Source organism: Streptomyces sp. NPDC058751 (genome assembly GCF_042746485.1).
Taxonomy (GTDB): domain Bacteria; phylum Actinomycetota; class Actinomycetes; order Streptomycetales; family Streptomycetaceae; genus Streptomyces.
This window is the reverse complement of record NZ_JBHYPZ010000035.1, coordinates 1-57,105: the sequence shown is the minus strand read 5'-3', so window position 1 is coordinate 57,105 and position 57,105 is coordinate 1. Positions and strand designations below refer to the sequence as shown.

48 protein-coding genes and 1 pseudogene (1 of these 49 only partly in view) are annotated in these 57,105 nt (G+C 71.8%); 23 read left to right on the top strand and 26 right to left on the bottom strand.

Features of this window, described 5'->3' with window-relative positions; all coding sequences use genetic code 11:
• Positions 1-109 carry the start of a Gfo/Idh/MocA family protein gene (locus tag ACFW6B_RS28690; protein ID WP_386600324.1) on the bottom strand. The gene continues 896 nt to the left of window position 1, outside the view, so only the first 109 of its 1,005 coding nucleotides appear in the window; it begins with the start codon at positions 107-109; its stop codon lies beyond the left edge, outside the window.
• A gap of 79 nt (positions 110-188) precedes the next feature.
• Between ACFW6B_RS28690 and ACFW6B_RS28685 the strand changes: the two genes are divergently transcribed.
• From ACFW6B_RS28685 to ACFW6B_RS28665, 5 genes are all read left to right on the top strand, one after another.
• Complete coding sequence (locus ACFW6B_RS28685) at positions 189-1,595, top strand: multidrug effflux MFS transporter (protein WP_386600322.1); 1,407 nt, start codon at positions 189-191, stop codon at positions 1,593-1,595.
• Positions 1,541-2,722 carry a serine hydrolase domain-containing protein gene (locus ACFW6B_RS28680; RefSeq protein ID WP_386600320.1) on the top strand — a complete coding sequence of 394 codons (1,182 nt, stop codon included), beginning with the start codon at positions 1,541-1,543 and terminating at the stop codon, positions 2,720-2,722. Before ACFW6B_RS28685 ends, ACFW6B_RS28680 begins: the two co-directional genes overlap by 55 nt.
• Positions 2,723-2,734: 12 nt before the next feature.
• Positions 2,735-3,730 (top strand): small ribosomal subunit Rsm22 family protein, encoded by a 996-nt coding sequence (locus ACFW6B_RS28675; protein ID WP_386600319.1) that lies wholly within the window; start codon positions 2,735-2,737, stop codon positions 3,728-3,730.
• 208 nt (positions 3,731-3,938) lie between these two features.
• The gene (locus tag ACFW6B_RS28670; protein ID WP_386600317.1) at positions 3,939-5,030 is read left to right on the top strand and encodes an IS630 family transposase; all 1,092 of its coding nucleotides are present in this window, start codon (positions 3,939-3,941) and stop codon (positions 5,028-5,030) included.
• Positions 5,031-5,332: 302 nt separating this feature from the next.
• Positions 5,333-6,067: a bifunctional DNA primase/polymerase gene (locus ACFW6B_RS28665; RefSeq protein ID WP_386600315.1), complete on the top strand. Its 735-nt coding sequence runs from the start codon at positions 5,333-5,335 to the stop codon at positions 6,065-6,067.
• A 49-nt stretch (positions 6,068-6,116) separates the two neighbouring features.
• On the opposite strand, the gene ACFW6B_RS28660 is transcribed toward ACFW6B_RS28665, so the two are convergent.
• From ACFW6B_RS28660 to ACFW6B_RS28635, 6 genes are all read right to left on the bottom strand, one after another.
• Positions 6,117-7,139 (bottom strand): hypothetical protein, encoded by a 1,023-nt coding sequence (locus tag ACFW6B_RS28660; protein ID WP_386600313.1) that lies wholly within the window; start codon positions 7,137-7,139, stop codon positions 6,117-6,119.
• The gene (gene efeU / locus ACFW6B_RS28655; RefSeq protein WP_386600311.1) at positions 7,096-7,971 is read right to left on the bottom strand and encodes an iron uptake transporter permease EfeU; all 876 of its coding nucleotides are present in this window, start codon (positions 7,969-7,971) and stop codon (positions 7,096-7,098) included. Before efeU ends, ACFW6B_RS28660 begins: the two co-directional genes overlap by 44 nt.
• A gap of 2 nt (positions 7,972-7,973) precedes the next feature.
• Positions 7,974-9,284: an iron uptake transporter deferrochelatase/peroxidase subunit gene (efeB, locus tag ACFW6B_RS28650; RefSeq protein ID WP_386600309.1), complete on the bottom strand. Its 1,311-nt coding sequence runs from the start codon at positions 9,282-9,284 to the stop codon at positions 7,974-7,976.
• Between the two features lie 11 nt (positions 9,285-9,295).
• Positions 9,296-10,444 (bottom strand): iron uptake system protein EfeO, encoded by a 1,149-nt coding sequence (gene efeO / locus ACFW6B_RS28645; protein WP_386600307.1) that lies wholly within the window; start codon positions 10,442-10,444, stop codon positions 9,296-9,298.
• A 178-nt stretch (positions 10,445-10,622) separates the two neighbouring features.
• Complete coding sequence (locus ACFW6B_RS28640) at positions 10,623-11,465, bottom strand: heme ABC transporter ATP-binding protein (protein ID WP_386600411.1); 843 nt, start codon at positions 11,463-11,465, stop codon at positions 10,623-10,625.
• Between the two features lie 89 nt (positions 11,466-11,554).
• The gene (locus tag ACFW6B_RS28635; RefSeq protein WP_386600306.1) at positions 11,555-12,667 is read right to left on the bottom strand and encodes a FecCD family ABC transporter permease; all 1,113 of its coding nucleotides are present in this window, start codon (positions 12,665-12,667) and stop codon (positions 11,555-11,557) included.
• Positions 12,668-13,223: 556 nt separating this feature from the next.
• Between ACFW6B_RS28635 and ACFW6B_RS28630 the strand changes: the two genes are divergently transcribed.
• On the top strand, positions 13,224-13,868 hold the full coding sequence (locus tag ACFW6B_RS28630) for a PhzF family phenazine biosynthesis protein (protein WP_386600304.1): 645 nt from the start codon (positions 13,224-13,226) through the stop codon (positions 13,866-13,868).
• Between the two features lie 180 nt (positions 13,869-14,048).
• Here the strand turns inward: ACFW6B_RS28630 and ACFW6B_RS28625 are convergent, their stop codons facing one another.
• Positions 14,049-14,726 carry a heme oxygenase (biliverdin-producing) gene (locus ACFW6B_RS28625; RefSeq protein WP_386600409.1) on the bottom strand — a complete coding sequence of 226 codons (678 nt, stop codon included), beginning with the start codon at positions 14,724-14,726 and terminating at the stop codon, positions 14,049-14,051.
• 221 nt (positions 14,727-14,947) lie between these two features.
• Entirely contained in the window at positions 14,948-15,805 is an 858-nt protein-coding gene (gene map, locus ACFW6B_RS28620) for a type I methionyl aminopeptidase (protein ID WP_386600303.1), read from the bottom strand.
• A gap of 58 nt (positions 15,806-15,863) precedes the next feature.
• Between map and ACFW6B_RS28615 the strand changes: the two genes are divergently transcribed.
• Positions 15,864-16,097, top strand: a complete 234-nt coding sequence (locus ACFW6B_RS28615; protein ID WP_386600301.1) for a hypothetical protein — start codon at positions 15,864-15,866, stop codon at positions 16,095-16,097.
• A gap of 133 nt (positions 16,098-16,230) precedes the next feature.
• Here the strand turns inward: ACFW6B_RS28615 and ACFW6B_RS28610 are convergent, their stop codons facing one another.
• The gene (locus tag ACFW6B_RS28610) at positions 16,231-17,547 is read right to left on the bottom strand and encodes an MFS transporter (protein WP_386600298.1); all 1,317 of its coding nucleotides are present in this window, start codon (positions 17,545-17,547) and stop codon (positions 16,231-16,233) included.
• Between the two features lie 95 nt (positions 17,548-17,642).
• Positions 17,643-18,245 (bottom strand): hypothetical protein, encoded by a 603-nt coding sequence (locus ACFW6B_RS28605; protein ID WP_386600296.1) that lies wholly within the window; start codon positions 18,243-18,245, stop codon positions 17,643-17,645.
• Positions 18,246-18,359: 114 nt separating this feature from the next.
• On the opposite strand from ACFW6B_RS28605, the gene ACFW6B_RS28600 reads away from it, so the two are divergent.
• The 3 genes from ACFW6B_RS28600 to ACFW6B_RS28590 all read left to right on the top strand — a co-directional run bounded on the left by ACFW6B_RS28600 (position 18,360) and on the right by ACFW6B_RS28590 (position 20,584).
• Positions 18,360-19,535 carry an exo-alpha-sialidase gene (locus ACFW6B_RS28600; protein WP_386600294.1) on the top strand — a complete coding sequence of 392 codons (1,176 nt, stop codon included), beginning with the start codon at positions 18,360-18,362 and terminating at the stop codon, positions 19,533-19,535.
• Between the two features lie 68 nt (positions 19,536-19,603).
• Positions 19,604-20,308 (top strand): NADPH-dependent F420 reductase, encoded by a 705-nt coding sequence (npdG, locus tag ACFW6B_RS28595; protein ID WP_386600291.1) that lies wholly within the window; start codon positions 19,604-19,606, stop codon positions 20,306-20,308.
• Positions 20,309-20,422: 114 nt separating this feature from the next.
• Positions 20,423-20,584 carry a hypothetical protein gene (locus ACFW6B_RS28590; protein ID WP_386600289.1) on the top strand — a complete coding sequence of 54 codons (162 nt, stop codon included), beginning with the start codon at positions 20,423-20,425 and terminating at the stop codon, positions 20,582-20,584.
• A gap of 37 nt (positions 20,585-20,621) precedes the next feature.
• Here the strand turns inward: ACFW6B_RS28590 and ACFW6B_RS28585 are convergent, their stop codons facing one another.
• Positions 20,622-21,419, bottom strand: coding sequence for a site-2 protease family protein (locus ACFW6B_RS28585; protein WP_386600287.1), 798 nt, complete (start codon positions 21,417-21,419; stop codon positions 20,622-20,624).
• 301 nt (positions 21,420-21,720) lie between these two features.
• Between ACFW6B_RS28585 and ACFW6B_RS28580 the strand changes: the two genes are divergently transcribed.
• A complete protein-coding gene (locus ACFW6B_RS28580) occupies positions 21,721-25,074 on the top strand; it encodes a BTAD domain-containing putative transcriptional regulator (RefSeq protein WP_386600285.1) in 3,354 nt (1,117 codons plus the stop codon).
• A gap of 61 nt (positions 25,075-25,135) precedes the next feature.
• Here ACFW6B_RS28580 and ACFW6B_RS28575 read toward each other — a convergent pair whose 3' ends face one another.
• The 3 genes from ACFW6B_RS28575 to panB form a co-directional block, all read right to left on the bottom strand.
• The gene (locus ACFW6B_RS28575; protein WP_386600283.1) at positions 25,136-26,014 is read right to left on the bottom strand and encodes an ABC transporter permease; all 879 of its coding nucleotides are present in this window, start codon (positions 26,012-26,014) and stop codon (positions 25,136-25,138) included.
• A complete protein-coding gene (locus ACFW6B_RS28570; protein ID WP_386600280.1) occupies positions 26,011-27,045 on the bottom strand; it encodes an ATP-binding cassette domain-containing protein in 1,035 nt (344 codons plus the stop codon). Before ACFW6B_RS28570 ends, ACFW6B_RS28575 begins: the two co-directional genes overlap by 4 nt.
• 255 nt (positions 27,046-27,300) lie before the next feature.
• Positions 27,301-28,185 carry a 3-methyl-2-oxobutanoate hydroxymethyltransferase gene (panB, locus tag ACFW6B_RS28565; RefSeq protein ID WP_386600278.1) on the bottom strand — a complete coding sequence of 295 codons (885 nt, stop codon included), beginning with the start codon at positions 28,183-28,185 and terminating at the stop codon, positions 27,301-27,303.
• Positions 28,186-28,423: 238 nt separating this feature from the next.
• Between panB and ACFW6B_RS28560 the strand changes: the two genes are divergently transcribed.
• The 3 genes from ACFW6B_RS28560 to ACFW6B_RS28550 all read left to right on the top strand — a co-directional run bounded on the left by ACFW6B_RS28560 (position 28,424) and on the right by ACFW6B_RS28550 (position 32,054).
• Positions 28,424-30,025 (top strand): MFS transporter, encoded by a 1,602-nt coding sequence (locus ACFW6B_RS28560; RefSeq protein WP_386600276.1) that lies wholly within the window; start codon positions 28,424-28,426, stop codon positions 30,023-30,025.
• Positions 30,026-30,158: 133 nt separating this feature from the next.
• On the top strand, positions 30,159-30,788 hold the full coding sequence (locus tag ACFW6B_RS28555; protein ID WP_386600274.1) for a TetR/AcrR family transcriptional regulator: 630 nt from the start codon (positions 30,159-30,161) through the stop codon (positions 30,786-30,788).
• A gap of 228 nt (positions 30,789-31,016) precedes the next feature.
• Positions 31,017-32,054: an endonuclease/exonuclease/phosphatase family protein gene (locus ACFW6B_RS28550; RefSeq protein WP_386600271.1), complete on the top strand. Its 1,038-nt coding sequence runs from the start codon at positions 31,017-31,019 to the stop codon at positions 32,052-32,054.
• Between the two features lie 25 nt (positions 32,055-32,079).
• Here ACFW6B_RS28550 and ACFW6B_RS28545 read toward each other — a convergent pair whose 3' ends face one another.
• The 4 genes from ACFW6B_RS28545 to ACFW6B_RS28530 all read right to left on the bottom strand — a co-directional run bounded on the left by ACFW6B_RS28545 (position 32,080) and on the right by ACFW6B_RS28530 (position 37,849).
• The gene (locus ACFW6B_RS28545) at positions 32,080-34,158 is read right to left on the bottom strand and encodes an NAD(+) synthase (RefSeq protein ID WP_386600269.1); all 2,079 of its coding nucleotides are present in this window, start codon (positions 34,156-34,158) and stop codon (positions 32,080-32,082) included.
• A gap of 169 nt (positions 34,159-34,327) precedes the next feature.
• On the bottom strand, positions 34,328-36,280 hold the full coding sequence (locus tag ACFW6B_RS28540; RefSeq protein WP_386600267.1) for a protease pro-enzyme activation domain-containing protein: 1,953 nt from the start codon (positions 36,278-36,280) through the stop codon (positions 34,328-34,330).
• A gap of 265 nt (positions 36,281-36,545) precedes the next feature.
• Positions 36,546-37,181: a DUF305 domain-containing protein gene (locus ACFW6B_RS28535; protein WP_386600264.1), complete on the bottom strand. Its 636-nt coding sequence runs from the start codon at positions 37,179-37,181 to the stop codon at positions 36,546-36,548.
• Entirely contained in the window at positions 37,178-37,849 is a 672-nt protein-coding gene (locus tag ACFW6B_RS28530; RefSeq protein WP_386600262.1) for a DUF3105 domain-containing protein, read from the bottom strand. Before ACFW6B_RS28530 ends, ACFW6B_RS28535 begins: the two co-directional genes overlap by 4 nt.
• Before the next feature lie 205 nt (positions 37,850-38,054).
• Between ACFW6B_RS28530 and ACFW6B_RS28525 the strand changes: the two genes are divergently transcribed.
• Entirely contained in the window at positions 38,055-38,498 is a 444-nt protein-coding gene (locus ACFW6B_RS28525; protein WP_386600261.1) for an RrF2 family transcriptional regulator, read from the top strand.
• 171 nt (positions 38,499-38,669) lie between these two features.
• Here ACFW6B_RS28525 and ACFW6B_RS28520 read toward each other — a convergent pair whose 3' ends face one another.
• Entirely contained in the window at positions 38,670-39,869 is a 1,200-nt protein-coding gene (locus tag ACFW6B_RS28520) for a globin domain-containing protein (RefSeq protein ID WP_386600259.1), read from the bottom strand.
• A 330-nt stretch (positions 39,870-40,199) separates the two neighbouring features.
• On the opposite strand from ACFW6B_RS28520, the gene glnA reads away from it, so the two are divergent.
• Complete coding sequence (gene glnA / locus ACFW6B_RS28515) at positions 40,200-41,561, top strand: type I glutamate--ammonia ligase (protein WP_386600257.1); 1,362 nt, start codon at positions 40,200-40,202, stop codon at positions 41,559-41,561.
• 75 nt (positions 41,562-41,636) lie between these two features.
• On the opposite strand, the gene ACFW6B_RS28510 is transcribed toward glnA, so the two are convergent.
• Complete coding sequence (locus ACFW6B_RS28510; RefSeq protein WP_386600255.1) at positions 41,637-41,828, bottom strand: hypothetical protein; 192 nt, start codon at positions 41,826-41,828, stop codon at positions 41,637-41,639.
• Positions 41,829-42,210: 382 nt separating this feature from the next.
• On the opposite strand from ACFW6B_RS28510, the gene ACFW6B_RS28505 reads away from it, so the two are divergent.
• Positions 42,211-42,720, top strand: coding sequence for a hypothetical protein (locus tag ACFW6B_RS28505; protein WP_386600252.1), 510 nt, complete (start codon positions 42,211-42,213; stop codon positions 42,718-42,720).
• A 162-nt stretch (positions 42,721-42,882) separates the two neighbouring features.
• A complete protein-coding gene (locus tag ACFW6B_RS28500) occupies positions 42,883-44,121 on the top strand; it encodes an LPXTG cell wall anchor domain-containing protein (RefSeq protein WP_386600250.1) in 1,239 nt (412 codons plus the stop codon).
• A 230-nt stretch (positions 44,122-44,351) separates the two neighbouring features.
• On the opposite strand, the gene ACFW6B_RS28495 is transcribed toward ACFW6B_RS28500, so the two are convergent.
• Entirely contained in the window at positions 44,352-44,789 is a 438-nt protein-coding gene (locus tag ACFW6B_RS28495) for a VOC family protein (RefSeq protein ID WP_386600248.1), read from the bottom strand.
• A 148-nt stretch (positions 44,790-44,937) separates the two neighbouring features.
• On the opposite strand from ACFW6B_RS28495, the gene ACFW6B_RS28490 reads away from it, so the two are divergent.
• On the top strand, positions 44,938-47,946 hold the full coding sequence (locus ACFW6B_RS28490) for a bifunctional [glutamine synthetase] adenylyltransferase/[glutamine synthetase]-adenylyl-L-tyrosine phosphorylase (protein ID WP_386600245.1): 3,009 nt from the start codon (positions 44,938-44,940) through the stop codon (positions 47,944-47,946).
• A 37-nt stretch (positions 47,947-47,983) separates the two neighbouring features.
• On the opposite strand, the gene ACFW6B_RS28485 is transcribed toward ACFW6B_RS28490, so the two are convergent.
• Both ACFW6B_RS28485 and ACFW6B_RS28480 read right to left on the bottom strand, forming a co-directional pair.
• The gene (locus ACFW6B_RS28485) at positions 47,984-48,841 is read right to left on the bottom strand and encodes a phosphatase PAP2 family protein (protein WP_386600243.1); all 858 of its coding nucleotides are present in this window, start codon (positions 48,839-48,841) and stop codon (positions 47,984-47,986) included.
• 142 nt (positions 48,842-48,983) lie between these two features.
• On the bottom strand, positions 48,984-50,018 hold the full coding sequence (locus ACFW6B_RS28480) for a LacI family DNA-binding transcriptional regulator (RefSeq protein ID WP_386600240.1): 1,035 nt from the start codon (positions 50,016-50,018) through the stop codon (positions 48,984-48,986).
• 468 nt (positions 50,019-50,486) lie between these two features.
• On the opposite strand from ACFW6B_RS28480, the gene ACFW6B_RS28475 reads away from it, so the two are divergent.
• The 4 genes from ACFW6B_RS28475 (at position 50,487) to ACFW6B_RS28460 (ending at position 55,736) form a co-directional block, all read left to right on the top strand.
• On the top strand, positions 50,487-51,764 hold the full coding sequence (locus ACFW6B_RS28475; protein ID WP_386600238.1) for an extracellular solute-binding protein: 1,278 nt from the start codon (positions 50,487-50,489) through the stop codon (positions 51,762-51,764).
• A 135-nt stretch (positions 51,765-51,899) separates the two neighbouring features.
• Positions 51,900-52,904 carry a carbohydrate ABC transporter permease gene (locus ACFW6B_RS28470; RefSeq protein ID WP_386600236.1) on the top strand — a complete coding sequence of 335 codons (1,005 nt, stop codon included), beginning with the start codon at positions 51,900-51,902 and terminating at the stop codon, positions 52,902-52,904.
• A gap of 13 nt (positions 52,905-52,917) precedes the next feature.
• A complete protein-coding gene (locus ACFW6B_RS28465) occupies positions 52,918-53,826 on the top strand; it encodes a sugar ABC transporter permease (protein ID WP_386600234.1) in 909 nt (302 codons plus the stop codon).
• Between the two features lie 230 nt (positions 53,827-54,056).
• Entirely contained in the window at positions 54,057-55,736 is a 1,680-nt protein-coding gene (locus ACFW6B_RS28460) for a glycoside hydrolase family 13 protein (protein ID WP_386600231.1), read from the top strand.
• Between the two features lie 107 nt (positions 55,737-55,843).
• Here the strand turns inward: ACFW6B_RS28460 and ACFW6B_RS28455 are convergent, their stop codons facing one another.
• Together ACFW6B_RS28455 and ACFW6B_RS28450 are read right to left on the bottom strand one after the other, a co-directional pair.
• A complete protein-coding gene (locus tag ACFW6B_RS28455) occupies positions 55,844-56,116 on the bottom strand; it encodes a carbohydrate-binding module family 20 domain-containing protein (RefSeq protein ID WP_386600228.1) in 273 nt (90 codons plus the stop codon).
• A 97-nt stretch (positions 56,117-56,213) separates the two neighbouring features.
• Positions 56,214-57,010 (bottom strand): annotated as a pseudogene (locus ACFW6B_RS28450) (RNA-guided endonuclease InsQ/TnpB family protein).
• Between the last annotated feature and the right edge of the window lie 95 nt (positions 57,011-57,105).

The window sequence follows — 57,105 nt, the reverse complement described above, 5'->3', positions numbered from 1 at the left end:
CGGCCACCACCTCGGCGTCCGGCATGTCCACCAGATCCGCCGTGAACGCCGCGGCGATCCCGCCGGTCGCCAGAATCCCCCACCGCACGCGTCCACGCCCGTCCGTCATGCCCGCCCCTTGATCGTGACCCCGAACCCGCTGTTCGAACTGAGAGCATAGGGGCCGCATCTTTCGGAGAGGGGGGCACATGCCCGAGCGTGGCCGCACCGCGCGGGACCAGGAGGACCCGCGGGGGCGCATACCGGAGACGGGGACCCCGGGCACCGCGCCGACGGCCGCCCGGACGCCGACGGGCGACGAGGCGCTGGCCCCGGCGGCCGACGCGGCACCCGGTGCCGTACCGCGGCCGCGCACCGGAACCGGCGGCCCGCGCCGCACCGGACTCCTCGTCACCCTCGTCCTCGGCGGCCTCACCGCCACACCGCCGCTCGCGATGGACATGTACCTGCCCTCGCTGCCGGAGGTCACCGGCTCCCTGCACGCCCCGGCCGCCACCGTGCAGCTCACGCTCACCGCCTGCCTCGCGGGCATGGCGCTCGGCCAGCTCGTCGTCGGGCCCATGAGCGACAGATGGGGACGCCGGCGCCCGCTGCTCGCCGGCCTCGCCGTCTACGTCCTCGCCACCGCCCTGTGCGCCCTCGCGCCCGGCATCGGCCTCCTCGTCGCCTTCCGCCTCGTCCAGGGACTCGCGGGCGCGGCCGGGATCGTGATCGCCCGCGCGGTCGTCCGCGACCTGTACGACGGCGTGGCGATGGCCCGCTTCTTCTCCACCCTCATGCTGGTCTCCGGCGTCGCCCCGGTCGTCGCTCCGCTCATCGGCGGACAGATCCTGCGCTTCACCGACTGGCGGGGCGTGTTCGTGGTCCTCACCGCCGTCGGCATCGCGCTGTCGGCCCTCGTCTGGGCGAAACTGCCCGAGACCCTCGAACCCGCCGACCGGCACGGCGGCGGCGTCGGCGAGGCCCTGCGCGCCATGCGGCACCTGCTCGCCGACCGCGTCTTCACCGGGTACACGCTCACGGGCGGCTTCACCTTCGCGGCCCTCTTCGCCTACATCTCCGCCTCACCGTTCGTGATCCAGGACCTGTACGGCGCCTCCCCGCAGACCTTCGGCCTGCTCTTCGGCGTGAACTCCGTCGGCCTCGTGATCGCCGGGCAGATCAACGGGAAACTGCTGGTCGGCCGGGTCGCCCTCGAAAAGGTCCTCGCCACCGGGCTCGCCCTCGTCGTCCTCGCCGCGACCGCGCTGCTGATCATGTCCACCGGCGTCCTCGGCCGGGCCGGGCTCGCCCCGGTCGCCGCCGCGCTGTTCGTGCTGATGTCCGCCATGGGCCTCGCGATGCCGAACACGCAGGCCCTCGCCCTCATGCGGGTACGGCACGCGGCCGGTTCCGCCTCCGCGCTGCTCGGCACCTCCTCCTTCCTCATCGGCGCGGTCGCCTCACCGCTCGTCGGCATCGCCGGAGAGGACACCGCCGTCCCGATGGCCGTCGTCCAGCTCGCGGCCGCGCTGGTGGCCGTCGGCTGCTTCGCGGGACTGTGCCGTCCCTGGCGGACGGGACGCACTTCGAACGGAAAAGGGGCGGGGAACTGAGCGCGCCAAGACTGCGGAACGGCACGCCGGAACGCGCCGGACTCGACGCCGGTGAACTGCGCGGGCTCGTCGAGGAGGTCCGTGCCCTGACCCAGGGGCCCGACCCGTGGGCGGCGGGCGTCGTGGTGGTCGCGGGCCGGGGCCCGGTCGTCGCCGTCGAGGAGGCGGCGGGCTGGGCGGTCCGCTACGCGTCCCACGACGAGGAGAAGGACACCGGCGTCGAGCTGCCGCCGCACGCGCGCGTGCCCATGAGCGTGCACACGCCCTTCGACCTGGCCTCCCTCACCAAGCTGTTCACGGCGGTCGCCGCGGTGCAGCAGCTGGAGCGCGGCACGCTGGGCATAGATGCGCGCGTCGGCGCGTACCTGCCGGAGTTCCGCGCGGCCCGCGAACACGGCGTCACCGTACGGCAGCTCCTCACCCACACCTCCGGGCTGCGCCCCGAACTCCCGCTGTACGCATGCCGGGACGACGCGGCCCGGCTGGCGATGCTGCGGGCCGAGGCCCCCTCGTCGCGGCCGGGCGAGTACCGGTACTCCGACGTCAACATGCTCCTCCTGCAGTACGTGCTGGAACGCGTCACCGGCCGGGGGCTCGACGTCCTCGTCCGGGACGGCATCACCCGCCCGCTCGGGATGAACGCCACCGCCTTCGGACCCTGCCCCGGCGCGGCGGCGACGGAGGACCAGCGGCGCCCGTGGGCCAAGGCGGACCGGGGGATGCTGCGGGGCGTGGTGCACGACGAGAACGCCTGGGCGCTCGGCGGGGTGGCCGGGCACGCCGGGCTGTTCTCCACCGCGCGCGATCTGGCCGTGTTCTGCCGCACCCTGCTCGCGGGCGGTTCGTACGGCCCCGCCCGCATCCTCGGCCCCGACTTCGTCGAACTCCTCCTCACCCCGCCCGGCCTCGGGTTCGCCCTCGACCAGCCCTGGTTCATGGGCGCCCTCGCGGGCCGCGGCGCGGCCGGACACACCGGGTTCACCGGCACCTCCCTGGTCCTGGACCCGGAGACGGACACGTTCCTCGTCCTGCTCGCCAACACGGTCCACCCCCGGCGGCGCCCGCCGGACAACGCGCCCCGGGCGGCGGCGGCCACCCGGCTGCGGCGGGCGGTGCGCGGCACCTGAGAGAATCGGGCCGTGAACGCCCCCGTACCTCCCGCCGACATCCTGCGCAGCGCCCTCGCCGGACTCCTCGACGGTCTGCCGCCGAAGGCCGCCGCGCAGGCGGTCGACCGGCTGATCGCGAACTACCGGGGGACCACCCCGACCCACACCCCGGTCCTGCGGGACCGCTCGGACGTGGCCGCGTACGCCGCGTACCGGATGCCCGCGACCTTCGAGGCGGTGCGCGCGGCGCTGGAGGAGTTCGCGGACGCGGTGCCCGGCTGGACGCCGGGGAGCCATGTCGACGTCGGCGGCGGCACCGGCGCGGCCACCTGGGCGGTGAACGCGACCTGGGAGGGCACCCGTCCGGTGACCGTGCTCGACTGGGCCGAGCCGGCCCTCGCGCTCGGCCGGGAGATCGCCGCCGCCAACCCGGAACTGGCGGGCGCCGCGTGGCAGCGCTCTCGCATCGGAGCAGCGCTCACCATCGAGAGCACTGATCTCGTCACCGTTTCGTACGTCCTCGGCGAGCTCACCGAGGACGACCGCGCCTCGGTCGTGGACGCCGCCGCGAGCGCCGCGCGGGCCGTCGTGGTCATCGAGCCCGGCACCCCCGACGGCTACGCCCGGGTCCTCGCCGCCCGCGAGCGCCTGACCGGCGCCGGCTTCCACGTCGCCGCGCCCTGCCCGCACAGCGCGGCCTGCCCCATCGTCCCCGGCCGGGACTGGTGCCACTTCTCCGCGCGGGTCGCCCGCTCCTCCCTGCACCGCCAGGTCAAGGGCGGCTCCCTGCCGTACGAGGACGAGAAGTTCAGCTACGTCGCCGCGACCCGCTTCGAGCCCGTCCCGGCGCCCTCGCGCGTCGTGCGCAAGCCGCAGATCCGCAAGGGGCAGGTCCTGCTCGACCTGTGCGAGCCGGACGAGACGCTGCGCCGGGAGACGGTGACCAAGCGCCACGGACCGCTGTACAAGGCGGCCCGCGACGCCGAATGGGGCGACGCCTGGCCCCCGCCCGAGGACGCCTCCTAGGGCCTGTCTGACAATTCGCGTCTGCCCGGCGACGCCATGCACGCACTCTCGCCGCACCGGCCCCAGACCCGAGTACATCCAGTACGCAGGCCTGGGGCCGGCACACCGAGAGCACGCACCTGACGCCGCCGGGCCGCCCTCCGGGCGGCGACGCGAATTGTCAGACAGGCCCTAGTGACCTGAGTCAGAGATTCGTCGTTAGTCGGGCATGAGTCGTCCGGGTCCGAGGATTCCGCCGTTGTCGGTCACTGATGCCCAGCGGGCGGTGCTGGAGGGCTGGTTGCGTCGCCGAACGACGGCCCAGGCCTTGGCTCAGCGGTCGCGGATCGTGCTGGAGTGCGCCGAGGGCCACTCGATCATGGAAGTGTCGCGCCGGCTGCGGATCGCTCCGGACACGGTCCGCACCTGGCGGCGGCGCTTCATCGAGCGGGGCCTGGACGGCCTGTGCGACGATCCGCGGCCCGGCGTCCCCCGGAAGATCACCGATGCCGACGTCGAGCGGGTCATCGTCAAGACGCTCGAGGAGACACCGAAGAACGCGACCCACTGGTCGACGAGGTCGATGGCCGCGGCCACGGGGATGTCGCAGTCGACCATCTCGCGGATCTGGCGGGCGTTCGCCCTGGCCCCGCACCGCTCACAGACCTTCAAGCTGTCCACCGACCCGTTGTTCATCGACAAGGTCCGCGATGTCGTCGGCCTCTACCTGGACCCGCCGGAGAAGGCCCTGGTGTTGTGTGTGGACGAGAAGTCGCAGATCCAGGCCCTGGACCGGTCCCAGCCCGTCCTGCCGATGATGCCCGGCGTTCCCGAACGCCGCAGCCACGACTACGTCCGCGCCGGCACCACGACCCTCTTCGCCGCCCTGGAAGTCGCCACCGGCAAGGTGATCGGCTCGATCCACCGCCGCCACCGGGCCGTGGAGTTCAAGAAGTTCCTGGCCAAGCTCGACAAGGAGGTGCCGGCTGGGCTCGATGTCCACCTCATCCTGGACAACTACGTCACTCACAAGACACCCGCCATCAAGAAGTGGCTGCTGGCACACCCACGGTTCCACCTGCACTTCACGCCGACCAGTGCGTCCTGGCTGAACCTGGTCGAGCGGTGGTTCGCCGAGCTGACCCAGAAGAAGCTCAAGCGCGGCGTCCACCGCTCCGTCCAAGCCCTCGAACGCGACATCCGGGCCTGGCTCGCCGACTGGAACGAGCACCCCAGACCGTTCGTCTGGACGAAAACAGCAGACGAGATCCTCGACAAAGTCGCCGCCTACTGCCACCGAATCTCTGACTCAGGTCACTAGACCGCCTCCCGGTCTCGTCCCGCGCGGCCGTCATCCCGTCCGGGCGGACCGTCCGGGTGGGACCGTCCGAGTGGGATCGGTCTCGTCCGGCTACGCGGGCGCGCCGTCCGACTACGCCCCGCACGGGTCCGGCCTCCGCCAGGGGCACGGCAAATCACCCCTCATCGCGCGATAACGCCCGATCGGGACCCGGCGGGAGGGCCGCCCCGGCCGGTGCGCTTGCCGGCTCCGGCCACCCGGGGCCCAGGATGGTGGGACGATGGGACGAGGACGAATCGCACTACGGCGAGGCGAGGGGATAGATGAGCGCAGAGTTCGGCCGCCGCTCCGGTACGTGGGGCAAAATCTCGACGTGGCTGCGCGGAGGCCGGCCGAAAGCCCCGACGGAGACGTCCGCCGACGGCCGTGAGGCCCTGCTGCTCGCCGCCGCCGCCGCGGGACTGCCGCTCGCGCAGGCCGCGTACCCCTCCGACTACCGGTGCTCCTGCGACCGGGTCGGCTGCCCCACCCCCGCGCGCCACCCCGTCTCCTTCGCCTGGCAGACGCAGTCGACGACCGACCGCGCCCAGATCGAGCGCTGGGCCCGTCACCAGCCGAAGGCGAACTTCATCACCGCGACCGGCATGGTGCACGACGTCCTGGACGTGCCGCTGGACGCGGGCCGCGAGGCGCTGGAGCGCCTGCTCGCCTCCGACATCGCGGTCGGACCCGTCGCGGAGAGCGGCGACGGACGCATGCTCTTCTTCACCCTCACCCGCGGCACGCCCGAGGACGAGGACGAGTGGTGGCCCTGCGAACTGGACTGCCGCCCCGAGACGATGGACGAACACCCCGGCTTCCGCTGGCACTGCCGCGGCTCGTACGTCCTCGTGCCGCCGGCCCGCCTCCCCGGCGGTCTGGGCGTCGACTGGGTGCGCGGCCCCGAGCATCCGCTGCCGGACCCGCTCACGCTCCTGGAGACCCTGACCGACGAATGCGCCCGTTACGCGGGGGAGAACGGCGCGGACCAGCTCGCGGCCTGGCCCCACCGGGGCTGAGGACCCGTCCGGACCGAGGACCGGCCCGGGGCGCGGGTGCGCGCCGGGCTCACTCGCCCTTGGCGCCCGTCAGCCCCTCGACCCGTCCGAGGACGGACACCTGCCCCCGGCCCGAGCCCTTCGGCGGGTCCAGGACGACCTGGTTGGAGACGAACTCCAGGGTCAGGGACCGGTTGATCTCGCCGGTCGTCAGGGCCCGCACCTCCGCGCTCGGGGAGGGGATCGCGGTGCCCGCGGCGGCGGTCTCCTTCTCGAAGCGGCGCGTGGCGAAGAACACCAGCGCCCCGCCGTCCGTGGTGCGCAGCCCCACCGGCGCGTAGTCGCCCGAGGTCAGCGGCTGGTCCATGTACTGCCGGGCGAGTCCGGGACGGCTGGCGAACTTCTCGCGCTGGGCCCGCCACTGCGAGGTGTGGACGCCCGGGGCGAAGGTGTCGCCGCCGGTTCTCAGATAGGCCGCGTACGACCGGCCGAGCTCGCGCGGCTCGACGGCGAGCGCCGCGTCGTCGGCGGTGACGGGCCGCGCCCAGCCGTCCTCGTCCTTCGCGAACTCGGGTACGTCACCGGCCCCGAGGACCGTCAGGTAGGAAGCCTGCCACGGCTCACGGGCGTCGTTCCGGGTGAAGACGAGCAGCCAGCGGCTGCCCGGCACGCCCTTGTTGGCGGTCGCGTCCGCGACGAACCAGCGGGGCCAGCCCGCCTTCGCGGGGATCGAGAACCCGGCGTCGTCGAACCTCAGCGCCGAATGCCGGGGATTCCCGCCCGGCTGGACGACGCGTCCGGCCTTCAGCCTGGCGCCGTCGATGTCCGCGAGCGGACCGGTCACCCGGTCCGCGTCCGCGGAACGGTCGTACGCCGCGTCCGCCTTGTTGTAGGCGGCGGTGAAGTCCTCCAGCGCGCGGGCGGCCTCGGCGCGGGTGGTGGTGGGCACGACCTCGCGCTCGCCGTGCACCACCACGCAGCCGCCCGCCGACGCCACCAGCGCGGACACCGTCGCCGCCGCCAGGGCGAGACGGCCGAGACGGCCGAGGCTACGAGGCCTTCGAGGGCTGCGACCCGTGCGATCCCTGCTCATCAGGTGCCTTCACCTTCTTCTTCCCGGAGGCGAACCCTACCGGGGCGAGGAAGATCGCGAGCGTGGGGACCAAGTACAGCGCCCACACCGTGACCTGAAGGACCGTCGGGTCGGGCTGGAAGTTGAAGACGCCCTTCAGCAGGGTGCCGTACCAGCTCGCCGGGTCGATCGTGCCGCTGATGTCGAAGGCCAGGTTCGTCAGGCCCGGGACGAAGTCGGCCTCCTGCAGGTCGTGGACGCCGTACGCGAGCACGCCCGCGGCGACGACGACCAGCATGCCGCCGGTCCAGGTGAAGAACTTGGCGAGGTTGATCCTCAGCGCGCCGCGGTAGAACAGCCAGCCGAGCAGGACCGCGGTGGCCAGGCCCAGCGCCACGCCGACCAGCGGGCGGGGGGTGCCGTCGCTGGCCGCGTGCACCGACGCCCACACGAACAGGGCCGTCTCCAGGCCCTCCCGGCCGACCGCCAGGAACGCGGTCGCCACCAGCGCGCCCGTTCCCATGGCGAGCGCCGCGTCCAGCTTGCCGTGCAGCTCGGACTTCAGGTGCCGGGCGGTGCGCCGCATCCAGAAGACCATCCACGTCACCAGGCCCACGGCGAGGATCGACAGCGAACCGCCGAGCGCCTCCTGGGCCTCGAACGTCATCTCCTGGGAGCCGAACTCCAGCGCGCAGCCGAAGCCGAGTGCCACCGTGATCGCGACACCGATGCCGGCCCATATCGGCTTCAGGGCGTCCCTGCGCTCCGTCTTCACCAGGTAGGCGATGAGGATGCAGACGACGAGGCTGGCCTCCAGGCCCTCGCGCAGGCCGATCAGATAGTTGCCGAACACGGTCACGCCTCCTTGGAGAACAGCGCCCGGCCCCACCAGTCGTCCTCGTCCCGGACGCCGGGCGGAACGGCGAAGACCGCCGAACCCACGTGCTGGATGTACTCGTTGAGCGCGTCGGTGCGCGACAGGTTGCGCTGCAGGGGGATGAACCCCTTGCGCACGTCCCGCTGGTAGGCGAGGAAGAACAGGCCCGCCTCCAGGCGGCCGAGGCCGTCCGTGCCGTCCGTGAAGGAGTAGCCGCGGCGCAGGATCGTCACTCCGCCGTTGGAGTCGGGGTGCGCGAGCCGGACGTGCGCGTCGGGCTTCATCGCCTTGAGGAACGGCTCGTCGCGCTCCTTGGCCTTGCCGACGGGGGCGCCCTCGCCCTTGTCGCGGCCGAAGATGTCCTCCTGCTCCTGCAGGGAGGTGCGGTCCCACGTCTCGATGTTCATCCGGATGCGCCGGGCGACGAGGTAGGAACCGCCGTTCATCCAGGCGGCGTCCGGGCCGTTGTCCTTCTCGTCGGCCCACACGAACTTCTTCAGCCGCTCGGTCTCGGTGCCCGCGATGTTGCGGGTGCCGTCCTTGAAGCCCATCAGGTTGCGCGGGGTCTGCGCGTCCGGGGTCGTCGACGACGTCTTGCCGAAGCCGAGCTGCGACCAGCGGATGGCGACCTTGCCGAAGCCGATCCGGGCCAGGTTGCGGATGGCGTGCACCGCGACCTGCGGGTCGTCCGCGCAGGCCTGGATGCACAGGTCGCCGTCGCTGCGGGCCCTGTCCAGGTTGTCGCCCGGGAACTTCGGCAGCTCGACGAGCGCCTCCGGCCTGCGGTCCGCCAGGCCGAACTTCTCGAACAGGGAGGGACCGAAGCCGATCGTCAGCGTCAGCCGGGAGGGCTTGAGCCCCAGGGCCTCACCGGTGTCGTCCGGCGGCGCCTCGGCCAGACCGCCGTAGGCGCCCTCGCCGACCGCGTGTCCCGCGGTCATCCGGGCGGCCGCCCGCGTCCAGTCCTTGAGGAGCTGGACGAAGGCGTCGCGGTCGTCCGTCTTCACGTCGAACGCGGCGAAGTGCAGCCGGTCCTGCACCGCCGTCGCGATGCCCGCCTGGTGCGCGCCGTGGAAGGCGATGCCGGCACCGGCCGCGGCGGCGGCCGGCTCGACGTCGTTGCCGGTACGGGTCATCGCGACGGCGCCGCCGGCCGCGGCGGCGCCGAGCGCGAGCCCGGCACCGCCCCAGCCGATCAGCGAACGCCGGGTCGGTGCGGGGCCGGTGGCCCCGGCGCGCGCGGCGCCGGTGCCGTCCGTGTCGACCGTGCTGTCCTGGGGGTCCGTCATGGCTGTCGCTCCTACTTCACGACGGCGGCGGCGAGCTTGGACAGGGGCTCGGCGAGCGCGTTGACCGCGTCCGAGAGCTCCTTGCGGTCGGCCTCGCCGACCTTGTCGTACGAGGTGAAGTCGTACGAGTTCTTGTCCGCGCGGTACTTGTCGAGCAGCGTGTTCAGCGCGGTGAACTGCTTGTCGAGTTCCGCCGTCAGCGCCGCGTCGTTCTCCGAGGCGACCGGCTTGAGCAGCTCGTACGCCTTCTGCGCGCCCTCGACGTTGCCCTTGAAGTCGCTGAGGTCGGTGTGCGAGTAACGGTCCTCCTCACCGGTGACCTTGCCGCTGGCGACCTCGTCGAGCAGTTCCTTGGCGCCGTTGGCCATGGAGGTCGGGGTGATCTCGGCCTTGCCGACGCGCTTCTGCCAGTCGGTCAGGTCGGTGATCAGCTTGTCGGCGAGCTCCTTCTCGCGGTCCCCGATCTTCTTGTCCTTCCAGAGGGACTTCTCCAGGCGGTGCCAGCCGGTCCAGTCCGTGGCCGGGTCCTGGCCGTCCTCCAGGCCGTCCTCGCGGACGTCGACCTTCGGGTCGATGTCGCCGAAGGACTCGGCGACGGGCTCGGTGCGCTCCCAGCCGAGGCGCGAGGTGGCGAACTCCTTCTTCGCGGCCTCGACGTCGCCGGCCTTGACGGCCTCGGCGAACGCCTTGGCCTTCGGCAGCGTGGCGTCGGCCTGCTCCTGCACGTACTCGCGGTAGGCGGCGACCGCCTTGTCGAGGCGCGGGTCGCGCTTGGCGACCTTGCCGCCGGTGGCCTTGACCTCCTCGCGGATGCCCTTGCCCTTCATCCCGGGCTTGCAGGCGATCGTGTACGCGCCGGCCTTCACCTCCGCGACGACCCGCTGCTTGGTGCCGGGACCTATGTTCTCGCGCTCGCTGACGATCCGGTCGTCCGGGAACAGCAGGTAGACCTCGGTGACCTTGGAGCCCTTGTTCTCGATGTCGAGCTGGACGCGCCCGGCGGGGAACTCCTTCTTGGACACCTTGCACGTGGTGTCGGTGGCCGTCACCTGGATGGCATCGCCGTTCTTCGCGTCGCTCTTCTCGGTGCAACCCGTGACGGCGGCCAGTGCGGCCGCGGTGGCGGCGGCGGTGACAACGGACAGTCGGACGGCTCGCATGCAGGCTCCAAGAGAAGTCGGACAAGCCGCACGGCGGGGCCCGTCCGGCATGGTGAGGCTGGCCTAACTTATCTGAGGCTTGCCTGACTGATACCCGCCCATACGGTGATTCAGCTCTCACAGGGGCCGCACAGAAACGGCTTGATCACGGTGTCTCAAAACAAACTCCACGAAACGGTCAAGGCGAGGTCAAGGGAACTGTTTCGTCGCGTTTGGGGGTGATCAGCGTGGCACCGGTCCTGGGGTGCGGGAACACCTCGACCGGCTGTCGGTAGACCTCGCTCAGCAGAGCGTCGGTGAACACCTCGGCCGGCCGGCCGAGGGCCGAGACGCGACCGGCGCACAGGATCGCGACCCGGTGCGCGTAAGCCGCCGCCAGCCCCAGGTCGTGCAGCACCACGACCACCGCGTCACCGGCGTGCGCCCTTTCCCGGCACACCCGCAGCACCGACTCCTGGTGCCGCAGGTCGAGCGCGGCGGTCGGCTCGTCGAGCAGCAGCAGCGGCGCGCGCTGCGCGAGCACCCGCGCGAGGGCCACCCGGGCGCGCTCCCCGCCGCTGAGCGCGGTGAACGAGCGCGCCGCGAAGGCGGTGACCTCGGTGGCCGCCATGGCCGCGGCGACCGCCGTGTCGTCGTCCCGCGGGCTGTGGGCCCAGGGTGCCCGGCCCATGCGGACGACCTCCTCCACGGTGAAGGGGAAGGAGAGCGCCGTCGTCTGGGGCAGTACGGCCCGGCGCAGGGCGAGTTCGGCCGGTGACCAGTCCCGCGCGGGCCGCCCGTGAAGACGTACGACCCCTTCCGCGGCGGGCAGATCGGCCGCCAGCGCGGCCAGGAGGGTCGACTTTCCCGCCCCGTTGGGCCCGACCAGCGCGAGCACCTCGCCCGCGCGGGCGGTGACGTCGACACCGCGCAGCACCTCCCGGTCGCCGAGCCGGACCCGCAGGCCCGCGGCCTCGGCGAGCACGTCGCCGGGGGCGGGCGCGGACGGCGGCACGGGCCGCGCCGTGCGCGGGAGCCGCAGCCGTCCCGCGGCGCGCGCGAGCAGCGGGCCGGCGGGCGTGCGCGCGGCTCCCGGGAGCGTGCGCCGGGTGTCGTCGCTTCCGGTGGGTCTCATGCCCAGCCTCCTTGCCTGCGGCGGGTCCTGCGCAGCAGCCAGAGGAAGAACGGGCTGCCCAGCAGGGCGGTGAGGACGCCGAGCGGGAGCTCGGCGGGCTGCGCGGCCGTCCGGGCGGCGAGGTCGGCCGCGAGCAGCACGGCGGCGCCGCCGAGCGCGCTGGCGGGGATCAGGAAGCGGTGTCCGGGCCCGGCCGCCATGCGCAGCAGATGCGGTACGACGAGGCCGACGAAGCCGATGATCCCGCAGACGCTGACGGCCGCCGCGGTGAGCAGCGCGATGACCAGCACGAGGACGAGCCGCAGCCGTTCGACGTCGACGCCCAGGTGCCGGGCCGGCCGTTCGCCGAGGGACAGCAGGTCGAGCCGGCGGGCGTACAGCGGTGCCAGGACCAGGCCGACGGCGGCGCAGGGCAGGACCGCGAGGACCTTCGGCCAGGTCGCCTGGGCGAGCGATCCGAGCTGCCAGAAGGTGATCTGGCTGATGGCGGCGGAGTCGGCGAAGAACAGGAACAGTCCGATCAGGGCGCCGGTGAAGGCGTTCAGGGCGATCCCGGTGAGGATCAGGGTGACGACCTCGGCGCGGCCGCCGGAGCGGGACATGGCGTAGACGAGCAGGACGGTGGCCAGACCCGTGACGAAGGCGGTGGCCGGGACGGTGAAGGTGCCGAGGAAGTCGAGGCCGAGCGCGATGGCGGCGACCGCGCCGACCGCCGCGCCCGACGAGACGCCGATGACCCCGGGTTCGGCCAGCGGGTTGCCGAACACGCCCTGCATGAGGGCGCCCGCGCAGCCCAGTGAGCCGCCGACGAGCAGCGCGAGCACGATGCGCGGGAAGCGCACGTCCCACAGGACCGACTCCGGGACCCGGTCCAGCGCGGCGCCCCCGAGACCGGCGCGGTGCGCGACGGAGGCGAGCACGTCGCCGGTGGGTATCGGATACGCGCCGAGACCCGCGGCCACGGGGACCAGGACGAGCAGGGCGGCGAGCAGTGCGCCGGTCAGGAGCCAGGGGGTGCCGCGTACCCGCCCGCGCACGGGAACGGCGGCGGTCCCGCCGGTGTCCGGTCCGGCGGGTGCCCCGGATGCCGGACGGTCGAGGGCGGTCATCGGGCGTCCCCGCGCAACTGCCGTACCGGCGACTTCGGTACCCGGTCCGTGCGCGGCCCGTGGAGGCCGCCGGACGGCGGGACGAGCCGGCCGGTCTCCTCGACGGCCGTCCGCTTCCCGCCGTACGGCCGCACGGTGACGGGGAGTCGGGGCGCCCCGGGGGAGTCCAGGGGCCCTCCGCGGCCGGTGCCGTCCGATCCGCTCGTCCGGGCCGGTCGTGTGCGCAAGCGTTGCACTGTCCCGTTGTTCCTCTCGGTCTTCTTCCAGCACGTGGACCAACAGTTTAGGTTAGCCTTACCTAATCGGTCAGGAATTCTTCGGCGACTTCTGCGACTTCTGCGACTTCTGCGCCGAGGGTGCCGAACCCGCTCCGGTCGGCCTCTCGGCGGCACCGGGCGACGGCACCCAACTGCCGGGCGGCGACGGCGGTCCGGGCTCCGGACCGGCCCCGGACCGCCCGCCTCCGGCACCGTTCCCGATGGCCAGGGAGCTTTCGGAGGCGGGTGGTCCGGTCTTGTGGGTCACCGACGAGGCGGATGAGTGTTTGAATGCCGTAGTGACTGACTACGACGTGCTGCGGGTCTTCTGCGGACCAGGCGGCGGGTATGGCAATGAGCTCGGTGTCGTGCGCGAGGGCTCGGTGATGCCGGACCGCGCCGATCGGCAGGAGTTCGCCGCGAAGCTCGGCTTCAGCGAGACCGTCTTCGTCGACGACCCCGAGCGCGGGATCATCGACATCTACACCCCCTCGCAGCGGCTGCCGTTCGCCGGACACCCGTGCGTCGGGGTGGGCTGGCTGCTCGACGTGCCCGAACTGGTCACGCCCGCCGGTGTGGTGGGGGTCCGGCTGGACGGGGAGTTCAGCTGGATCGAGGCGCGGGCCGAGTGGGCGCCGCCGAGGACGCTCCGGCGGCACGGGACCGCGGCCGAGGTCGACGCGCTGGCCGTGCCGCCGTCGGGGGAGTGGATCTACGCCTGGGCCTGGGAGGACGAGGCCGCCGGCCGGGTGCGGGCCCGGGCCTTCCCCGGCCGCAACGACGGCATCGAGGAGGACGAGGCCACCGGGGCGGCGGCGCTGCTGCTGACCCAGCAGCTCGGCCGGGCCCTCAACATCACCCAGGGCGTCGGTTCGCAGATCCTCACCGCGCCGCAGCCGAACGACTGGGTGGAGGTGGGCGGCCGGGTCCGCCTGGAACGCTGAGACCGCCCTTCAGGGGGTCACCCGGGAACGCCGGGCCCCCTGAAGGGGCGCGAGGAACTGCGCGACCGGCCCCCACCGTCCCGCGGCCGCGCGAACCGGTCGACTCCCCGGACGGGGCGGCCCCTCCGGGCGCCCCGCGCCCGGAGTCCGGAGCCCCGCACCCGCGCCAGGGGCGACAGTTCACGCGCTCAGCGGGAACTCCTCGCCGAGGGCCCTGAACACCCCGGTGTTCAGGGCGAACGCACGCTTGCACTCCGCCACGATCCGCTGCTTCTCCAGGTCGTCGGCCCGGACCCCGTCCAGCAGCTCGCGGTAACCCCGCTTGAACGCGGCCGGGTTGGCGATGTCCTCGAAGACGTAGAAGCGGACCCCGTCGCCCTTGCGGCTGAAGCCCCACGTCCGCTCCGCCTTGTCACGGATGATCTGGCCGCCGGAGAGGTCGCCCAGATAACGCGTGTAGTGGTGGGCGACATAGCCGGCCGGCCACTCGCGGGCGCACTCGGCGACCCGGTCCGCGTACGCGCGGGTCGCGGGCAGCGCGCTGAGCGTGTCCCGCCAACCCGGTCCACGCAGATGGGCGAGGTCGCGCTCCAGGGCGGTGCGGCGCAGCAGCTCGGGTCGCAGGAACGGCCCGGCCACCGGATCGCCGGCCAGCCGCTCGGCGTCCGCCTCCAGCGCCTCGTACACGAACCACAGCTGCTCGGTGTAGCGCGCGTACGCCTCGACGCCGAGCCGGCCGCCGAGCAGGTCGCTCATGAACGTCGAGGTCTCCGCCTCGGTGTGCTGTTCGTGCGACGCGGTGCGGATGAGCGTCGAGAAGGGTGTGCCCGCCGGGGCCGTGGTGTCCGGCGCGCTCATCGTGTCCGACGTGTCCGACGCGTTCATGGGGCCTCCGGGGGCCGATGAGGTGGGGTGAGAGCCGTTGCGAGCAGTCGAATCTTCTATGGTTAGGCTTACCTAAGTCAATAGCCTTCCCGACGTCCTGTCGGTAAAACCGTACCCCGATCGGCGGCCGTGCCCACATGCAAGAACCCGCCCTGTGGACAGGGCGGGTTCGGTGGTCCGGGAACTCCCGGGGGTCACGGCAGGGTGAGGATCTCCGCACCGCTCGCGGTGACGACGAGGGTGTGCTCGAACTGGGCCGTGCGCCTGCGGTCCTTCGTCACGACGGTCCACCCGTCGTCCCACATGTCGTAGTCGTGCGTGCCGAGCGTGAGCATGGGCTCGATCGTGAACGTCATCCCGGGCTGCATGACGGTCGTCGCGTGCGGGTTGTCGTAGTGCGGAATGATCAGGCCGGAGTGGAACGAGGAGTTGATCCCGTGCCCGGTGAAGTCACGGACGACCCCGTATCCGAAGCGCTTCGCGTACGACTCGATGACCCGCCCGATGATGTTGATCTGGCGTCCCGGCCTGACCGCCTTGATCGCGCGGTCCAGCGACTCCCGGGTCCGCTCCACGAGGAGCCTCGACTCGTCGTCGACGTCGCCGACCAGGTAGGTCGCGTTGTTGTCGCCGTGCACACCGCCGATGTACGCCGTCACGTCGAGGTTCACGATGTCGCCGTCGCGCAGCACCGTGGAGTCGGGGATGCCGTGGCAGATGACCTCGTTGACCGAGGTGCACAGCGACTTGGGGAAGCCGCGGTAGCCGAGGGTCGACGGGTAGGCGCCGTGGTCGCACATGTAGGCGTGCGCCACCCGGTCCAGCTCGTCCGTCGTCACGCCCGGCGCGATGAGCTTCGCGGCCTCGGCCATCGCCTGCGCGGCGATCCGTCCGGCGACGCGCATCGCCTCGATCGTCTCGGGCGTCTGCACCTCCGGTCCGGTGTACGGCGTGGGGGCGGGCTTCCCCACGTACTCGGGACGCCTGATGTTCCCCGGCACGGGACGGGTGGGAGAGAGCTCCCCTGGTACGAGCAGCGACTGGCCAGACATGGCAGCGAGTCTAACCAGCGGGCATGGGGGAACATGTCCCTTGCGAAAGGAGCTGGTGATGGCCCTGTTCAAGAAGCGGACGGCCGGCAAGCCCGGCGAGTGGTTCTACTGCCTGGAGCACAAGAAGGTCGAGGAGGGCCCCGAGTGCCCCGCCAAGGACCGCTTCGGTCCGTACGCCACCCGCGAGGAGGCCACGCACGCGATGGACCTCGCGCGGGAGCGGAACCTCGAATGGGAGACGGACCCGAAGTGGCACGACGCGTCGGGCAGGGCCCCGGGCGCCGAGGACTGAGCCGCCGCGCCCCGGGGCCCGCGCCGGGCCCGGGGCACGGACCGGCGGGTGCTCCCGTCCAGGAGACCCCGCGCCGGACACCGGGGAGTTCCCGTCCGGGAGACCCCGCGCCGGACACCGGGGGAGTTCCCGTTCAGGAGGCCGTCACCGGCGGGACCGGCGGTGTGCTCCCGGCCCGCGCCGACCGCATCCGCAGCGCGTGCTCGTTCGTCCGGTCGTCGTACGACATCAGCTTCGGGAGGCCGGCGGCCAGCAGCCCCACCGCCGCGACGCAGAGCGCGCCGCCCGCCCACACCGACGTCCGTACGCCCGTCAGCGCGGCCATGCCCCCGGAGCGCACCTGGCCGAGCTGGGGTCCGACGGAGTACGACAGCAGCTCGATCCCGGCGAGCCGTCCGCGCAGCTCGTCCGGGATCGTCCGGTTCCAGATGGCGGCGCGGAAGATCCCGCTGACCATGTCGCAGGCGCCCGCGAGGACGAGGAACAGCAGGACCAGCCGGACGTCGCGCACCAGACCGGCGCCCGCCACCGCGAGCCCCCAGCAGGCCGCCGAGAGCGCCACCATCCGCCCGTGCCGGTGCACCCGAGAGGTCCAGCCGCTGGTGAGGCTGACGAGCAGCGAACCGGCGGGGACGCTCGCGTACATCAGCCCCAGCGACCAGTCGGCGTGCAGTTCGTCCGCGAGGAACGGCAGCACCGCGAGCGGCATCGCGAAGAACATCGCCGCCAGGTCGACCGCGTACGTACCCAGGAGTTCCTTGCGGCTCCACGCGTAGCGCGCGCCCTCGGCGACGGAGCGCAGCGACGGTCTCGCCGCCTCGTGAGAGGCCGGTGCGGGGGCGATCCCCGCCATCAGGGCCACCGACGCGGCGAAGGTCACCAGGTCGACGGCGTAGGCCCAGCCCAGTCCGGCGTACGCCACGACGACACCCGCCAGGGCCGGGCCGGCGACGCCGCCCACCGTCCAGCGCAGCGAGTTGAGCGCGCCCGCGGCCGTCAGGTGTTCGTGCGCCACGATCCGCGGGGTGAGCGAGTCCATCGCGGGGCGCTGCACCGAGCCGAGCGCGGCGGAGAGCGCCGCGACCACGTACAGGGGCCACACGGCGGGGTGCGGCACCGTCGCGTCGACGAGCAGGACCACGCACAGCAGGCCCTGCCCGGCCTCCGTCCAGAGGATCAGCTTCCGCTTGTCCAGGGCGTCGGCGAGGGCCCCGCCGTACAGCCCGAAGACCACCAGCGGGACCAGTTCCACGGCGCCGATCGCGCCGACCGCCGCCGCGGAGCCGGTGAGCTCCTTCATCTGCACGGGCAGCGCGACGAACGTCAGGAAGCTCCCGAAGTTGGTGACGAGCCCCGCCACCCACAGCCGGCGGAAGTCGGGGGAGGTCCGCCAGGGCGCGAGATCGGGCAGCAGGGCGCGCGGACGGGAGGGGGGAGGCTCATCCTTCACGGAGGGTCATGCTCGGCGGCCCGGTGGCACGGGGCAACCGGTTTACGGGCCCGGGGCCCGGCGAACCCGCCGGGCGCACCGGGAGGCCGTGGCCGCTACCACCGGTACGACGGCGGGGCCGTGAGCCGGTCCGCGAGGCGGGACAGGCGGTCGCGGAAGCGCCGGCGGCCCCGCGGCGACGGCAGAGCGTTCTCCCCGGCCGCCGCGCTGACCAGGTGCTGCACGGTGTCGAGGTCGAGCTCGGGGTCCGGGAGCACCGCGAGCGACTCGTGGGCCAGCGCCGGCAGCTCGCCCTCCCCGCGGGACAGGGCCAGTACCGTCGCCCCGGCCCGCCGGGCGTCGTGCACCCGCTCCAGCAGCGCGTCCCCGGGCGCGTCCGGCGCCACCACGAGCAGCGTCTCCCCGCGCCGGGCCGCCTCGATGCGTCCGAGGCCCACCGCCAGGTGAGCCGGGTCGGACTCCCGCGCCCCGTGCCGCACCAGCGTCGGCGACAGCTCCGGCGTCCCCGACCAGGCCGCCTCGTCCACCAGGTGCGCCGCGAGGTGCCAGGGCTCGTACGCCTCGGAACCGACCAGCAGCAGGCCGCCGCCGTGCGACACCACGGACCCCCGCAGCGTCCCCCCGAACCGCCGTGTCGCACCCAGCCATTCGGTCCCGGCAAGCACTTCGCGCAGCAATGCGACCCGTACGGCATCCATGGCCGCATCCTGCCGCAACGGACCACTCGTGACCCGGAGTTCACCACGAATTCGCCCGAGTCGGGCAGAAGTCCGCACTGACGACCCCACAGCGACCGCGACAGGGAGCCGGCCATGACACAGCCGAGCGCAGCGACCGGCACCGGAACGGACGGGACGACGGGCACCGGGACGGGACCGGAGACGGCCGCGGAGGCGGGCACACGGGCGGGCACCGGCACGGCGGTCAGCGTGCCCTTCCGTGCCGGGCGCGAGGGCTACGCGAGCTTCCGGATCCCCGCCGTCGTCGCCACCCGGACCGGCACCCTGCTGGCCTTCTGCGAGGGCCGGGTCGGCTCCGCCAAGGACCACGGGCACATCGACATCGTGCTCAAGCGGTCCGCGGACGGCGGCCGGACCTGGGGCCCGCTCCAGATCGTCGCGAACAACGGGACCGACCTCGCGGGCAACCCCGCCCCCGTCACCCTCGACACCGGCCGCGTCCTGCTCGTCCACGTCCGCAGCGCCGCCTCGGCCACCGAGGACGCCCTGCTGCGCGGCAAGGTGAAGGCGGCCGACGGGCGGCGCGCATGGGTCCAGCACAGCGACGACGAGGGACGCACCTGGTCGGCGCCCAGGGAGATCACCGCGCAGGTGAAGAAGGCGGGCTGGCGCTGGTACGCCACCACACCGGGGCACGCCCTCCAGCTCGGCTCCGGCCGGGTCGTGGTCCCCGGAAACCACACCCTGCCGCCCACCGGCACCGACAACGGCACCGAGGCGAAGTACAACAGCGGGCACTGTCTGCTCAGCGACGACCGGGGAGCGACCTGGTACCTCGGCTACCTCGACGAGAACACCGACGGATACGTCAACGTCAACGAGACCACCGCGGCCGAACTCCCCGACGGCCGCGTCTACTTCAACACCCGCAACGACTCCCCCTCGCCCGGCAACCGCGCCGACGCCCACTCCCTGGACGGCGGCAGGACCCTGGTCAGGCCCTTCCGCCCGCAGGCCGGCCTCGTCACCCCGGTCGTCCAGGGCAGCGTGCTCCAGCTCCGCGACCCCGACCTGCTCCTGTACTCCGGGCCCGCGGACCCGCAGTTCCGCGCCCTGATGACGGTCCGCGCCTCGGCCGACGGCGGCACCACCTGGCGGTCCGCGCACACGGTGGACGGACTGCCCGCCGCCTACTCCGACCTGGTCCGCGTCGACACGGAGACGGTCGGACTCCTCTACGAGACGGGCGACTTCGGCGCGTACGAGACGATCACCTTCCGGCGCGTCCCCGTGACCGCCCTCGGGTGACCGTCCTCACCCGGGATGCTCCGCCGCCCCGGGCGCCCCGCCGTGGCCCGCGCACGTAAAGTCGGCCCATGACCTCTACTGACAGTGCACAGAAGGCCCCCGCCAAGGACCCCTGGGACCTGCCCGACGTGTCCGGCCTCGTCGTCGGCGTGCTCGGCGGCACCGGTCCGCAGGGCAAGGGCCTGGCCTACCGCCTCGCCAGGGCGGGACAGAAGGTGATCATCGGCTCGCGCGCCGCCGACCGCGCGCTGGCCGCGGCCGAGGAACTCGGCAACGGTGTCGAGGGAGCCGACAACGCCGAGACCGCGCGGCGCAGCGACATCGTCATCGTCGCCGTGCCGTGGGAGGGCCACGGCAAGACCCTCGAATCGCTGCGCGAGGAACTGGCCGGGAAGCTGGTCGTCGACTGCGTCAACCCGCTCGGCTTCGACAAGCAGGGCGCCTACGCGCTGAAGCCGGAGGAGGGCAGCGCCGCGCAGCAGGCCGCCGCCCTGCTGCCCGGCTCCCGGGTCACCGCCGCCTTCCACCACCTCTCCGCCGTGCTGCTCGCGGACCCGGAGATCGAGGAGATCGACACCGACGTGATGGTCCTCGGCGAGGAGCGGGCCGACGTCGAGATCGTCCAGGCCCTCGCGGGCCGCATCCCCGGCATGCGGGGCGTGTTCTCCGGCCGCCTGCGCAACGCCCACCAGGTCGAGGCCCTGGTCGCCAACCTGATCTCGGTGAACCGCCGCTACAAGGCACACGCGGGCCTGCGGGTCACGGACGTATAGGTCGGGTCACGGACGCACGGGCCGGGTGGCGGACGCACGGGCCGGGTGGCGGACGCACGGGCCGGGTGGGGGACACTGGTCGCGAAGCAGTGTCCCCCGACAGGAGCCGACCCCATGCCACGCCTCGCTCTCTACGCCCTCGCCGTCTGTGTCCTCTCCGTGGCCGCGGCCGTCGTCTCGTTCGTCCAGGGAAGCTGGCTGGGCATCGTGTGGGTGCTGCTGGCGGGCCTGTCGTCGAACATGACCTGGTACTACCTGCGGCGCGGCAGGGCGTAGCCGCCGGCCGGGACACCGGCCGCCGGCACCCGTCCGGTCACGACCGCAGGCAGATGTCGTTGTCCGACTCCCAGAAGCGGTAGAGCCACTGTCCGCAGTCGGCGTCCCGGCCGTCGATGCCGAGACCGCCCAGGACCGTGTCGATCAGGTGGAAGAACTCGCGGTTCACCGACGGGATCCACAGCAGCGCGAACACCGCGAGCAGGCCGAACGGCGCGAACGGCTCGACCTGGCGGCGGACGCCGTACGACAGCCAGGGCTCGATCACGCCGTAGCCGTCCAGGCCCGGGACCGGCAGGGAGTTCAGGATCGCGGCCGTGACCTGGAGCAGCGCGAGGAACGCCAGCGCGTAGCGGAAGGCGGGCGGGACGCCGTCCAGGGCGTGCAGCCAGAACGGCGCCGTGCACACGACGGCGAACAGCACGTTCGTCAGCGGGCCCGCCGCCGAGATCAGGCTGTGCTTCCAGCGGCCCTGGATGCGGCCCCGCTCGATGAAGACCGCACCGCCCGGCAGACCGATCCCGCCCATGATCACGAAGAGCACGGGCAGGACGATGCTCAGCAGGGCGTGGGTGTACTTCAGCGGGTCCAGCGTCAGATAGCCCTTGGCGCCGACCGAGATGTCCCCGCTGTGCAGGGCGGTGCGCGCGTGCGCGTACTCGTGCAGGCACAGCGAGACGATCCAGGCCGCCGTCACGAACAGGAAGACGGCCACGCCGGGCTGCTCGGCGAACCCGCTCCACACCGCCCAGCCGGTCACGCCCATGACGGCCACGATGCCGACGAAGACGGGGCTGATCCTCCGGTCGCTGCGGCGGGTCGCTGCGGTGGCCATGGGTCTCCCTGGACTGGCTGGACTGACGACGGTGTGCTCGGGCCTGCCCGACCGTACCGGGCCCACGGGGAAAACGTCTCGCCAACCGGCATCGGTTCCGGGGAGGCTGGGGGAATGAGGCTGTGGCGGAGCACACGAGGACGGCGCCCGGCTCGCGCGCGGGGGAAGCGGGGGGACCGGGGCCCGCGCCGCGCTCGCCGCGGACCGCGGACCGGAGTCCCGGGCGGTCCGGCGAGGGCCGGGCCGCGGTACCGGCCGAACTCTCCGTACCCCGCTCCCGCACCTGACGTGACCAGAGACAATGGACCCCGTGCGCTACCGCATCCTCGGCACCACCCAGGCACTCCGTCCCGACGGCACACCCGTCCCGCTCGGCGGGGCTCGGCTGCGCGCCCTGCTGACCGTCCTCGCGCTGCGCCCCGGACGGACCGTCTCCGCGGCCGTCCTGGTCGACGAGGTGTGGGACGGCGATCCGCCCGCCGACGCGCCGGGCGCGCTTCAGGCACTGGTCGGGCGGCTGCGCCGGGCCGTCGGCGCGGACGCCGTCGCGTCGGCCGAGGGCGGGTACCGTCTCGAAGTCGCGCCCGACGACGTCGACCTGCACCGCTTCGACCGTCTCGCGGGTGAGGGCACCAGGGCCGTCGCCGACGGGGACCCGGCCAAGGCCGCCGTCGTCCTCGACGACGCCCTCGCCCTGTGGAGCGGCCCCGCCCTCGCGGACCTCCCCGACCGCACCGCGGAAGCGGCCCACTGGGAAACCCGCCGGCTGCACGCCCGGCACGCCCGCCTCGCCGCGGCGCTGGCCCTCGGGCACGCCGAGTCCGCCCTCCCCGAGCTGACGGCCCTGTGCGACGCCCACCCCCTGGACGAGCCCTTCCAGGTCCTGCGTCTTCGCGCCCTGCGCGACGCGGGCCGCACGGCGGAGGCCCTGGCCGCGTACGAGGACGTACGGCGGGTGCTGGCCGACCGCCTGGGATCCGATCCCGGCGCGGAACTGCAGTCCCTGTACGCGGAGTTGCTGCGCCCGGCCGAGGCCGGCGGCGGGGCGCACGCGCGCGGGACGGCCGTCCGCCCCGCGGGGTCCGACGTCCGCCCCGCGGGGCCTGACGGCCGTCCTGCGGAGGAGCGCACCCGCACCGCTCCGCCGCCCCCCGGCAACCTCCGCGCCCGGCTCACGTCCTTCGTGGGGCGGGAGAAGGACATCGACGCCATCCGGGGCGACCTCGCGGCGGCCCGGCTCGTGACCCTGCTCGGCCCCGGCGGGGCGGGCAAGACACGGCTGTCGCAGGAGACCGCCGAGGTCCTGGCCCCCACCCTGCGGGACGGGGTGTGGCTGGCCGAACTGGCCCCGGTGGACGACCCGAAGGCCGTCCCCGAGGCCGTGCTGACCGCCGTCGGCGCCCGCGAGACCGTCCTGCGCGGAGCCGGCGCCGAGGAGATGCGCGCGGTGGCCGACCGGCACGACGACCCGCTCTCCCGGCTCGCCGAACACTGCGCCAAACGCCGGATGCTGATCGTCCTCGACAACTGCGAACACGTCGTCGACGCCGCGGCCCACCTCGCCGAAGCCCTGCTGGAACGCTGCCCCGGGGTGACCGTGCTCGCCACCAGCCGTGAACCCCTAGGCGTGCCGGGGGAGTTGCTGCGCCCGGTGGACCCGCTGCCGGAACCCTCCGCGCTGCGGCTGCTCGCCGACCGGGGAGCGGCCGCCCGGCCCGGCTTCCGGATCGAGGACGACCCCGAGGCGGCCGCCGAGATCTGCCGGCGCCTCGACGGCCTCCCGCTCGCCATCGAACTCGCCGCGGCCCGGCTGCGGATGCTCACCCCGCGCCAGATCGCCGACCGGCTCGACGACCGCTTCCGGCTGCTCACCTCCGGCAGCCGCACCGTGCTGCCCCGCCAGCAGACCCTGCGCGCCGTCGTCGACTGGTCCTGGGACCTGCTCGACGAGGCCGAACGGGACACCCTCGGACGGCTGTCGGTGTTCGCGGGCGGCTGCGACCTCGCCGCCGCCGAGGCCGTCTGCGGTCCGGCCGCGCTGGACGCCCTCGGCTCGCTCGTCGACAAGTCCCTCGTCGTCGCCGCCCCCTCGGACGAGGAGGACGCCCAGATGCGCTACCGGCTGCTGGAGACCGTCGCCGAGTACGCGCGCGAACGCCTCGACGAGTCCGGCGCCCGCGCGGCCACCGAGCGCGCCCACCTCACGTACTACCGCGAACTCGCCCGCACCACCGACCCGTTGCTGCGCGGCCCGGAACAGCGGACCGCGATCGACCGCATCGAGCGCGAGTACGAGAACCTGCGCACCGCCCTCAGGCACGCCGTCGCCGAACGCGACGAGCAGGAGGCGCTGTGCATGGTCCACGCGCTCGCCTGGTACTGGCAGATCCGCGACCAGCGCGTCGACGCCCGCGCCTGGTCCCAGGAGGTGATGGGCCTCGGCCCCGACCCCTTCGCCCCGCCCGTTCGCCCGGCCGCCCCGCTGTACGAGCGCTGCACGGACTTCCCGCCGCCGATGCGCGAGGAGGTCCTCGAGGAGGCCCGGCGCGGCGTCCACCTCGTCCATCTCGCCTACATGGACATGGACATGGGGGCCTGGCAGACCCCGGGGGCACAGGAGAAGCTCCGTACCATCAGCGCGACCTACGAGCCCGGCATGCCGCAGACCTGCCGCACCCCCGGCTACCTCTGGTTCTACGCCGTGCTGCTCACCGGCCCGATGGAGCGGTTCATCGAGGTGATCAACAAGACGGTGAGCACCTGCCGGGAACTCGGCTACGACTGGGAACTGGCCACCGCCCTGCAGATGCGTGCCAACATCCTCGCCAACCGCGCCGACATGGCGGGCGACGCCACCACGGACGCCGACGAGGCACTGGAGCTCTTCCGGAGCATCGGTGACGCCTGGGGGGCCGCCGAATCGCTCTCCGCGCGCGGTGAGGCCCATGAGCGCAAAGGCGATTTCCGGGCCGCCGCGGCGGACTACGCGGAGGCGGGCAAGTACGCCGAGCAACTGGGCGCGCGCGCCCAGACGGCGGTGCTCGACGTCCGGCTCGGCAGCATGTACATGGAGCTGGGGGAGGCCGAGCGCGGCGAGCGGATGATCCGTGACGTCCTCGCGAGCGGGAACGGCGCCCACAACGAGGCCCTGCCGGCGGCCCACCTCTTCCTCTCGATCTGGCTGGGCCGCACGGGCCGGACCGGCGAGGCGCGGGAGCAGATAGGGCTGCTCCGGCAGAACTTCGGGGCCGGCTCCTTCGTCCTGTTCGACGGGTTCATGCTCGGTGTCGAGGCCTGGCTGGACACGCTCGACGGGCAGAGCCGGAGCGCCCTGGACAAGGTGCGCGTGGCCCTGAAGCGGTCCAAGGACCGGTTGTCGCGGATGATCGCGCCGCACATGCCCTCCGCGCACCTGACCACGGCGGCCATAGCCCTCTGCGGTGTGGACTGTGGCGGCCGGGCCCGGGACGCGGCCCGGCTCCTCGGCGTGGCGGACGCCCTGCTGCCGCCGAGCCACGTCCCGGGCCCCATGGAGGTCGAGGTGCGCGAGCGGGCCGAGACGGGCGCGCGGGCCCTGCTCGGCGACACGGAGTACGAGGCGGCGTACGCGGAGGGCGGTGGCCTCTCCCTGGAGGAGGCCACCGCCCTGGTCTGAGGCGCGGACGCGAACCGGCCCGTCCGGCCCCGGTGCGCGGGGCCGGGTCCGTGCGCGGACGTCAGCTCTTGGTGCGGAACTTGTGGATGGCGATGGGCGCCATCACCGCGGTGAGGCCCAGCGACCAGGCGAGCGTCACCCACAGGGCGTGCTCGACCGGACCGCCCACCATCAGCCCGCGTGCCGCGTCCGCGAGGGAGGACAGCGGGTTGTACTCGGTGAAGTTCTGCAGCCAGCCCGGCATCGACTTGGTCGGCGCGAAGATCGACGAGCCGAACTGGAGCGGCATCAGCACCAGGAAGCCCATCGCCTGCACGGACTGCGCGCTCTTCATGATCACGCCGAGGGTGAGGAACACCCACATCAAGGCCGAGCCGAAGATCACGGACAGGCCCACGGAGGCGAACAGGCCGGGCCAGTTGGTGATGTCGAAGCCGACCAGGACGCCGACGACCATGAGGACCGCGGTCGCGATCAGCATGCGCATCAGCTCGACCGCGATCTTGGCGAACAGCACCGAGCCGCGCCCGATCGGCAGGGACCGGAACCGGTCCATGACACCGGAGTTGAAGTCGGTGTTGAAGCCGGTGCCCACTCCCTGGGCCATGTTCATGCCCATCATGGCCATCAGGCCGGGCACGACGTACTGCACGTACCGCTCCTGGCCGCCGCCCAGGGACTGGCCGATGGAGCCGCCGAAGACGTAGACGAACAGCAGCGTGAAGATGACCGGGAACAGGATCGCGTCGAACATCGACTCCGGGTCCTGGCGGATCCACAGCAGGTTGCGGCGTATCAGCGCGCCGGTGTGACGGAGGTGCGCGCGGGGCGATATCCGGGGGTCGGCCTTGACGGCGAGGGGGGCTTCGGCGGCAGAAGGGAGGTGCGCGGCGGAGCCGCCCTTTGCAAGGGTGGTGGTGGGCGACGGGTGGGCGCTCATGCGGAGACCTCCTCGTAGGCGCGGGCGGGGTTCTCGTCCTGCGGGGCACTGGCCTTGTGGCCGGTGAGGGAGAGGAACACCTCGTCCAGACTGGGCAGTTCGGTGGAGATGGAGGCGATCGTGATGCCGCGCGCGGTGACCGCGCCGACCACGGCGGTGAGCTGCTCGTCGCCGAGGATCGGGACCAGCACGCTGCCGGTCTCGTCGTCCACGGTCGTCGTGGCGAGGCCGGTGAGCCCCAGCTCGTCGAACATGACGGCCAGCGGGCGCAGTTGCAGCGGGTCCGCCGGGCGGATGCGCAGCGTCCGGCCGCCGACGCGGGCCTTCAGCTCGTCGATCCGGCCGCCGGCGACGACCTTGCCGCGGTCGATGACGGTCAGCTCGGAGGCCAGCTGCTCGGCCTCCTCCATGTACTGGGTGGTGAGCAGCACGGTGACGCCGTCGGCGACCATGCGCTTGACCTCCTGCCACACCTCGTTGCGGGTGCGCGGGTCGAGGCCGGTCGTCGGCTCGTCCAGGTACAGCACGGCCGGGTTGCCGATCATCGAGGCGGCGAGGTCGAGCCGGCGGCGCATGCCGCCGGAGTACGTGGAGGCCGGACGCCTGGCGGCCTCGGTGAGGGAGAAGCGCTCCAGGAGCTCGTCGGCCCGTCGGCGGGCGTCCTTGCGGGACAGGTCGAGCAGCCGCCCGATCATGTAGAGGTTCTCCCAGCCGGGGAGCTTCTCGTCGACCGAGGCGTACTGGCCGGTGAGGCCTATCACCCGGCGCAGCTGCCGGGGCTGCTTCAGCACGTCGAAGCCGGCGACCGTGGCCGTTCCGGCGTCGGGGGTGATGAGGGTGGACAGGCAGCGGACGAGGGTGGTCTTGCCGGCGCCGTTGGGGCCCAGCACGCCGAGGACGGTGCCCTCGCGCACCTCCAGGTCGACCCCGTCCAGCGCCTTGGTCTCGCCGTAGTGCTTGACCAGCCCCCGTACGGTGACGGCGCTGCGGCCGGTCGCAGCTTGCCGGGGCGTGTTGTCGATTCGCGTCATGTCCATCAAGGTGCCAGCCGCCACCGACAAACGACCGACAGGCCGCTTACAGACCCCGGGCGTTACCGATAGGTCGCCGACAGTCGACCGACGGGACGGGAGGACGGGAGGACGGGGCCGGCCCGTCGGCGGGACACGGGGACGGCGGCACCGCGCGGGCGGGCGGGAGAACGGCGACAACCCGCCGACGGGGGAAGATCGGCGGGTTGTCCCGGTGCCGCAGTGGCTCGGTGCCCCGGAGGTCCGGGGGGTGTGTCAGTGGACGGAGTGCTCCTCCAGCGGGAACGTCCCGCCGACGACGTCCTCGGCGAACGCCTTCGCCGCCTCGCCCATGACGCCGCGCAGGTCGGCGTACTGCTTGACGAACTTCGGCATCCTGCCGCCGGTCAGACCCAGCATGTCGGTCCACACCAGGACCTGCGCGTCGGTCCCGGAGCCCGCGCCGATGCCGACGGTCGGGATGTGCAGGGTGCGGGTGACCTCGGCGGCGAGCTCGGCCGGGACCAGTTCGAGGACGACGGCGAAGGCGCCCGCGTCCTGGACCGCCTTGGCGTCCCGCAGCAGCTGGTGCGCGGCCTCCTCGCCGCGGCCCTGGACGCGGTAGCCCATGGCGTTCACGGACTGCGGGGTCAGGCCGATGTGCGCCATCACCGGGATGCCGGACTCCACCAGCAGCTCGATCTGGCGGTGCGAGCGCTCGCCGCCCTCCAGCTTCACCGCGCCGACCCCGGCCTCCTTGACCAGGCGGGTCGCCGAGCGCAGCGCCTGCACCGGGCCTTCCTGGTAGGACCCGAAGGGCAGGTCGCCGACGATCAGGGCGCGGCTGGTGCCCCGGACGACCGCGGCGGACAGCATGGTCATCTCGTCCATGGTCACCGGGACGGTCGTCTCGTAGCCCAGGTGGCAGTTGCCGGCCGAGTCGCCGACGAGCATGACCGGGATGCCGGCCTCGTCGAAGACGGACGCGGTCATCGCGTCGTAGGCGGTGAGCATGGGCCACTTCTCGCCGCGCTCCTTGGCGGCGGTGATGTCGCGCACCGTGATGCGGCGGGTGCTCTTGCCCCCGTACAGCGCCTTGCCGGCGGTGGCCTTGAGGCCACCCTCCGCAGACTGCTTCTGGGCAGCCGGAAGCTGCGTCATCGCAACGGCTCCTTATGTCATCTCGAGGCACCCTGACGGCGTCCCCGGATCACCTCCATGGTGGCACCTCGTGCCGTGCGCGGCTAGACCGGGCCCGCCGGAGCCGGTGTCGTCCGTGCCACGTCCCCCGGGTCTCCGCCAGGCCTCCGTCCAGAGTCCTAGGTCCCTTCGTAAGGTCTCCGTAAAGCATTTCCGATACGAGACGGTGCCGTATCGAAAAGCCCTTAGGGTGGCAGTCATGACAACTTCCGCTCCCCCGCTCGAACGACGGGTGCCCGAGGCGGTGCACCGGCGCCGCTGGGCGATCCTCGGCGCGCTCATGCTGAGCCTGCTGATCGTGGTGCTCGACAACTCCATCCTGAACGTCGCGATCAAGACGATCTCGACCCCGGCGCCCACCGGGCTCGGAGCCACCCAGGGTGAGCTGGAATGGGCCATCAACGCCTACACGCTCGTCTTCGCCGGCCTCCTGTTCACCGCGGGCCTCCTCGGCGACCGGCTCGGCCGCAAGAAGGTGCTGCTCGCCGGTCTCGCCGTCTTCGGCATCGGCTCCGCGCTGGCCGCCGGGTCCGGTTCGCCGGTCCAGCTCATCGCGTTCCGCGCGGTGATGGGCCTCGGCGCCGCCTTCGTGATGCCCGCCACCCTCGCCGTCCTGATGAACGTCTTCGAGCGCGACGAGCAGCCCAAGGCCATCGGCATCTGGGCCGGCGGAGTCGGCCTCGCCATCGCGATCGGCCCGATCACCGGCGGCGTGCTCCTCGACCACTTCTGGTGGGGCTCGGTCTTCCTGATCAACGTGCCCATCGTGGTGCTCGCGATCGGTCTGATGATCTGGCTGGTCCCCGACTCCCGCGACCCGAACCCGGGCCGCCTGGACCCGGTCGGCGTGGTCCTGTCGATCATCGGCCTCGTCCTGCTCGTCTACGGCATCATCAAGGGCGGCCAGCTCGCCGACTTCACCGACCCGCAGGTCCTCGCGACGATCGGCGCCGGTCTCGCCGTCCTCGTCGCCTTCGTGCTGTTCGAGATGCGCAGCGACCATCCGTCCATCGACGTCACGTACTTCGGGAACAAGGTCTTCTCGGCGGCGATCTCGGCCATCGCGCTCGTCTTCTTCGCGCTCATGGGCGTGACCTTCTTCTCCGTCTTCTACACCCAGAGCGTGCGCGGCTACTCGCCGCTGCAGACCGGCCTGCTGATGCTCCCGCTGGCCGTGGCCCAGCTCGTCTTCGCCCCGCGCGCCCGCCTGGTCGTCGACCGCTTCGGCAACCGCGCCACCTGCACGGCCGGCCTGGTGCTCATCGCCGCGACGCTGGCCGCGTTCGCCACGCTGGACGCGGACACCCCGATCTGGCTCCTGGAGGTCGTCTTCTTCCTGATGGGCACCGGCATGGCGCACATCATGACCCCGACCAGCGTCGTCATCATGCAGGCGCTGCCGCGCGAGAAGGCCGGCTCCGCGTCCGCGCTGAGCAACACCTTCCGCCAGGTCGGCGGCGCCCTCGGCATCGCGGTCCTCGGCTCCGTGCTCTCCACCGCCTACCGCAACGGCATCGAGGACAAGCTCGCCCTCGTCCCGGCCCCCCTGCGGCACACCGCGGGCGAGTCCATCGAGGCCACCCTCGGCGTCGCCGCCAGGATGGGCCCGCAGGGCAAGGCCCTCGTCGCCCCGGCGCACGACGCCTTCCTGCACGCGATGCACGTCACCGCCCTGTGGGGCGCGGGCGTCGCGGTCATCGGCGCGGTGGTCGTCGCGCTGTTCCTGCCCGGCCGTCCGAAGGCCCAGCAGGAGAGCGGCGAAGGGGCCGAGCTGGTCACGGCCGGCCTCGGACAGGACTGACACCGGCGTACGCGACCGGCCACCCTGGCCCGGAGCGCCCACGGCGGGCACGCCGCGCACCTCGCGCCGCGTGCCCGCCACCGCCGTGAACGGGGGAGAATGACACCTGGTCGACGATGGAACGGAGTTCGACGTGAGCCTCGCGGACAGCCGAGACAGGCAGGCGTGCCCCGGCCGGGGACGTCCCCGCAGCGAGGCGGTGGAACGGGCCATCGTCGAGGGCGTGATGAAGCTCCTGGAGGACGGCGTCCCGCTCGCGGACATCTCCATCGAGCGGCTGGCGCGCACCGTCGGTGTCGGCAAGGCGACGATCTACCGCCGCTGGAGCGGCAAGGAGGAACTCTTCGTCGACGTCCTGCGCAGCGCCGAGCCCCCCGACCCCGAACTCCCCGGCGTCTCCCTGCGCGACGACCTCGTCGTCCTGCTGGAGTCGCTGCGCCGGCGCGGCCTGGTCAGCCGCTCCTCGGCGATCCTGCACAACGTCCACGCGCAGATGAAGTCCAGCCCCAAACTGTGGGCCGCGTACGACGCCACGGTCATAGCGCCCCGACGCCGGCTGGGCCACGAGGTGCTGCGCCGCGGACAGGAGAACGGCGAACTCCGCGTCGACGTCGACGTCGAACTGCTCTACGACATGTTCGTCGGCCCCATGCTCGTCCGCTCCGTCATGCGCCCGGACACCGAACTCCCGGAAGGGCTCGCCGAACAGATCGTCGACACGCTGCTGGAGGGCCTGCTCCCGCCCGGCCGCGGCACGACCTGACAACCGCGGCACGACCTGACGGCCGTGGCACGACCCGGCCCCGGCCGAAGGAATGTGCGCGTTTCGTCACAGAGGCCGCATGCCGTGCCAGGACGCGGAACTCCGGGCGCGAAGTTCTACGTCTCCTTGCCCGTACGGCCGTCCCCGACGGCGAGAACCACACCGGACATCCCCTAGGGTCGTAGTCGAGGGGCAGACGGTGCGCACGGCATTTTGTGAGGCGACGGTATGGCGCAGGCGTATATGACGGAGACGGGCAGCGACGGCCAGGGGCCGGAGCGCAGAGAGTCCCGGTTCCGGCGCCTGCTCGACGGCTGGCGCGGCGACCGCGGCATCTGGCGGCGCGGGCTGGTCCTCGCCGCCCTCGCGCTGCTGCTCGCCCTGGTGATGCTGACGCACGCGCGGATCCCGAACCGGATCGGCAACCTCGGCAGTCTCATGGAGACGTTCCTGCCGTGGCTCGGCGTGTTCATCCCGGTCCTGCTGGTCCTCGCCTTCGTGCGCAGGTCCGCCAGTGCCCTCGTCGCCGTGCTGCTGACCGGCGCGGTCTGGCTGAACACCTTCGGCGGACTGGTCACCGACAAGGCCGACGCGGGCGGCGACCTGACCGTCGCCACCCACAACGTCAACGCCGACAACCCGGACCCCTCCGGCACCGCCCGGGACGTGGCCGCCTCCGGCGCCGACGTGCTCGCCCTGGAGGAGCTGACGGCCTCGGCGGTCCCGCTGTACGAGACGGCGCTCGCGTCGACGTACAAGTACCACTCGGTGCAGGGGACCGTCGGGCTGTGGAGCAAGTACCCGCTCGGTGACGTCAGGCCGGTGGACATCAAGCTGGGCTGGACGCGCGCGATGCGGGCCACCGTCACCGCGCCGGCCGGCCCGGTCGCGGTGTACGTGGCCCATCTGCCCTCGGTGCGGGTGAAGATGAAGGCGGGGTTCACCGCCCGGCAGCGCGACAAGAGCGCGGACGCCCTGGGCGAGGCCATCGCCGGCGATCCGCTGAAGCAGGTCGTGCTGCTCGGCGACCTCAACGGCACGATGAACGACCGGGCGCTCAACGCGGTCACCGCGCAGATGCGTTCCACGCAGGGCGCGGCGGGCAGCGGCTTCGGCTTCAGCTGGCCGGCCTCGTTCCCGATGGCCCGGATCGACCAGATCATGGTCAGGGACATCGAGCCGGTGACCTCCTGGACCCTGCCCAGGACCGGCAGCGACCACCTCCCGGTCGCGGCCCGCGTCGAGCTGGACACGACGGCGTCCTGACGCGCCGGGAGGGGTCCCCGAACCCTCAGCCCTCGTCCTCCGGGAGGTCGAAGCGGGCCAGGTCGCGCAGCCAGGCACGGGGCGAACCGTCGGACGGCGCGCGCCAGTCGCCGCGCGGCGAGAGCGAACCGCCGGCCGAGACCTTCGGCCCGTTGGGCATGGCCGAGCGCTTGAACTGCGCGAACCCGAAGAAGCGGCGGCAGAACACGTCCAGCCAGTGCCGGATCTCCGGCAGGTCGTACGCGACCCGCTCGGCCTCGGGGAAGCCCGGCGGCCAGGCACCCGCGTCCGGGTCGTGCCACGCGTGCCAGGCCAGGAAGGCGATCTTCGACGGCCTGAAGCCGTAGCGCAGCACGTGGAAGAGGGTGAAGTCGTGCAGGGCGTACGGGCCGATCTTCGACTCGGTGGACTGCATCTCCTCGCCCGGCACGAGCTCCGGGCTGATCTCGGTGTCGAGGATCGCGGCGAGGGTGCGGTCGGTGTCCTCGTCGAACTGCCGGCTGCCGATGACCCAGCGGATCAGATGCTGGATCAGCGTCTTCGGCACACCGGAGTTGACGTTGTAGTGGCTCATCTGGTCGCCCACGCCGTACGTGGACCAGCCGAGCGCCAGCTCGGAGAGGTCACCGGTGCCGAGCACGATGCCGCCGCGCTGGTTGGCCAGCCGGAACAGGTAGTCGGTGCGCAGCCCGGCCTGCACGTTCTCGAACGTGACGTCGTACACGGGCTCGCCGGAGGCGAAGGGGTGGCCCATCTCCTTCAGCATCAGCCGGGCGGTCGGCGTGATGTCCAGCTCGGCCGCGGTGACGCCGAGGGAGCGCATCAGCTCGTGCGCGTTGCCCTTGGTGTGGTCGCTGGTGGCGAAGCCGGGCAGGGTCCAGGCCAGGATGTCGCTGCGGGGGCGGCCCGCCCGGTCCATCGCGCGGGCGGCGACGATCAGCGCGTGCGTGGAGTCGAGACCGCCGGACACCCCGATGACCACCTTCGGGCCACCGATCGCCGCGAGCCGCTGCTGGAGCCCGGCGACCTGGATGTTGTACGCCTCGTAGCAGTCCTGGGCCAGCCGGTCGGGGTCCGCGGGCACGAACGGGAAGCGCTCGATGCGGCGCCGCAGACCCAGGTCGCCGCTCGGCGGGTCGAGCCGGAACGACAGGGTCCGGAAGTCGGCGGTGCGGGCGGCGTGGGTACGCCGGTTGTCGTCGAAGCTGCCCGTGCGCAGCCGCTCCTGGCGCAGCAGGTCGAGGTCGACGTCCGCCACGGCGAACCGGTCGTCGAGCGGGAAGCGGTCGGACTCGGCCAGCAGCGCCCCGTTCTCGTAGACCATGGTCTGGCCGTCCCAGGACAGGTCGGTGGTCGACTCGCCCAGTCCGGCCGCCGAGTAGACGTACGCGGCGATGCAGCGTGAGGACGCCGAACGGCACATCAGTTTGCGGTCCTCGGCCCGCCCGACGGTGATCGGGCTGCCGGAGAGGTTGGCGAGGACGGTGGCGCCCGCCAGGGCCGCCTCGGCGCTCGGCGGCACCGGCACCCACATGTCCTCGCAGATCTCCGCGTGCAGCACCAGGCCCGGCACGTCCTCCGCGGCGAACAGCAGGTCCACCCCGAACGGCACGGACTCCCCGGCGATCCGGATCGTGCCGCCCCGCTCGTCGTCGCCCGAGGCGATCTGCCGGCGTTCGTAGAACTCCCGGTAGTTCGGCGGGTACGACTTGGGCACGACGCCGAGGACCCGGCCGCGGTGCACGACCACCGCGCAGTTGTAGACCCGGTTGCGGTGGCGCAGCGGGGCGCCCACGACTAGGACCGGCAGCAGCCCCGCCGACCCCGTCACGACCGCCTGGAGCGCCTCCTCGACCTGGTCGAGCAGCACGTCCTGGAGCAGCAGGTCCTCGATCGAGTAGCCGCACAGGCCCATTTCCGGGAAGACGGCGACGGCGACGCCCTCCCCGTCGCACCCGCGCGCCTGGCGCAGGACCGCCTCGGCGTTGGCGAGCGGGTCCGCGATCACGGTGTGGCCCGTGCAGGCGGCGACGCGCGCGAAGCCGTGCTGGTAGAGGGACCGGAACTCCGGCTGCTGCTGGGGAGAGGGGTGAAGTCGAGGCACCCGCCCAGTGTAATCGTCAGACCGACGCGATGGGGTGCGGGACCGCGCCGGGCACCCGGACCGCCGTACGCCCCGCGCGCGTCCCGGTCCCCGTGTCCCCCTCGCATGCACGGGCGCGCCCGCTCCCGGAGGAGGCGGGCGCGCCCGGCCGGTGGCCGAGGGGCGGACGTCAGCGGTGGTGCCGGGTGCCGACGTACGACTCGACGTAGCCGTTCGCGGGCGAGCCCACGCCGGTGACGGTGTCGTAGCCCTTGACGGTCTTCAGCGAGCTGTCCTTGCCGAGGCTGCGGACCGAGGTGGCCAGACCGTCGGCGGCGTCGAAGCCGTTGACGAAGTCGACGCGGGCCACGGCGTACTGCTTGCCGCCGGGCGTGTCGGTCACGTCGTGGTACGCCTTCGAGCCGGCCTTGGCGTAGATCGACGGGTTGGCGAAACCGATCGCCCTGCCGCCGCGCGCCTCCTGGGCGAGGGCCTGGACGGCCGCGATCACCGGAGCGGCGAGCGAGGTGCCGCCGATGCGGTACTCGCTGTACCGCTCCGTCCCGTCCGGGAAGGTCTGCGTCTGGCCGACCCGGAAACCGGTGTTGGGGTCGGCGATCGCCGCGATGTCCGGGACGACCCGGTTGCCCGCCGCGTTGTTGGCCCTGGCCAGCGCGTTCGGGACGACGCCCTTCTGGTAGTAGGGCGCGGCCACGGTCCTGCTGGTGCCGCCGCCGGCACCTGAGGTGAACGCGCCCGGGAATCCGGTCCAGCTCCTGCCGTCCGCGGACAGCGAGGCCTTCTGAGTGCCCCAGCCGGTCTCCCACAGGTACTTGTCGCCCTTGCCGACCGCCAGCGAGGTACCGCCGACCGCCGTCACCCACGCCGAGTTGGCCGGGGTGTCGACCTGCTTCGTGCCGGTGCTGGCGACCTCGTCGCCGTCGTCGCCGGAGGAGAAGTAGAAGCCGATGCCCTCGACCGCGCCGAACTGGAACGTCTGGTCGTAGGCGGCGGCCAGGTCCGGGGTCTGGTTGGCCTCGATGTCGCCCCACGAGTTGGAGACGATGTCGGCCAGGTGCCCGTCGACGATCTTGTTGAGCGAGTCGAGCAGATCGTCGTCGTAGCAGGAGGCGGCGCCCACGTACGTGATGCTCGCGCCCGGCGCGACGGCGTGCACGGCCTCGACGTCGAGGGTCTCCTCGCCGTACCAGCCGGCCGCTCCGCACTCCTCGGTCCTCGTGTACTTCTCGGGCAGCACCTGACGGAGCTGACCGCTGGAGTACGCGGCGTCGCCGTGCTTGCGGGCGTAGGTGGCCGCGTCGAAGGCGATGGTCGGCGAGGCGTACGCGTCGGTGACGGCCACCCGCACGTTCCTGCCGGTGTGCCTGCCCGCCCCGTACGCCGCGCGCAGCTGCTTGCCGGTGTAACCCTGGACGGCGTACGGGACCTTCGTCCCGTACGCGTCCGGCAGCGTGCTCGCGGTCTTCGAGCCGTAGTACGAGGAGAACGGCCCGGAGTTCTTGAACACCGCGTCCGGCGGCGGCAGTTGATCGGCGTGCCGCGCCTTGTGCGGGGCGTTGTCCAGGCCGGTGACGGTCAGGACGGCGCCGTTCAGGGCGGCGGGTGCGGAAGCCGTCCCCGACGGAGCCCGGTAAGTCTTCCCGCCCTTGGCGTAGTTGTGCAGCTGCGTGCCGAACGCCTTCTCGGCGGAGGCCACGTCACCGGTCACCGAGACGTAGTGCAGGGTCGTTCCGGTGACCTCCAGGCCCGCCGACCTCAGCCAGGCGGTCACCGCGGAGACCTGGGCCCCGGTGGCGCCGAAACGCGTCCGCGCCTTCTCGGCGCTCAGGTACTTCCCGTACGAGGCCGAGTGCGGGTCGGACACGGCCCTGGCGTACGCCGCCAGGCCCTTGGCGTCCCGTCCGGCGAGGTACACCCGGGCCGAGACCCGGGAGCCGTCGGAGGCCGCTCCCTTGTCCGCGGAGGGCGTGGCCCACGCGGGTCTGGTGCCCGCGAGCGTGTCCCGGCCCGGGCCGTCCGCGGCGTGTGCCGCGGGTATGCCGAGCGCCAGCGCGCCGGTGAGCAGGGGCAGGGTCGCCGCCAGGCTCACTCCGGCGCGCACGGTGGCGCGATTGGATCTCATGGAACCCCCTGCGATGCGATTCGCCGCATGTAGTGGTTGCGGTGATCCACGCGAAAGCCCCACGCCCTGCCGGAGCGTGAGGAATGGATCACGGATGGGGCCACTCTTACGGTGAACCGTTCATGCCAGGGGAATGAACGCCCCAAGGAACGGCCAAGTGGTGCCGTTTGGCGCTCGTTCGGGGCGTTTTGACATACCCCCTCGCCCACGGTCGAGGGTTTTCCCTCTGTTCCGGTCCGAACTCCGCGAAGGGGTAAGCCACTTGCTAGGGCGTGCTGTGCTGGCGGGCTTTCGCTCCCCGGGCCTTCAGCAGGTCGGCCATCAGCGCGATCTCCGACTCCTGGGCTTCGACCATGCCCTTGGCGAGCCGCTTCTCCACGCCGACGGCGCACTTGGCGACACAGCCCTCGGCCATGTGGACACCGCCCTTGTGATGGTCGGTCATGAGCTGGAGGTAGAAGACCTCCGCCTGCTTGCCGTTCAGCGTGCCGAGCCGCTTCATCTCGGCGTTCGTGGCCATGCCCGGCATCAGCGAGCCGTCCTCGCCGGACGCCATGTCACCCATGCCCATCCAGGTCATCGGCGGGTCCGGGGACACCTTCGGCAGTTCCCACAGGTCGAGCCAGCCGAGCAGCATGCCCCGCTGGTTGGCCTGCGTCTGCGCGATGTCGTAGGCCAGGCGCCGCACCTCCACGTCCTCGGTGCGGTCCCGCACGATGTAGGACATCTCGACGGCCTGCTGGTGGTGGACCGCCATGTCCCGGGCGAAGCCCGCGTCCGCGGAGTCCGCGGCGGGCGCCTTCGTCCCGGAACGGTCGCCGTCGGCGGCCGCGTACGTGATCGCCCCGGCCGCGACGAGAACGGCCGTCGCGGCCCCCGCGATCCACCCGGCGTGCCTCACTGGGAAAGCCCGTTCGTGCAGGCCGCGCCCGGCTCGGGCGTCTGCTTGCCCTGCACGAACTCGGCGAGGAACGCGTCGACGTTCTTGTCGTCCGCGCCGGTCACCGCGCGCTGCTTGCCCCAGGCGCTCAGCATGATCGGGTCCTTCTGGTCCTCGACCGGGCTCATCAGCGTGTACGGGGTCTTCCCGACCTTCGCCGCGAGCGCCTTCACGTCGGCCTCGGACGCCTTGCCGTTGTACGTCACCCAGACGGCGCCGTGCTCCAAGGAGTGGACGGCGTTCATGGGGTTGACGGCCTTGGTGTAGACGTCGCCGTTGCAGTTCATCCAGACCTGGTTGTGGTCACCGCCGACCGGCGGTTCCATCGGGTACGACACGGTCCTCGTGACGTGGTTGCGCCCGAGGGTGCCCTTCCACGTCTTCACCCCGTCCGCGCCCGTGACGAAGTGCCCCGACGCCTGCTTCGCGTCGCTCGCCGCGTCCTTCTTGCCGCTGTCCGACTGCGACCGGGCGATCGCGACACCACCGGCCACGAGGCCGGCGACGACGACCGTGCTGGCCGCGATCACGAGGAACCGGTTGCGCCGCTCACGGGCGCGCTCGGCACGGCGCAGCTCCTCGATGCGGTCCTTGCGCGATCCGGTGCTGGTGTTCTTGGCGGAACCCATGGTGAGTCCTTATGAGGATGGGGCGGTCGGGTTCGCCGATCGTAATCGGACAGGAAGGTGCTCAGGCGGGGAGGGCACACGATTGGCCCGGGGAGTGCACGGGATTGGCCGAAGGGGAGTGGCCGGGACCGGCCGAGGGGGAGTGGCCGGACGGGAGCCGGAAGGAAATTTGAATGCGAGATGCGCATTACATACCCTGTCGGGTATGCGGCTGCTGCGCTCCACCGACCTGGCCCTTCGCGTCCTGATGCGACTGGCCGTCGTCGGCGACTCGACGCCCACCACGCGCGAGGTGGCGGACGACATGCGGGTCCCCTACACGCACACCGCCAAGGTGGTCGCCGAACTCCAGCACCTCGGACTGCTCGACGCCCGGCGCGGCAGGGGAGGCGGGCTCACGCTCACCGAGAAGGGGCGGGGGGAGTCCGTCGGGGCGATCGTGCGGTCCTTCGAGGGCGAGGGCGACGTCGTGGAGTGCGAGGGCGACACGCCGTGCCCGCTCGTCTCGGCCTGCCGGCTGAGGGGCGCCCTGCGGCGCGCGCAGGAGGCCTTCTACGCCTCGCTGGACCCGCTGACCATCGCCGACGTCGTCGCCGGACCGACCGGGCCCGTGCTGCTGGGCATCACGAGCAGGCCGCGGCAGGACTGACGCGGGGACACCGGGCGGAGCCGGGCCGGAACCGGACCGGCGCAGCGGTGCCGGGCGAGGCCGCGGGAACCGGACCGACGTGGCAGCGCCGAGCGGGGCCCGGTGTCCACCGGGCCCCGCTCGACGTCGTACCTCCCGGCGGCGGACCGCCGCCGGATCGACTGGTCCCGGTCAGTCCTGGGCCAGCCAGAGGTCCGGTCCGAACACCTCGTAGTGGATGTCGGAGGCGGGCACGCCCTTCTCCAGGAGCTGGGTCCGTACCGCGCGCATGAAGGGCAGCGGACCGCACAGGTAGGCGTGCGTGCCGGGCCGGACGGTGACCCCGGAGAGGTCGACCAGGCCGGTCCGCTCGGCGGGGTGGCCCGGCTCGGGCCGCTCGTACCAGAAGTGCGTCTCCGCGTCGGCGAGTTCGCCCGCGAACCTCTCGTGCTCGGCGCGCAGCGCGTGCTCGGCGGGGGAGCGGTCGGCGTGCACCACGGTGACGGGCGCCTTGTGGCCCGAGACCGCGAGCTGCTCCAGCATGGCGATCATCGGGGTGACGCCGATGCCCGCCGAGGCGAGGAGGAGCGGGGCGTCCGTGTCGTCGAGGACCAGGTCGCCGTACGGCGCGGAGACCTGGAGGACGCTGCCCTCGCGGACGTGCGCGTGCAGGTGGCTGGAAACCTCGCCCTCGGGGGTCGCGCCGTTCTCGTCGGCGCCCACCCGCTTGACGCTGATCTGGCGCACCGGGGAGCCGGGCGCGCTGGAGAGGCTGTACTGGCGGATCTGGCGGGCGCCGTCGGGGAGTTCGACGCCGACGGAGACGTACTGGCCCGCGCGGAAGTTCGGCAGGGGCGCGCCGTCGGCCGGGCGGATCCGGAAGGTGGCGACGTCGGCGGTCTCCTCGACGCGCTCGGTGACGACCCAGGGGCGCAGGGAACCGTCGTCCGCGTTCTCGTCGTACAGGCGCTTCTCGATGGCGATCAGGGCGTTCGCCATGAGCCAGTAGACCTCGTCCCAGGCGGCGGCGACCTCCGCGGTGACCGCGTCGCCGAGCACCGCGACGATGGCGGCGAAGAGGTGCTCGTGCACGACCTTGTACTGCTCGGGCGCGACGCCCAGGGAGGCGTGCTTGTGGGCGATGCGGCTCAGCATCGCGTCGGGCCGCTCGTCGGGGTGCTCGACCAGGTAGGTGGCGAATCCGGCGATGGATCCCGCGAGGGCCTGGCGCTGGGTGCCCGCGGCCTGGTTGCCGCGGTTGAACAGATCGCGGAGCAGTTCGGGGTGGGCCTCGAACATCCCGGCGTAGAAACGCTCGGTGATCTCGCCGATCGCGGCGCCGACGACGGGGAGGGTCGCGCGCACCGTGGCGGCGGACTGCTCGGACAGCATCAGGGGACTCCTCAAAGCCGGGGCGGGAGCGTTGGGTTGCGCCCCTCCGTACGCGGCGCACCCTAGTAAAACTTGCATCTGAGATGCAAATTAAGACTCGGGTGACGGGTGAGTACCGGCCACCCCTTACGGGAGCGGTCCCGGCCAGGCAGGATGTGCGGTGGAGGAGGACACCTGCCGTACGCGAGGCGTTCAGGCCGAAGCCGCCCGGCCGATCATGGTCCGCAACGCGCATGAAATGGTGTTGTGGTGGGATGCTCAGGTGCGCCGATCGTCTTCCAGGCGTTTGGAGCAGGCGGCCTGACCAGCAAGGATGGGTGGAAGCGGAAGATGGACAAGCAGCAGGAGTTCGTGCTCCGGACGCTGGAGGAGCGTGACATCCGGTTCGTACGTCTGTGGTTCACGGACGTGCTCGGCTTCCTCAAGTCGGTGGCGGTGGCCCCGGCCGAGCTGGAGCAGGCCTTCGACGAGGGCATCGGCTTCGACGGCTCGGCCATCGAGGGCTTCGCCCGCGTGTACGAGTCGGACATGATCGCCAAGCCGGACCCGGGCACCTTCCAGGTGCTGCCCTGGCGAGCCGAGGCCCCCGGCACGGCCCGCATGTTCTGCGACATCCTCATGCCGGACGGCTCCCCGTCCTTCGCGGACCCGCGCTACGTCCTCAAGCGCGCCCTCGCCAAGACCTCGGACCTGGGCTTCACCTTCTACACCCACCCCGAGATCGAGTTCTTCCTGCTGAAGGACCGCCCGCTGGACGGCTCGCGGCCCACCCCGGCCGACAACTCCGGCTACTTCGACCACACCCCGCAGAACGTCGGCCAGGACTTCCGTCGCCAGGCCATCACGATGCTGGAGTCGATGGGCATCTCGGTCGAGTTCAGCCACCACGAGGGCGCCCCCGGCCAGCAGGAGATCGACCTGCGCTACGCCGACGCGCTCTCGACGGCCGACAACATCATGACCTTCCGGCTGATCATGAAGCAGGTCGCGCTGGAGCAGGGTGTCCAGGCCACCTTCATGCCGAAGCCGTTCTCGGAGTACCCGGGCAGCGGCATGCACACCCACCTCTCCCTCTTCGAGGGCGACCGCAACGCGTTCTACGAGTCCGGCGCCGAGTACCAGCTCTCCAAGGTCGGCCGTTCCTTCATCGCGGGCCTGCTCAGGCACTCCGCGGAGATCGCCGCCGTCACCAACCAGTGGGTCAACTCCTACAAGCGCATCTGGGGCGGCTCGGAGCGCACCGCGGGCGCCGGCGGCGAGGCCCCCTCGTACATCTGCTGGGGCCACAACAACCGCTCCGCCCTCGTCCGCGTGCCGATGTACAAGCCCGGCAAGACCGGCTCCGCCCGGGTGGAGGTCCGCTCCCTCGACTCCGGCGCGAACCCGTACCTCGCCTACGCGCTGCTCCTGGCCGCTGGCCTGAAGGGCATCGAGGAGGGGTACGAGCTCCCGCCGGGCGCCGACGACGACGTCTGGGCCCTCTCCGACGGCGAGCGCCGCGCCATGGGCATCGAGCCCCTCCCGCAGAACCTCGGCGAGGCCCTGTCGCTCATGCAGCGCAGCGAACTCGTCGCCGAGACCCTCGGCGAGCACGTCTTCGACTTCTTCCTGCGCAACAAGAGGGCGGAGTGGGAGGAGTACCGCTCCGAGGTCACCGCCTTCGAGCTGCGGAAGAACCTGCCGGTGCTGTAAGCCCAGGTCAGGGACGTTTTCTCTTGCCCGGCACGCGGGGCCCACGGTCGGTGACCGTGGGCCCCGCGGCCGTCTTCACCTGCCCTGGGCCGTCTGTGGGCCGTCCGCCGCGGAAACGCTGCCGTCGTACAGGCTGTCCACGGCCCGCCGGGCGCGGCCTTCACTGCTCGGCAGCAGGTGCGTGTAGACCCGGAGCGTGAAGCCGGGGTCCGTGTGCCCCAGGTAGGTACTCAGTGCCTTGACGTTCTCACCGGCGTCCAGGAGCACCGACGCGTGACGGGTTGACTGTCATGCTCACGATTGCTTCCTTCGGGATCCTCTTTCTCGCCGCCATGATCATTCGAGCGAGCCGACGCCCCGGCGCCGATCCGGTGGGCTTGGACGAGCCCCGGTCGGATCGGCACGCGTAGCCGGCTGTAGAAGCGGTTGCGCTTGATCACGGTTTTGCGGATGTCGACCGTGGTCCCGCCCTTGGCGTGACGAGGAGTTGTCGGGCGGTCGTGAGCCGGAGCACGGAGCCTGAGGCCCGGCCCGGTGCGTCATGGATTTCTGCCGCCCTGACCTGCAGCGTTCATACGGTCGCCTGTGTGTGAAACTCCACGTCACAGCAACGATGGAGGCAGGACACATGCGTGGGGTGGGAGTGGCCGTGGCCGCGATGGCGGTGACGGCGCTGACGGGTTGCGGCGGCGGTGACAGCGTCGGCGCAGCGGGCGAGCGGGCGACGACGACTGCTCGTGCGACCGAGGCGGCGGCCAAGGACGAGCTGACCGTCGATGCCGTGCAGGGTGATGTCCGGGCCGCGGCCGCGGCCGCGGGGATCGGGCGGCTGGGTTTCGCCGACACGAAGGGCGGAACCCCGTGCCGCGTGATCGGGGCCTTGCGGACTGAGGACGCGCCGAAGCGTGCGGCCGTGGACGCGGTGTCCGCCGTGATGAAAGCACGGGGCTGGGAACAGACGGAGCAGATGCAGAGCGAGGAAGGCAGCCCGGTTCGGTATCTGGTGAAGAACGGCTGGGACATGTTCCTGACCGCGGGGAAGGTCCCCGAGGGGGCGGGGATCGTGTTCGACGCGTCGGGAGAAGCGTGCGGGGTGCCCATGCCGTCGCGGCCCGCAGCCTCCGACATCGCGCCTCCTGAGCCGCCCGTCCTGCCTTGAGCGCAGCCACCCTCTGTCCCTTCGCGTTCGGGCGGTCCCGGGGCGGTGCACCCCTCTCGTCGAACCGCCGTACAACCCTCGGCGCGTTCCATGTGTCCTGTACATGGCCGGATGGTGAAGCTCCGGCCGGTGTTCCGCATGCTTCGACGAGGAGACCCCACCGTGCGCCTGCACAACCGTCCGTCGTACCTCCGCAAGTCGGCGGCCTTCGTGGCCGCTGCCGCCGCAGTCGTGGCCGTTCCCGGGTTCGCCGGTTCTCCGGCGTACGCCGATCCGGGCGCGCCCTCCCTGGAGGTCTCGACGCTGCCGACCGCGTCCCCCGAGCCGGGCGAGGTGTACGACAAGAAGGTCGTCGTCACCAACAAGGGCACCGCGGCCGCGGACGGTTTCACCTTCCGGGTCCGGCTGACCCGCGGGCTCGACTTCCCCGAGCAGGTGCAGGGCTGCACCTACTCGACCGTCGCGGACCAGGTCAGGCAGGCCCTCTGCGAGATCGACACCGTCATCGCGCCCGGTGCCTCGGTCGAGACGCCCATGCGGTTCAAGGCGCTGCCCAAGGCACTGATGGAGGCGGTCGAGTACGGCACCTCGGCCACCGGCGCGGCTCCGGGCGAGGGGTTCGACGAGAGCTACCGGCGGCTGACCCTGACCGCCGACAGCTCGGCCGACCTCGTCGCCGAAGGTGACGAGATCGATGTCCTCCCGGGCAGCGGGCCGTTCATCCACCTGGAGCTCCGCAACGACGGGCCCGGCTGGATCCAGAACCAGACGGGCGACGACCAGCCGGCGCTCATGGTGCGGATACCCAAGGGCATGACCGCCACCCAGGTCCCCGAGGACTGCGCGCCGTTCGGGATCGACGGCCCGAACGCGCCCCAGGGCACGCCGGGCAGGGCCGTCTACGTCTGCTGGCCCGACGACCGCACCATCGAGGTCGGCCAGACCCTCAAGTACGCCTTCAAGCTGGACGTCCCGAAGGACGCGAAGACCGCCGAGGGCCAGGCGAAGGTGACCTCCGTCTACGACATCCACCCGGCCTTCGACAAGAACCCGGCCAACGACACGGACAGGATCCGTGTCGTGATCCCCAGCGACACCCAGGAGGACCCCTCCCCGTCGCCGTCCGCCCCCTCTCCGAGCGCCTCCACCGGCGGCAACGACCCCGAGGGCCAGTCCACCGGAGGATCCGGCTCCACCGGAGGATCCGGCTCCTCGGGCGGTACGGGTGGTACGGGCTCCACGAGCGGCGGTTCCACCACCGGTGCCGCCGACGGCAGCCTGGCGAGCACCGGATCCGACGGCACCCAGGTCCTCGCCGCCGCAGCGGCCGCCACGGCCGTCCTCGGCGGCGGTCTGGTCCTGGCCGTCCGCCGTCGTCGCGCGGGCGCCGAGTCCTCCTGACGACGTCCCGTCAAAGGCCGCGGTCCTGACGACTCCCCGCCCCTGGTACCGGAAGCCGGAGGCGACCGGCCGGTCCGGTCCCAGGGGCACGGGGTCGTCCACGCGGCATGCGCACGGAGACGTACGGAGACGTACGGAGGGTTCCCGGCCCCGTGGCGCGCGTACGCCGGGGAACGCCCGAGAGCGGCACTTCGGAGGCCGACGGGACGAAGAGTGGCGGACCGCTGCCGTCAGCGGTCGCGGGCCAGTCGGCCCAGCACCTGGTGCAGCGGCTCGGTCGCCCGTCGGCGGTACTCCTGGATCGCCCACCCGTTCCCGTCCGGGTCCTTGAAGTACATGAAGGTGGCCCCGTCCTGCGGGGCGAAGGCGACCGGCTCGCTGACGTCGAGACCGCGGGCGGTCAGTTCCTTGTGCGCCGCCGCGGCGTCCTCCACGCACAGCTGCATCCCGTGGTACGTCCCCGGTCGCGGCGTCCCCGTCGGGACCTGGAGCCCGTCGACCAGCGCGATCGAACACCCGGACCCCGGCGGAGTCAGCTGCACGATCCGCACCCCTTCCATCACCTCGCCGTCCAGGTCGACATGGAAGCCGACCTTGTCCCGGTAGAACTCCTTGGCCCGGTCCACGTCGGACACCGGCAGCAGGATCACCTCGAGCGTCATGTCCACGGTTCGACTCCCTCGTCGTACGGCCAACGGCTCTGTCCACACAAGCCCAGACCCGTGCGGGGCGCCACCCTGGGGACCGGGGTTACGCTCGCTGAGCACGACCTTGATCCGATGGTCCGTGCGCATCCGATCCGACAGGAGGCCGGGGATGACGGCGCCGGGGCGCAGGAGCAGTACCTTCACACGGCTGCTGCGGCACGGCTTCACCGATCCGTCGGCGGCCGAGGGGCTCCTGGAGGGGCCCGAACTGGCACCCGTGCGGTCCGACCCGGTCCTCCTGGACGCGCTGGGCGCCACCGCCGACCCCGACCTCGCCCTGCTCGGACTCGTCCGGCTCGTCGAGGCGCAGGACGGGCCGCTGGCCCAGCGGGAACTCCTCGACACGCTGATCGCGGCCAAGCCGCTGCGTGACCGGCTGCTCGGGGTGCTCGGAGCCTCCGCCGCGCTCGGCGACCACCTGGCCCGGCACCCGAACGACTGGCAGGCCCTCGTCACCTACGAGGCGCGGGACCTGCACCCCGGGGTCCCGGAGTTCGAACGGGGACTGGCGGACGCCACGGACCCCGTCTCGCTGCGCGTCTCCTACCGCCGCTGCCTGCTGTCCATCGCCGCACGCGACGTGTGCGGCACCACCGACCTCGCCCAGACCGCCGCCGAACTCGCCGACCTCGCCACCGCGACCCTGCGCGCCGCGCTCGCCGTCGCGGAGGCCGCCGCGCCCGACGACGCCGCGCTGTGCAGGCTCGCCGTCATCGCGATGGGCAAGTGCGGGGGCCACGAGCTGAACTACGTGTCCGACGTCGACGTCATCTTCGTCGGGGAGAGCGCGGAGGGGACCGACGAGGGGAAGGCCCTGCAGGCGGCCACCCGGCTCGCCTCGCACATGATGCGGATCTGCTCGGAGACCACCGTCGAGGGCAGCATCTGGCCGGTCGACGCCAATCTGCGCCCCGAGGGACGCAACGGCCCCCTGGTGCGCACGCTCAGCAGCCATCTCGCCTACTACCAGCGGTGGGCCAAGACCTGGGAGTTCCAGGCGCTGCTCAAGGCCCGCCCGGTGGCCGGGGACCCGGCGCTGGGCGAGGAGTACGTCGCCACCCTGGCCCCGCTAGTGTGGCAGGCCGCCGAGCGGGAGAACTTCGTCGCCGACGTGCAGAAGATGCGGCGCCGGGTCGTGGAGAACATTCCGGCCGCCGAGATCGAACGGGAGCTGAAGCTCGGACCCGGAGGACTGCGGGACGTCGAGTTCGCCGTACAGCTCCTGCAACTGGTGCACGGCCGGGCCGACACGACCCTGCGCAGCGGCACCACCCTGGACGCCCTGAAGGCCCTCGCCGCGGGCGGGTACGTGGGGCGCGCCGACGCCGTGCAGCTCGACGACGCCTACCGCTTCCTGCGGTCGATGGAGCACCGCATCCAGCTCTTCCGGCTGCGGCGCACCCATCTGGTGCCGACGGACGAGGCCGATCTGCGGCGGATCGGACGGTCGCTCGGGCTGCGCGCCGACCCGGCCGTCGAACTGAACCGGGAGTGGAAGCGGCACACGGCCATGGTGCGGCGGCTGCACGAGAAGCTGTTCTACCGGCCGCTGCTCGACGCCGTCGCCCAGCTCGCCCCGGGTGAGAGCAGGCTGAGCCCGGACGCGGCCAGGGAACGCCTCGTCGCACTCGGGTACGCCGATCCGGCGGCCGCCATGCGCCACCTGGAGGCGCTGGCCTCCGGGGTCAGCCGCAAGGCCGCCATCCAGCGGACCCTGCTCCCGGTGCTGCTCGGCTGGTTCGCGGACTCCGCCGACCCCGACGCCGGACTGCTCAACTTCCGCAAGGTCTCGGACGCGCTCGGCAGGACCCCCTGGTACCTGCGGCTGCTCAGGGACGAGGGCGCCGCCGCCGAGAACCTCGCGCGGGTGCTCTCGGCGGGCCGGCTCGCCCCCGACCTGCTGATGCGGGCGCCGGAGGCGGTGGCCCTGCTGGGCGACGGCGAGAGCGGCGGCCTCGAACCGCGCGGCCGGGCCCAGATGGAGCAGGAGATGCTCGCCGCGGTGGGGCGGGCCGACGACGGCGGGCAGGCCGTGACCGTCGTGCGCGGTGTCCGGCGCCGGGAGCTGTTCCGCATCGCCGCGACGGACATCGTCGCCAGTTACGGGACCGAGGAGACGCCGGCCGTCGCCGATCAGGGGGCGCTGGTCGACCTCGTCGGCGGAGCGGTCTCGGACCTGACGGCGGCGACGCTCGCGGGCACCCTGCGGGCCGTGGTGCGCGACGGCTGGGGCGACACCCTGCCCACCCGGTTCGCGGTGATCGGGATGGGCCGCTTCGGCGGCCACGAGCTCGGCTACGGCTCCGACGCGGACGTGCTCTTCGTGCACGAGCCCCGCGAGGGCGTGGACGAGCAGGAGGCGGCCCGGGCCGCGAACGCCGTGGTGTCCGAGATGCGGCGGCTGCTCCAGGTCCCCAGCGCCGATCCGCCGCTGCTGATCGACGCGGACCTGCGGCCGGAGGGGAAGTCCGGGCCGCTGGTGCGGACCCTGAAGTCGTACGAGGCGTACTACCGGCGCTGGTCGCTGGTCTGGGAGTCGCAGGCGCTGCTGCGGGCGGAGGCGGTGGCCGGGGACACGGACCTGGGGAGCCGGTTCGTCGAGCTGATCGACCCGCTCAGGTACCCGGCGGAGGGCCTCGGCGAGGAGGCCGTGCGGGAGATCCGGCGGCTGAAGGCCCGGATGGAGTCGGAGCGCATGCCGCGCGGTGCCGACCCCACGCTGCACACCAAGCTGGGGCGCGGCGGGCTCTCCGACGTGGAGTGGACGGTCCAGCTGATGCAGCTCAGGCACGGCTGGGCCGAGCCGGGCCTCAGGACGACCCGGACCCGTCGGGCGCTGGCGGCGGCGTGCGCGGCGGAGCTGCTGTCCACGGAGGACGCGGCGACCCTGGACGAGGCCTGGGTGCTGGCCACCCGGGTGCGCAACGCCGTGATGCTCGTACGGGGCAGGGCCGGCGACACCTTCCCCTCGGACGGACGGGAGCTGGCCGCCGTGGGCCGCTACCTCGGGTACGACCCGGGGCACGTCGGAGACATGCTCGACGACTACCGGCGCACCACCCGGCGGGCCCGGGCCGTGGTGGACGAACTGTTCTACGGCGCCCCCGGCGGTCACTGAACGTGACGCCCGGCGTCCTCGTGACGCCCGGTGTCCTTCAGGTCTTCATCCGCAGGACCGGTGCCCCGCGCGTCTCCGGCACCCGCTGCGGCAGCGCGTACGGCAGCGCGCCGTACCACAGGCGTGCCACGAGGAAGCCGAAGAGGACGCAGAGCAGACCGCCCACCGCGTCCAGCCAGAAGTGGTTGGCGGTGGCGACGATGACCACCAGGGTGGCCACCGGGTAGAGGACGCCGAGGACGCGCGCCCACGGGGCCCTGGCCAGGGCGAAGACGGTCAGCCCGCACCACAGGGACCAGCCGATGTGCATGGACGGCATCGCCGCGTACTGGTTGGACATGTGCTTCAGATCGCCGGAGGCCATCGAGCCCCAGGTCTGGTGGAGCATGACCGTGTCGACGAAGGTGCTGCCGGTCATCAGACGGGGTGGCGCGAGCGGGTAGAGGTAGTAACCGACGAGAGCCACCACCGTGGTGGCGAAGAGCGCGAGACGGGCCGCCGCGTAGCGGCCGGGATGACAGCGGTACAGCCAGACCAGAACACTCAGCGTCACCACGAAGTGCAAGGTCGCGTAGTAGTAGTTCATCGCGACGATCAGCCATCCGACCGAGTTCACCGCGCGGTTGACCGATGCCTCGACGGCGAGACCGAGGTCGTGCTCCACGCGCCAGATCCAGTCCGCGTTGCGGAGCGCCTCGTGCCGCTGCTCCGGAACGGCGTTGCGGATCAGCGAGTACGTCCAGTAACTCACGGCGATGAGCAGGACCTCGAACCAGAGGCGGGGGTGACGCGGGGTCCGCATGCGGCGCAGGAGCGCGTTCCCCGCCTTTCCCTCCGCGACGGGCCGTGGAGTGGCCTGACGGCCTTCCAGTGACGACACGGTCGTATCACCCATAGGTGCAGAGTCTGCCAGAAAAGGCTTCCCCCACCGATGATCCTAGGGTCGGGTCACGGTCGCACTTTCTACGCCTGTGAGAGGGCTTCGCCGCCCTTTGTCCTCCTGCCCGGGGATGATCCCGGCCCCCTCGTCCTCCTGCTCAGGGACGATTCCGGTCCCCGGGGGCGGAAGCGGTCGAACCGCGCACCACGAGTTCGGGCATGAACACGAACTCGCTGTGCGGCGCGGGCGTCCCGCCGATCTCCTCCAGCAGCGTGCGCACCGCGGCCTGGCCCATCGCGGGCACCGGCTTGCGGACCGTGGTGAGCGGCGGGTCGGTGAAGGCGATGAGCGGGGAGTCGTCGAACCCCACGACCGAGATGTCCGTGGGGACCTCCAGGCCGCGCTGGCGTGCCGCCCGTATCGCGCCGAGCGCCATCATGTCGCTGGCGCAGACGATCGCCGTGCAGCCGCGGTCCATGAGGGCGCTCGCGGCGGCCTGACCGCCCTCCAGCGTGTACAGGGAGTGCTGGATCAGTCGCTCCTCGACGTCCGCGGGGTTCAGGCCGAACTGCTCCTGCATCGCGCGCGTGAAGCCCTCGATCTTGCGCTGCACCGGCACGAACCGCTTCGGTCCGAGGGCGAGCCCGATGCCGGTGTGCCCGAGCGAGGCGAGGTGGGTGACCGCGAGGGCCATCGCGGCGCGGTCGTCCGGTGAGATGAACGGCGCCTGCACCTTGGGCGAAAAGCCGTCGACCAGGACGAAGGGGACACCTCGGCCCCGCAGTTGCTCGTACCGCTGCATGTCGGCCGAGGTGTCGGCGTGCAGTCCGGAGACGAAGATGATGCCGGCGACCCCGCGGTCGACCAGCATCTCGGTCAGCTCGTCCTCGGTGGAGCCGCCCGGGGTCTGGGTCGCGAGCACCGGGGTGTAGCCCTGGCGTGTCAGGGCCTGCCCGATCACCTGCGCGAGGGCAGGGAATATCGGGTTCTCCAGCTCGGGGGTTATGAGGCCCACCAGGCCCTCGCTGCGCTGCCGCAGACGCACCGGGCGCTCGTAGCCCAGCACGTCGAGGGCCGCCAGGACGGACTGGCGCGTGGTCGCGGCGACGCCCGGCTTCCCGTTCAGGACGCGACTGACGGTCGCCTCACTGACCCCCGCCTGGGCTGCGATGTCGGCAAGCCGTGTGGTCACGGGATTGGACTGTACCGGCCGTATCTCACCCTGCCCACCAACCAGACGCCGTGTACGGGCGGTTGCTCGGCCCGTTCCGGGCTGCTGAGTCATCGCGCTCCCTCGTGTTCTGGTCGGCTCGGTGTCCCGTGCGTGTGCCGCGCGGGAAAGGGTGGCTCCTGCAAGGCACTGACGGCCGATGATCCCCGTATGCGACACGCGTGGCAAGAGCTTGCAGAGTCTTGCACAGACGTCCGCATGTCTGCTGAGAGGCCTGGTGGAGGGGTTTCGGTACGGCTGCCGCGAGGTCACGGGCGCATAACTGATGTCAGCTCTTTCACTTTTTTGCTGCAAGGTCTTTCGCGCCGCTTACATGGCTGTTACGTTCCAGTCGCCCGGCGGACGCAACGGCGCAGTCGGCAAGTCGGCAAGGGGACCGGGCGGGACCGGTTCCCCACCTACTCGGGCTTTCACCCTCAAGGAGAACTCATGCGGCGTGGCATAGCGGCCAGTGCGCTGGTGGCGTCTTTCGCCCTCGCGGCGACGGCCTGCGGCGGCAGCGGCAGTGACAGCAGCGACAAGGCCAGTGGCCCGGTCACCATCACGTGGTGGGACACGTCCAACGCCACCAATGAGGCGCCGACGTACAAGGCCTTGGTGAAGGAGTTCGAGGCCGCCAACAAGGACATCAAGGTCAAGTACGTCAACGTCCCCTTCGACCAGGCGCAGAACAAGTTCGACACCGCCGCCGGTTCCAAGGGTGCCCCGGACGTCCTGCGCTCCGAGGTCGGCTGGACCCCGGCCTTCTCGAAGAAGAGCTACCTCCTGCCGCTCGACGGCACGGCGGCCCTCGCGGACCAGGCGAAGTTCCAGCCCAGCCTGATCGAGCAGGCCAAGTACGAGGGCAAGACGTACGGCGTGCCGTTCGTCACCGACACCCTCGCGCTCGTCTACAACAAGGCGCTGTACAAGAAGGCCGGCATCACCGAGGCCCCCAAGACCTGGGCCGACCTGAAGAAGAACGCGGCCACCATCAAGGCCAAGACCGGCGTCGACGGCTACTGGGGCTCGACCCAGGCCTACTACGCCCAGTCCTTCCTGTACGGCGAGGGCACCAACACGGTCGACGCCGCCGCCAAGAAGATCACGGTGAACTCGCCCGAGGCCAAGAAGGCGTTCAGCACCTGGCAGGGTCTGTTCTCCGGCAAGGGCCTGCACAAGGCGGACACCACCGCCGACGCGTACGCCCACATCCAGGACGCCTTCGTCAACGGCAAGGTCGCCACGATCATCCAGGGCCCGTGGGAGATCACCAACTTCTACAAGGGCTCGGCCTTCGCGGACAAGGCGAACCTCGGTATCGCCACCGTCCCGGCCGGCTCCAGCGGCAAGGCGGGCGCCCCGACCGGCGGCCACAACCTCTCCGTGTACGCGGGTTCGGACAAGGCCCACCAGGAGGCCTCGCTGAAGTTCGTCAACTTCATGACGTCGGCGAAGTCCCAGGCCACCATCGCGCTGAAGAACTCCACGCTGCCCACGCGTGACGACGCCTACACCGCCGAGGTCAAGGCCAACCCGGGCATCGCCGGCTACCAGGGCGTCCTCCCCGCCGCCCAGCCGCGCCCGGCGCTGCCCGAGTACGGCTCCCTGTGGGGCCCGCTCGACACCGAGCTGCCCAAGATCGCGGGTGGCAAGGTGTCCCTGGACAAGGGCCTGAGCAACGCCGAACTGGCGATCGCGAAGCTGGTCCCGGACTTCAGCAAGTGAGCCCGTGTGGCCGCCGGATCCTCCCCCCGGCCCGACCTCGGTCGGGCCGGGGGGACCCCCGAGGAACGGGGGAACGGAACCGGCGGCCACCGGCTGTGTGCGCCCGAATCCTGATCTTGCAGAAGGTGTCGAACCATGACAGTCGCCATCGATCGTGCGACCGGCAAAAGCCGCGGTGACCGAGCACCGCGCCCTGGCCGGATGCAGCGTCTGAAGCACTCGTACCAGAAGTACTGGTACGCGTACGCGATGATCGCCCCGGTCGTCGTCGTACTCGGCGGGTTGGTGCTCTACCCCCTGGTACAGGGCCTCTATCTGACGTTCACGGACGCCAACAGCCTCAACTCGGCCCGCACGATCGGCGTCAACCACATCGACGCCACCTACAAGTTCATCGGCCTGGACAACTACAAGGACATCCTGTGGGGTCCGACGGCCTACGACCGCTTCTGGTCGCACTTCATCTGGACCATCGCCTGGACCGCGATCTGCGTCGCCCTGCACTACTTCATCGGCCTGGGCCTCGCGCTGCTGCTCAACCAGAAGCTGCGCGGCCGGACGTTCTACCGGCTGGTCCTGGTGCTGCCCTGGGCCGTGCCGACCTTCGTCACCGTCTTCGGCTGGCGCTTCATGCTCGCCGACGGCGGCATCATCAACTCCATGCTCGACGCGGTGCACCTGCCCTCGCCCCTGTGGCTGGAGGACACCTTCTGGCAGCGCTTCGCCGCCATCATGGTCAACACCTGGTGCGGTGTGCCGTTCATGATGGTCTCGCTGCTCGGCGGACTGCAGTCCATCGACGCGACGCTGTACGAGGCCGCCGAGATGGACGGCGCGAACAAGTGGCAGCAGTTCCGCTTCGTGACCCTGCCGGGTCTCAGGTCGGTCAGCTCCACCGTCGTGCTCCTCGGCATCATCTGGACCTTCAACCAGTTCGCGGTGATCTTCCTGCTGTTCGGCGACACCGCCCCGGACGCGCAGATCCTCGTCACCTGGGCCTACTACCTCGGCTTCGGACAGCAGCCGCGTGACTTCGCCCAGTCGGCCGCCTACGGCATGCTGCTGCTGGCCATCCTGATCGTCTTCACCTCCTTCTACCGCCGCTGGCTGAACCGCAACGACCAGCAGCTCGCGATCTGAGGCGGGAGTCTCCATGAGTACCACCACACTGCAGACGCCTCCGGCCGACCAGGTCACCAGGTCCGCCGAGCCGCCCCGCCCCGCACGCAAGCGCGGGAAGCGCAGCCTCGTCGGCTCGCTCGCCTCCCACGGCCTGCTGACCGTCGCGTGCCTGGTCGCGCTGTTCCCGATCGCCTGGCTCGTCTTCCTGTCCCTCGGACCGGGCCAGGACGACTACCTGCACCCCGGACGCATCTGGGGCACGATGACGTTCGACAACTACTCCTTCGTGCTCCAGCACACGAACTTCTTCGAGTGGCTGAAGAGCTCGCTCATCGTGTCGCTCGGCACCACGGTCGTCGGCGTGATGGTCGCGGCCACCACCGGCTACGCGGTCTCGCGCATGCGCTTCCCCGGCTACAAGAAGTTCATGTGGGTCCTGCTGGTCACCCAGATGTTCCCGATCGCCGTGCTGATCGTGCCGATGTACCAGATCCTCTCGGACCTGCAGCTCGTCGACACCTACGGCGGCCTGATCCTCGTCTACTGCTCGACGGCGGTGCCCTACAGCGCCTGGCTGCTCAAGGGCTACTTCGACACCATCCCGTTCGAGATCGACGAGGCCGGCCGGGTCGACGGACTGAGCCCCTTCGGCACCTTCTTCCGGCTGATCCTGCCGCTCGCCAAGCCGGGTCTCGCGGTGGCCGCGTTCTACAATTTCATCACCGCGTTCGGTGAGGTCGCCTTCGCCTCGACGTTCATGCTGGACGACACGAAGTACACCTTCGCCGTCGGCCTCCAGAGCTTCGTCAGCGAGCACGACGCGCAGCGCAACCTGATGGCGGCCACCGCCGTGCTGATCGCGATACCCGTCTCCGCCTTCTTCTACCTCGTGCAGAAGAACCTGGTGACCGGACTCACCGCGGGCGGCACGAAGGGCTGATCCGCGAGGACGCCCCCGAAACGCCCAGACTCCCGCGCGCTCCTCGCGCGCGGGTGGCGGCCGCGGTGCCCATCCGACCCCGCCGGTACCGCGGCCGCCTCATCCCCCGCCTCGACACCTCCCGCCCCACGCTCCCGCCTCGCGTGAGCAGGGGTCTGCCCCCACAGCCGAATTCCTCCCCGTGCCCGGCCGCACCCGGACCCGGGGACCCTCATCGCATCAAGGACGCCATGAGCCAGCACACCGCCGACCAGGCCCCGAACTCCGTTCTCGCCACAGTCGCCGCGCATCGCGACTGGTGGCGCGACGCGGTGATCTACCAGGTCTACCCGCGCAGCTTCGCCGACAGCAACGGCGACGGCATGGGCGACCTGGAGGGCGTACGTTCCCGACTCCCGTACCTGCGCGACCTCGGCGTGGACGCCGTGTGGCTCAGTCCCTTCTACGCCTCGCCGCAGGCCGACGCCGGCTACGACGTGGCGGACTACCGGGCCGTCGACCCGATGTTCGGCAACCTGCTGGACGCCGACGCGCTGATCCGCGACGCCCACGGCCTCGGGCTGCGGATCATCGTCGACCTCGTGCCCAACCACTCCTCCGACCAGCACGAGTGGTTCAAGCGCGCGCTGCGCGAGGGCCCCGGCTCCGACCTGCGCGACCGCTACCACTTCCGCCCCGGCAAGGGCGAGAACGGCGAGCTGCCGCCCAACGACTGGGAGTCCATCTTCGGCGGCCCGGCCTGGACCCGGGTCACCGAGCCCGACGGCACCGCCGGCGAGTGGTACCTGCACCTGTTCGCGCCCGAGCAGCCCGACTTCAACTGGGAGCACCCGGCCGTCGGCGACGAGTTCCGTTCGATCCTGCGGTTCTGGCTGGACATGGGCGTCGACGGCTTCCGCATCGACGTCGCGCACGGCATGGTCAAGGCCGAGGGCCTGCCGGACCTCGGCGACCGCGACCAGCTGAAACTGCTGGGCAACGATGTCATGCCGTTCTTCGACCAGGACGGCGTGCACGAGATCTACCGGCAGTGGCGCACGATCCTCGACGAGTACTCGGGCGAGCGCATCTTCGTCGCCGAGGCGTGGACGCCCACCGTCGAGCGCACCGCGAACTACGTGCGCCCCGACGAACTGCACCAGGCCTTCAACTTCCAGTACCTGGGCTCCCACTGGGACGCGGAAGAGCTGCGCGCGGTGATCGACCGCACGCTCGACGCGATGCGTCCGGTCGGTGCCCCCTCCACCTGGGTGCTGTCCAACCACGACGTGACCCGGCACGCCACCCGCTTCGCCAACGAGGCCGGCCTCGGCACCCAGATCCGCACCGCGGGCGACCGGGAGCTGGGCCTGCGCCGGGCCCGCGCGGCGAGCCTGCTGATGCTGGCCCTGCCCGGCTCCGCCTACGTCTACCAGGGCGAGGAGCTCGGCCTGCCCGACGTCGTCGACCTGCCGGACGAGGCGCGCCAGGACCCGGCCTTCTTCCGGGGCGCCGGACAGGACGGCTTCCGCGACGGCTGCCGGGTGCCGATCCCGTGGACCCGCACCGGCTCGTCGTACGGCTTCGGCGACGGCGGCAGCTGGCTGCCGCAGCCGGCCGAGTGGGCCGGGCTGAGCGTCGAGGCGCAGACCGGCGTCGCCGGCTCCACCCTGGAGCTGTACCGCGACGCGCTGGCCGTCCGGCGTGAGCGCGCGGACCTCGGCGCGGGCGACTCCGTCACCTGGCTGACCGCTCCGGAGGGTGTCCTCGCCTTCCGCCGCGGCGACTTCGTCTGCACCGCGAACACCGGCTCGAAGTCGGTGACCGTCCCTGCCCACGGCCGGGTGCTCGTCGCCAGCGGCGAGGTGACCGTGTCGAAGGACGGACAGGCGAAGCTGCCCGCCGACACCACCGTGTGGTGGGCCGTCTGACCCACGCGTGACCTGACCCGCGCGTGAGACGACCCGCGCGGAAGCGGTGCTCCGGTCCTGACCACCGGATCTCCGCTTCCGCGCGGGCCTTTTCGTTCCCGGAGTCCCTACTGCCAGGTGTCGCTCACGGAGTACCCGGAGCCCGAGCCGGTGGTGTAGGCGCGGTTGCCCCCGGACTCCCAGGCCACCGCGCCCGAGGCGTCCTTCTTGATGTACTTGCAGGTGAACGAGGCCGACTTGGGAACGATCGCCATCCGGCCCCAGTACGGGTACGACGCCGCGGACAGCCTGCCGCCCTTGCCGCGGAGCGAGTGGCCATTGCGCCAGTGCCGCGATTGGTGACGAATATGTTGGAATCCGCTTTGCCAGTCGAACTCCAACTACGCCTGTAATTTGTGTGGTTCGCAGTGCTGGACCTGTTGACTTGCTCCTCGGGCTGGCGCTCGGGGATTCTGGCCTTCTCGTCTGTGGCCGTGCCTAAGCGGCAGAGGGTTCGCAAGAGATTCCGTGGCTTCCTGTTTCCTCGCACCGTGCCGGGATTGCTCCTGGTCTTACCGGCGCTCCGCAGGCTGTCACCGCCAGTCCGGCGGCCGTCTTCACGTTCTTCGCGGCGTTGTGGTCCCGGTCGTGAGTGGTGCCGCAGGTGGTGCACGTCCATTCCCTGATGTGCAGGGGCTTGGGACCGTTCTGGTGCGCCCGTACCGGACCGCCTTGTACTCCGGCATGCCCACGAAGGCTGACCAGCCGGCGTCGTCGATAGCCGGGTCGGTCTCGACGACGAAGGAGGCGAAGTGCCGTCCGGCCGCATCTCTGACCACGGTGACCGATGAGGGCTGCGCGGGCAGGGTGCGCGACCACTTCACCTTCACCGCGCCGATCTTGGGAAGGTTCAGCCTCCCGGAAGTGGTGACCGACCAGCGGGCGTTGGCGGTGAAGCGGATCGACTGCCGATTTTCCTTGCGGGACTTGAATCGAGGCGCTCCGGTCCTGGCGCCTTTGCGTTCGCCCTTGAGGGACGCGAAGAAGTTCTTGTACGCGGCCTCGGCGTCGCGCAGCGACTGCTGAAGGACCACACTGGACACCTCGCCCAGTCAGGCACGCTCAGCCGTCGTCTTCGCCTGGGTGATCAGATCCTTCGACAGCTGCCCGGCGGTGGGAAAAGGCAGCCCGGCCGCGCGGACCGCCTCCCGGGCGCGCACCGCGTCGTTGAACACCACCCGGGCGCACCCGAAAGCCTTCGCCGGCGCGATGCGTTGGCCGGGGTCCGGGTACAGGTCGGGTAGCCGGGATGCATTACTGCATCCCGGCCCCCTCAGAACCGTGCGTGCACCTTTCAATGCACACGGCTCAAGCTCGCCCCATGGGCCAG

Coding starts and splice junctions, on each gene's coding strand:
- ACFW6B_RS28490 (WP_386600245.1), top strand. CDS start 44,938: ATGACGGCGCCGGGGCGCAGGAGCAGTACCTTCACACGGCTGCTGCGG.
- ACFW6B_RS28560 (WP_386600276.1), top strand. CDS start 28,424: ATGACAACTTCCGCTCCCCCGCTCGAACGACGGGTGCCCGAGGCGGTG.
- ACFW6B_RS28605 (WP_386600296.1), bottom strand. CDS start 18,245: ATGGATGCCGTACGGGTCGCATTGCTGCGCGAAGTGCTTGCCGGGACC.
- ACFW6B_RS28685 (WP_386600322.1), top strand. CDS start 189: ATGCCCGAGCGTGGCCGCACCGCGCGGGACCAGGAGGACCCGCGGGGG.
- ACFW6B_RS28475 (WP_386600238.1), top strand. CDS start 50,487: ATGCGGCGTGGCATAGCGGCCAGTGCGCTGGTGGCGTCTTTCGCCCTC.
- ACFW6B_RS28665 (WP_386600315.1), top strand. CDS start 5,333: ATGAGCGCAGAGTTCGGCCGCCGCTCCGGTACGTGGGGCAAAATCTCG.
- ACFW6B_RS28525 (WP_386600261.1), top strand. CDS start 38,055: ATGCGGCTGCTGCGCTCCACCGACCTGGCCCTTCGCGTCCTGATGCGA.
- ACFW6B_RS28570 (WP_386600280.1), bottom strand. CDS start 27,045: ATGACGCGAATCGACAACACGCCCCGGCAAGCTGCGACCGGCCGCAGC.
- ACFW6B_RS28580 (WP_386600285.1), top strand. CDS start 21,721: ATGGACCCCGTGCGCTACCGCATCCTCGGCACCACCCAGGCACTCCGT.
- ACFW6B_RS28485 (WP_386600243.1), bottom strand. CDS start 48,841: ATGGGTGATACGACCGTGTCGTCACTGGAAGGCCGTCAGGCCACTCCA.
- ACFW6B_RS28625 (WP_386600409.1), bottom strand. CDS start 14,726: ATGAGCGCGCCGGACACCACGGCCCCGGCGGGCACACCCTTCTCGACG.
- ACFW6B_RS28670 (WP_386600317.1), top strand. CDS start 3,939: ATGAGTCGTCCGGGTCCGAGGATTCCGCCGTTGTCGGTCACTGATGCC.
- ACFW6B_RS28465 (WP_386600234.1), top strand. CDS start 52,918: ATGAGTACCACCACACTGCAGACGCCTCCGGCCGACCAGGTCACCAGG.
- ACFW6B_RS28540 (WP_386600267.1), bottom strand. CDS start 36,280: ATGAGATCCAATCGCGCCACCGTGCGCGCCGGAGTGAGCCTGGCGGCG.
- ACFW6B_RS28600 (WP_386600294.1), top strand. CDS start 18,360: ATGACACAGCCGAGCGCAGCGACCGGCACCGGAACGGACGGGACGACG.
- efeB (WP_386600309.1), bottom strand. CDS start 9,284: ATGACGGACCCCCAGGACAGCACGGTCGACACGGACGGCACCGGCGCC.
- ACFW6B_RS28470 (WP_386600236.1), top strand. CDS start 51,900: ATGACAGTCGCCATCGATCGTGCGACCGGCAAAAGCCGCGGTGACCGA.
- ACFW6B_RS28660 (WP_386600313.1), bottom strand. CDS start 7,139: ATGAGCAGGGATCGCACGGGTCGCAGCCCTCGAAGGCCTCGTAGCCTC.
- npdG (WP_386600291.1), top strand. CDS start 19,604: ATGACCTCTACTGACAGTGCACAGAAGGCCCCCGCCAAGGACCCCTGG.
- map (WP_386600303.1), bottom strand. CDS start 15,805: ATGTCTGGCCAGTCGCTGCTCGTACCAGGGGAGCTCTCTCCCACCCGT.
- efeO (WP_386600307.1), bottom strand. CDS start 10,444: ATGCGAGCCGTCCGACTGTCCGTTGTCACCGCCGCCGCCACCGCGGCC.
- panB (WP_386600278.1), bottom strand. CDS start 28,185: ATGACGCAGCTTCCGGCTGCCCAGAAGCAGTCTGCGGAGGGTGGCCTC.
- glnA (WP_386600257.1), top strand. CDS start 40,200: ATGGACAAGCAGCAGGAGTTCGTGCTCCGGACGCTGGAGGAGCGTGAC.
- ACFW6B_RS28550 (WP_386600271.1), top strand. CDS start 31,017: ATGGCGCAGGCGTATATGACGGAGACGGGCAGCGACGGCCAGGGGCCG.
- ACFW6B_RS28530 (WP_386600262.1), bottom strand. CDS start 37,849: ATGGGTTCCGCCAAGAACACCAGCACCGGATCGCGCAAGGACCGCATC.
- ACFW6B_RS28520 (WP_386600259.1), bottom strand. CDS start 39,869: ATGCTGTCCGAGCAGTCCGCCGCCACGGTGCGCGCGACCCTCCCCGTC.
- ACFW6B_RS28575 (WP_386600283.1), bottom strand. CDS start 26,014: ATGAGCGCCCACCCGTCGCCCACCACCACCCTTGCAAAGGGCGGCTCC.
- ACFW6B_RS28590 (WP_386600289.1), top strand. CDS start 20,423: ATGCCACGCCTCGCTCTCTACGCCCTCGCCGTCTGTGTCCTCTCCGTG.
- ACFW6B_RS28615 (WP_386600301.1), top strand. CDS start 15,864: ATGGCCCTGTTCAAGAAGCGGACGGCCGGCAAGCCCGGCGAGTGGTTC.
- ACFW6B_RS28460 (WP_386600231.1), top strand. CDS start 54,057: ATGAGCCAGCACACCGCCGACCAGGCCCCGAACTCCGTTCTCGCCACA.
- ACFW6B_RS28585 (WP_386600287.1), bottom strand. CDS start 21,419: ATGGCCACCGCAGCGACCCGCCGCAGCGACCGGAGGATCAGCCCCGTC.
- ACFW6B_RS28635 (WP_386600306.1), bottom strand. CDS start 12,667: ATGACCGCCCTCGACCGTCCGGCATCCGGGGCACCCGCCGGACCGGAC.